This is a genomic window from Synergistaceae bacterium (genome assembly GCA_012728235.1).
GTDB lineage: Bacteria > Synergistota > Synergistia > Synergistales > Synergistaceae > JAAYFL01.
This window is the reverse complement of record JAAYFL010000028.1, coordinates 57,672-115,342: the sequence shown is the minus strand read 5'-3', so window position 1 is coordinate 115,342 and position 57,671 is coordinate 57,672. Positions and strand designations below refer to the sequence as shown.

55 protein-coding genes, 2 tRNA genes and 1 pseudogene (1 of these 58 only partly in view) are annotated in these 57,671 nt (G+C 34.7%); 54 read left to right on the top strand and 4 right to left on the bottom strand.

Annotated elements, in window-relative coordinates:
* The 41 genes and pseudogenes from GXZ13_02400 to glpX form a co-directional block, all read left to right on the top strand.
* Positions 1 to 949: the 3' portion of a pilus assembly protein PilM gene (locus GXZ13_02400; GenBank protein NLX74689.1), read on the top strand. It extends 41 nt beyond the left edge of the window; the window shows 949 of its 990 coding nt (coding positions 42-990); its start codon lies off the left edge, out of view; the stop codon is at positions 947 to 949.
* 4 nt (positions 950 to 953) lie between these two features.
* Positions 954 to 1,559 carry a PilN domain-containing protein gene (locus tag GXZ13_02395; GenBank protein NLX74688.1) on the top strand — a complete coding sequence of 202 codons (606 nt, stop codon included), beginning with the start codon at positions 954 to 956 and terminating at the stop codon, positions 1,557 to 1,559.
* Positions 1,560 to 1,582: 23 nt separating this feature from the next.
* On the top strand, positions 1,583 to 2,089 hold the full coding sequence (locus tag GXZ13_02390) for a hypothetical protein (protein ID NLX74687.1): 507 nt from the start codon (positions 1,583 to 1,585) through the stop codon (positions 2,087 to 2,089).
* Positions 2,090 to 2,665, top strand: coding sequence for a hypothetical protein (locus GXZ13_02385; protein NLX74686.1), 576 nt, complete (start codon positions 2,090 to 2,092; stop codon positions 2,663 to 2,665).
* Positions 2,632 to 4,491 carry a hypothetical protein gene (locus tag GXZ13_02380; GenBank protein ID NLX74685.1) on the top strand — a complete coding sequence of 620 codons (1,860 nt, stop codon included), beginning with the start codon at positions 2,632 to 2,634 and terminating at the stop codon, positions 4,489 to 4,491. The genes GXZ13_02385 and GXZ13_02380 overlap by 34 nt, the downstream gene beginning before the upstream one ends.
* 26 nt (positions 4,492 to 4,517) lie before the next feature.
* On the top strand, positions 4,518 to 6,236 hold the full coding sequence (locus GXZ13_02375) for a type II/IV secretion system protein (GenBank protein ID NLX74684.1): 1,719 nt from the start codon (positions 4,518 to 4,520) through the stop codon (positions 6,234 to 6,236).
* A 10-nt stretch (positions 6,237 to 6,246) separates the two neighbouring features.
* A pseudogene (locus GXZ13_02370) lies at positions 6,247 to 7,322 on the top strand (PilT/PilU family type 4a pilus ATPase).
* Positions 7,323 to 7,326: 4 nt separating this feature from the next.
* The gene (locus tag GXZ13_02365) at positions 7,327 to 7,653 is read left to right on the top strand and encodes a hypothetical protein (GenBank protein NLX74683.1); all 327 of its coding nucleotides are present in this window, start codon (positions 7,327 to 7,329) and stop codon (positions 7,651 to 7,653) included.
* Complete coding sequence (locus GXZ13_02360; protein NLX74682.1) at positions 7,610 to 8,578, top strand: hypothetical protein; 969 nt, start codon at positions 7,610 to 7,612, stop codon at positions 8,576 to 8,578. Before GXZ13_02365 ends, GXZ13_02360 begins: the two co-directional genes overlap by 44 nt.
* Positions 8,542 to 9,156 carry a hypothetical protein gene (locus GXZ13_02355; protein ID NLX74681.1) on the top strand — a complete coding sequence of 205 codons (615 nt, stop codon included), beginning with the start codon at positions 8,542 to 8,544 and terminating at the stop codon, positions 9,154 to 9,156. Before GXZ13_02360 ends, GXZ13_02355 begins: the two co-directional genes overlap by 37 nt.
* A gap of 85 nt (positions 9,157 to 9,241) precedes the next feature.
* Positions 9,242 to 9,814, top strand: a complete 573-nt coding sequence (gene efp / locus GXZ13_02350) for an elongation factor P (GenBank protein NLX74680.1) — start codon at positions 9,242 to 9,244, stop codon at positions 9,812 to 9,814.
* A gap of 42 nt (positions 9,815 to 9,856) precedes the next feature.
* Positions 9,857 to 10,273: a hypothetical protein gene (locus GXZ13_02345; GenBank protein NLX74679.1), complete on the top strand. Its 417-nt coding sequence runs from the start codon at positions 9,857 to 9,859 to the stop codon at positions 10,271 to 10,273.
* Between the two features lie 41 nt (positions 10,274 to 10,314).
* Positions 10,315 to 10,803: an Asp23/Gls24 family envelope stress response protein gene (locus GXZ13_02340; GenBank protein NLX74678.1), complete on the top strand. Its 489-nt coding sequence runs from the start codon at positions 10,315 to 10,317 to the stop codon at positions 10,801 to 10,803.
* 68 nt (positions 10,804 to 10,871) lie between these two features.
* A complete protein-coding gene (locus GXZ13_02335) occupies positions 10,872 to 11,345 on the top strand; it encodes a hypothetical protein (protein ID NLX74677.1) in 474 nt (157 codons plus the stop codon).
* On the top strand, positions 11,299 to 11,868 hold the full coding sequence (gene nusB, locus GXZ13_02330) for a transcription antitermination factor NusB (protein ID NLX74676.1): 570 nt from the start codon (positions 11,299 to 11,301) through the stop codon (positions 11,866 to 11,868). Before GXZ13_02335 ends, nusB begins: the two co-directional genes overlap by 47 nt.
* 7 nt (positions 11,869 to 11,875) lie before the next feature.
* On the top strand, positions 11,876 to 13,114 hold the full coding sequence (gene xseA, locus GXZ13_02325) for an exodeoxyribonuclease VII large subunit (protein ID NLX74675.1): 1,239 nt from the start codon (positions 11,876 to 11,878) through the stop codon (positions 13,112 to 13,114).
* A 6-nt stretch (positions 13,115 to 13,120) separates the two neighbouring features.
* On the top strand, positions 13,121 to 14,134 hold the full coding sequence (gene mtnA / locus GXZ13_02320; protein ID NLX74674.1) for an S-methyl-5-thioribose-1-phosphate isomerase: 1,014 nt from the start codon (positions 13,121 to 13,123) through the stop codon (positions 14,132 to 14,134).
* A 17-nt stretch (positions 14,135 to 14,151) separates the two neighbouring features.
* On the top strand, positions 14,152 to 15,399 hold the full coding sequence (locus GXZ13_02315; protein ID NLX74673.1) for an adenosylhomocysteinase: 1,248 nt from the start codon (positions 14,152 to 14,154) through the stop codon (positions 15,397 to 15,399).
* 2 nt (positions 15,400 to 15,401) lie between these two features.
* Positions 15,402 to 16,682 carry an amidohydrolase gene (locus GXZ13_02310; protein NLX74672.1) on the top strand — a complete coding sequence of 427 codons (1,281 nt, stop codon included), beginning with the start codon at positions 15,402 to 15,404 and terminating at the stop codon, positions 16,680 to 16,682.
* Positions 16,683 to 16,705: 23 nt separating this feature from the next.
* A complete protein-coding gene (alaS, locus tag GXZ13_02305; GenBank protein NLX74671.1) occupies positions 16,706 to 19,357 on the top strand; it encodes an alanine--tRNA ligase in 2,652 nt (883 codons plus the stop codon).
* Between the two features lie 3 nt (positions 19,358 to 19,360).
* Positions 19,361 to 19,771, top strand: a complete 411-nt coding sequence (gene ruvX, locus GXZ13_02300; protein ID NLX74670.1) for a Holliday junction resolvase RuvX — start codon at positions 19,361 to 19,363, stop codon at positions 19,769 to 19,771.
* A 6-nt stretch (positions 19,772 to 19,777) separates the two neighbouring features.
* Entirely contained in the window at positions 19,778 to 22,357 is a 2,580-nt protein-coding gene (mutS, locus tag GXZ13_02295; protein ID NLX74669.1) for a DNA mismatch repair protein MutS, read from the top strand.
* On the top strand, positions 22,347 to 24,080 hold the full coding sequence (locus GXZ13_02290; GenBank protein NLX74668.1) for a hypothetical protein: 1,734 nt from the start codon (positions 22,347 to 22,349) through the stop codon (positions 24,078 to 24,080). The genes mutS and GXZ13_02290 overlap by 11 nt, the downstream gene beginning before the upstream one ends.
* The gene (gene miaA, locus GXZ13_02285) at positions 24,077 to 25,018 is read left to right on the top strand and encodes a tRNA (adenosine(37)-N6)-dimethylallyltransferase MiaA (GenBank protein NLX74667.1); all 942 of its coding nucleotides are present in this window, start codon (positions 24,077 to 24,079) and stop codon (positions 25,016 to 25,018) included. The genes GXZ13_02290 and miaA overlap by 4 nt, the downstream gene beginning before the upstream one ends.
* Positions 25,019 to 25,031: 13 nt before the next feature.
* A complete protein-coding gene (gene ispH / locus GXZ13_02280; GenBank protein ID NLX74666.1) occupies positions 25,032 to 25,865 on the top strand; it encodes a 4-hydroxy-3-methylbut-2-enyl diphosphate reductase in 834 nt (277 codons plus the stop codon).
* Between the two features lie 17 nt (positions 25,866 to 25,882).
* Positions 25,883 to 27,412 carry a S1 RNA-binding domain-containing protein gene (locus tag GXZ13_02275; GenBank protein ID NLX74665.1) on the top strand — a complete coding sequence of 510 codons (1,530 nt, stop codon included), beginning with the start codon at positions 25,883 to 25,885 and terminating at the stop codon, positions 27,410 to 27,412.
* Between the two features lie 122 nt (positions 27,413 to 27,534).
* A complete protein-coding gene (def, locus tag GXZ13_02270) occupies positions 27,535 to 28,029 on the top strand; it encodes a peptide deformylase (protein NLX74664.1) in 495 nt (164 codons plus the stop codon).
* Positions 28,030 to 28,031: 2 nt separating this feature from the next.
* Positions 28,032 to 28,955, top strand: coding sequence for a methionyl-tRNA formyltransferase (gene fmt, locus GXZ13_02265; GenBank protein NLX74663.1), 924 nt, complete (start codon positions 28,032 to 28,034; stop codon positions 28,953 to 28,955).
* Positions 28,956 to 28,975: 20 nt separating this feature from the next.
* Entirely contained in the window at positions 28,976 to 29,521 is a 546-nt protein-coding gene (locus GXZ13_02260) for an NUDIX hydrolase (protein ID NLX74662.1), read from the top strand.
* Position 29,522: 1 nt separating this feature from the next.
* Positions 29,523 to 30,431: a tyrosine-type recombinase/integrase gene (locus tag GXZ13_02255; GenBank protein ID NLX74661.1), complete on the top strand. Its 909-nt coding sequence runs from the start codon at positions 29,523 to 29,525 to the stop codon at positions 30,429 to 30,431.
* A gap of 49 nt (positions 30,432 to 30,480) precedes the next feature.
* Positions 30,481 to 31,305, top strand: coding sequence for a purine-nucleoside phosphorylase (locus GXZ13_02250; GenBank protein ID NLX74660.1), 825 nt, complete (start codon positions 30,481 to 30,483; stop codon positions 31,303 to 31,305).
* A 2-nt stretch (positions 31,306 to 31,307) separates the two neighbouring features.
* A complete protein-coding gene (locus tag GXZ13_02245; protein ID NLX74659.1) occupies positions 31,308 to 32,612 on the top strand; it encodes a thymidine phosphorylase in 1,305 nt (434 codons plus the stop codon).
* Between the two features lie 70 nt (positions 32,613 to 32,682).
* Positions 32,683 to 32,779 (top strand) — tRNA-Sec (locus GXZ13_02240).
* 172 nt (positions 32,780 to 32,951) lie between these two features.
* A complete protein-coding gene (gene tmk / locus GXZ13_02235) occupies positions 32,952 to 33,572 on the top strand; it encodes a dTMP kinase (GenBank protein NLX74658.1) in 621 nt (206 codons plus the stop codon).
* On the top strand, positions 33,565 to 34,314 hold the full coding sequence (locus GXZ13_02230; GenBank protein NLX74657.1) for a hypothetical protein: 750 nt from the start codon (positions 33,565 to 33,567) through the stop codon (positions 34,312 to 34,314). The genes tmk and GXZ13_02230 overlap by 8 nt, the downstream gene beginning before the upstream one ends.
* A complete protein-coding gene (locus tag GXZ13_02225; protein ID NLX74656.1) occupies positions 34,253 to 34,756 on the top strand; it encodes a hypothetical protein in 504 nt (167 codons plus the stop codon). Before GXZ13_02230 ends, GXZ13_02225 begins: the two co-directional genes overlap by 62 nt.
* A gap of 114 nt (positions 34,757 to 34,870) precedes the next feature.
* A complete protein-coding gene (locus GXZ13_02220) occupies positions 34,871 to 35,509 on the top strand; it encodes a hypothetical protein (protein ID NLX74655.1) in 639 nt (212 codons plus the stop codon).
* Positions 35,506 to 36,432 (top strand): signal recognition particle-docking protein FtsY, encoded by a 927-nt coding sequence (ftsY, locus tag GXZ13_02215; GenBank protein ID NLX74654.1) that lies wholly within the window; start codon positions 35,506 to 35,508, stop codon positions 36,430 to 36,432. The genes GXZ13_02220 and ftsY overlap by 4 nt, the downstream gene beginning before the upstream one ends.
* 4 nt (positions 36,433 to 36,436) lie before the next feature.
* A complete protein-coding gene (locus GXZ13_02210) occupies positions 36,437 to 36,988 on the top strand; it encodes a DUF4416 family protein (GenBank protein NLX74653.1) in 552 nt (183 codons plus the stop codon).
* Between the two features lie 30 nt (positions 36,989 to 37,018).
* A complete protein-coding gene (locus GXZ13_02205) occupies positions 37,019 to 38,335 on the top strand; it encodes an adenylosuccinate lyase (protein ID NLX74652.1) in 1,317 nt (438 codons plus the stop codon).
* Positions 38,336 to 38,354: 19 nt separating this feature from the next.
* Positions 38,355 to 39,317: a class II fructose-bisphosphatase gene (gene glpX, locus GXZ13_02200; GenBank protein NLX74651.1), complete on the top strand. Its 963-nt coding sequence runs from the start codon at positions 38,355 to 38,357 to the stop codon at positions 39,315 to 39,317.
* 95 nt (positions 39,318 to 39,412) lie between these two features.
* On the opposite strand, the gene GXZ13_02195 is transcribed toward glpX, so the two are convergent.
* Positions 39,413 to 40,816 carry a cysteine--tRNA ligase gene (locus GXZ13_02195; protein ID NLX74650.1) on the bottom strand — a complete coding sequence of 468 codons (1,404 nt, stop codon included), beginning with the start codon at positions 40,814 to 40,816 and terminating at the stop codon, positions 39,413 to 39,415.
* A 95-nt stretch (positions 40,817 to 40,911) separates the two neighbouring features.
* On the opposite strand from GXZ13_02195, the gene GXZ13_02190 reads away from it, so the two are divergent.
* From GXZ13_02190 to GXZ13_02130, 13 genes are all read left to right on the top strand, one after another.
* Positions 40,912 to 42,390 (top strand): excinuclease ABC subunit UvrC, encoded by a 1,479-nt coding sequence (locus GXZ13_02190; protein ID NLX74649.1) that lies wholly within the window; start codon positions 40,912 to 40,914, stop codon positions 42,388 to 42,390.
* A complete protein-coding gene (gene ribD / locus GXZ13_02185; GenBank protein NLX74648.1) occupies positions 42,377 to 43,483 on the top strand; it encodes a bifunctional diaminohydroxyphosphoribosylaminopyrimidine deaminase/5-amino-6-(5-phosphoribosylamino)uracil reductase RibD in 1,107 nt (368 codons plus the stop codon). The genes GXZ13_02190 and ribD overlap by 14 nt, the downstream gene beginning before the upstream one ends.
* Positions 43,465 to 44,130: a riboflavin synthase gene (locus GXZ13_02180; protein NLX74647.1), complete on the top strand. Its 666-nt coding sequence runs from the start codon at positions 43,465 to 43,467 to the stop codon at positions 44,128 to 44,130. Before ribD ends, GXZ13_02180 begins: the two co-directional genes overlap by 19 nt.
* Before the next feature lie 14 nt (positions 44,131 to 44,144).
* Positions 44,145 to 45,380: a bifunctional 3,4-dihydroxy-2-butanone-4-phosphate synthase/GTP cyclohydrolase II gene (locus GXZ13_02175; protein NLX74646.1), complete on the top strand. Its 1,236-nt coding sequence runs from the start codon at positions 44,145 to 44,147 to the stop codon at positions 45,378 to 45,380.
* A 45-nt stretch (positions 45,381 to 45,425) separates the two neighbouring features.
* Positions 45,426 to 45,914 carry a 6,7-dimethyl-8-ribityllumazine synthase gene (locus GXZ13_02170; GenBank protein ID NLX74645.1) on the top strand — a complete coding sequence of 163 codons (489 nt, stop codon included), beginning with the start codon at positions 45,426 to 45,428 and terminating at the stop codon, positions 45,912 to 45,914.
* Positions 45,914 to 47,188, top strand: a complete 1,275-nt coding sequence (gene serS, locus GXZ13_02165; GenBank protein NLX74644.1) for a serine--tRNA ligase — start codon at positions 45,914 to 45,916, stop codon at positions 47,186 to 47,188. Before GXZ13_02170 ends, serS begins: the two co-directional genes overlap by 1 nt.
* A gap of 65 nt (positions 47,189 to 47,253) precedes the next feature.
* A complete protein-coding gene (locus GXZ13_02160; protein ID NLX74643.1) occupies positions 47,254 to 48,987 on the top strand; it encodes a WecB/TagA/CpsF family glycosyltransferase in 1,734 nt (577 codons plus the stop codon).
* A gap of 63 nt (positions 48,988 to 49,050) precedes the next feature.
* Positions 49,051 to 49,362, top strand: coding sequence for a YbaB/EbfC family nucleoid-associated protein (locus tag GXZ13_02155; protein NLX74642.1), 312 nt, complete (start codon positions 49,051 to 49,053; stop codon positions 49,360 to 49,362).
* A gap of 10 nt (positions 49,363 to 49,372) precedes the next feature.
* Positions 49,373 to 49,972, top strand: coding sequence for a recombination protein RecR (gene recR / locus GXZ13_02150; GenBank protein NLX74641.1), 600 nt, complete (start codon positions 49,373 to 49,375; stop codon positions 49,970 to 49,972).
* Between the two features lie 175 nt (positions 49,973 to 50,147).
* Complete coding sequence (locus GXZ13_02145; GenBank protein NLX74640.1) at positions 50,148 to 50,960, top strand: TRAM domain-containing protein; 813 nt, start codon at positions 50,148 to 50,150, stop codon at positions 50,958 to 50,960.
* A gap of 2 nt (positions 50,961 to 50,962) precedes the next feature.
* Positions 50,963 to 52,123, top strand: coding sequence for a 2-C-methyl-D-erythritol 2,4-cyclodiphosphate synthase (gene ispF, locus GXZ13_02140; GenBank protein ID NLX74639.1), 1,161 nt, complete (start codon positions 50,963 to 50,965; stop codon positions 52,121 to 52,123).
* A gap of 63 nt (positions 52,124 to 52,186) precedes the next feature.
* Positions 52,187 to 53,680, top strand: a complete 1,494-nt coding sequence (guaB, locus tag GXZ13_02135) for an IMP dehydrogenase (GenBank protein NLX74638.1) — start codon at positions 52,187 to 52,189, stop codon at positions 53,678 to 53,680.
* 60 nt (positions 53,681 to 53,740) lie between these two features.
* Positions 53,741 to 53,815: transfer RNA gene (locus GXZ13_02130), tRNA-Val, on the top strand.
* A 111-nt stretch (positions 53,816 to 53,926) separates the two neighbouring features.
* Here the strand turns inward: GXZ13_02130 and GXZ13_02125 are convergent.
* From GXZ13_02125 to GXZ13_02115, 3 genes are read right to left on the bottom strand one after another with little or no spacing between them, the layout of a single operon-like run.
* Complete coding sequence (locus GXZ13_02125) at positions 53,927 to 54,583, bottom strand: histidine phosphatase family protein (protein ID NLX74637.1); 657 nt, start codon at positions 54,581 to 54,583, stop codon at positions 53,927 to 53,929.
* Positions 54,580 to 56,226, bottom strand: a complete 1,647-nt coding sequence (locus tag GXZ13_02120; protein NLX74636.1) for a phosphoglycerate dehydrogenase — start codon at positions 56,224 to 56,226, stop codon at positions 54,580 to 54,582. The genes GXZ13_02125 and GXZ13_02120 overlap by 4 nt, the downstream gene beginning before the upstream one ends.
* 7 nt (positions 56,227 to 56,233) lie before the next feature.
* Entirely contained in the window at positions 56,234 to 57,379 is a 1,146-nt protein-coding gene (locus GXZ13_02115; GenBank protein NLX74635.1) for an alanine--glyoxylate aminotransferase family protein, read from the bottom strand.
* Positions 57,380 to 57,671: the final 292 nt, after the last annotated feature.

Genomic DNA, 57,671 nt, shown 5'->3' with positions numbered 1-57,671 from the left:
CAGTTTATTTCTTGATGGAAATAAATTTCAATATCTTTCTCTTAGTGGTGGGTTTGGCAACTATACTATAGCAGATATGATATCGGAACAAATATCGCTTAAACACAATAATGAAAATAGCCCTCAATTAAACACAAAAGAGGGTTTAAATGAGTGTTTTTCTATTTTATCTTCTAGAGTAGCTGAAAAAGAAACACCCCTTTTTATCTCTCTGCCAATCTCAGACTCTTTGTTAAGAATAGTTGATTTGCCAGGAATAACAATTGAAGAAGCGAAACTTGCCTTTCGTTATGAATTTGAAAACTATTTCCCATTTCCTTTAGACGAAGGGATTTTTGATATAGCAATGATTGATTATCCACTTATAGATCAAGCCTCTGAAAAAAGATTTATGGTGGTTGCTACGCGATTATCATTAATAGATAATATTATGACAGCAGCTGCTAACAATGGTTTTATAGTATCAGGAATTATTCCATCTCAAATATCTATAGAAAAAGCGATGGACTCGATCCCTAACTTAAATGAAATGGCCGTTTATATTTATGCAGGGAGACTAAGATCTGTCATGATTTTATCCTGGAAGGGAAATGGTGTGTTTTATAGAAGTATTTCCATGGGATTTGATCAAGCACTTGAACATTTTGAAACTGCGAAAGATACAGAAGAAAAACATGATTTTATAGATGATAATTCCCAAACAATTGATTTTGTAAAGGAGATTCGCTTTTCTATGCAGTTTGCACTTTCACAAATAAGAGGTTTTAATCCTCAAGCTGTTTATCTTTCTGGCCCCGGTGCCAACTTATCAATGTTGACTTTGCTAACGGAAACTTTGGCAATAGAAGACATATCTATAATAGATCTTTTTAATATACATACGATAAGCGTAAACAATAGGGATATAACAGAAAATTGGGATATTCCTCTAGGTTCGGTCTTAAGGTGAGATTATGGTCGCTAAATTAGATTTGCGCATACCAGGAAAGGAGCTTAGAAGCAAAAGAGATTCCTCTTTCGTAGAACTTTTTCTTTTCTCCTTAACAATGTTGTATATTGTAACTTCTTTGCTAATAATATTTATAAGTTTATGGAGAATAACATCTCATGGTTTTAGACTTACAGAATTACAGGATGAATCTCGTGTCTTAAACAATAAAATTTTATTAATGGACAAGGAACTGTCCAGGCTAACTACAGCAAGCAGAGAAACGGAGATGAAATTAGACTATTTATTGGATGATACACCTATATTAGAGTTGATGTTTTACCTTCTTACATCACTCCCTGAAGGTATGTCTGTTGGAAGTGTGACTCTTACAAACAGAGATTTAAATATAATAGGGAAATCTTATAAAGAAGAAGCTGTCTTTGCACTTATTAATAGTCTCCCATCTTCAGGTATGATTGAAAAGATTGATTTGCCGCAGATTTCGCTTGCTTCTGATTCTATTTATACATATAAATTAAACTGTAAGATAAAACCTATATTAATGTTTAGGTCATCTAGTAGTTTAATAAATGATCAAATTCACCATGAGAAGGAACTAGAACAGTGATTTATTTTGGGTTAAGAAAAAATATGCGTAATAAAGTGATAATTGTTGGAGTGCTGTTTTTTGTGCTTTTGTTTGTTCAATTTATTTCTATAAAGTATTTAAAATCTAATTTGATTGAAGCACAATCTTTAGAGCAACAAAATAGGCTGTTAGCAAGCACACTCAATAGTAAGGCAGACTATGTTGCTTATTACAAGTCGGCTATAAAAACAAACGAAATAGAACTGCCCAGGCCTATTGATTCGCCTACTGCTTGTTATGAAATAATAGTAAAATTGTTGGGCACTCACGCGGTCGCGGGATCAGAAATAAAAAAAGATAGTGAAGATGGTGACAGCATATCTTTTAAAGTTGCAGGTACAACTGATTATTTAAATCTGATGCAATTATTCTTGTCTTTTAGGAAAAGTCCTTATATGTTTATATTAACAAACGTAAGCATATTACATGCAGGAAGTAATGATATTAATTTTACATTTACAATCCAAGCAAAAAAGAGAATTCTGACAACAATCCAGGAGAGATCTTAAATGAGTTTTTTAAAAAACGTTCTTGATAAAACAATTATTAAGTCCTTTAAGCTCCCTGATACGTTAGAAGAACGTAAAAAACTTTATATTTTTTTACTTACCTCAATCATCCTATTTATACTAGTTGTTCTGAGTATTATAAACTTTATTTGGCTAAATAAATCTGTAATAATTGACATCTCAAAAGAATTTACACAACAAGAGAACCTTAAAACACAAAATCAATCGGAGTCAATAAATGTTAAGATTGATGCATATAAGGAATACTTATCTGGAGGAACACGCTTGTTAGTGCTGTCTGAAACAATAGCGCGCTCTCCTTTATCAGATTTAGGTGATAGAGGATTATTGGGAAAAACATTATTAGTACCAGAATATCCCCCGAATATAAATATAAGAGCATTAGTCATAATGGATACTGGTGCTATTGTTGTACTAGACATAGAAGGAGAAGTCCCTGGAAAAATTTGTAAAATTGGAACAACATTTGGAGAGAATAAAGGAAAAATCACGGATATAGATAATAAAGGGGTGACTTGGACATGGCTAAAAACAAAACATCGTACAAATTTATAAAAGATCCTATTACATTATTCTTTTCCATTATAGTTGTTTTATTTTTATTAAATGCTACCGCATCTTTTGCAGTTACTACAGATGCCAAGCAAGGTGAGATAAAATCCTTAATTGAAGGTATAAGGGTTCGTCAATTTGGTGGCAACGAAGTTTTACTGGAAGTAAGAGGTAGTAAAATGTCCTTGCCCAAAGTTGCACCAAATACTTCACATGCAATTACATTAGAATGGTCTAACATAAAATTCCCTAATAGTACAGATCAAAAAGATTGGTGGAACGATTATGGTTGGGACATCATAAGAATCACGCCTGAAAAAACTAATAATTGGTGGCAAAGCTATGATTACCCTCTAATTCAGAGAATTCAAATTGAACCTAAAGACGATGTAGACTTGACATTGAATATTACAGGAGAAAAACCATTAAAAATAAAAAGCATAAGCGGTATGGCCGGTTCAGATCAAATTACAATAAGGCTTACTGTAGTTGAAGAAGTAAAAAGTGATTCAGCGTCATATAACCCTATTTTACAAAAAACAACAAAAGGTGTAATGGATCCCTTAGGGATGGATACTAAGGTGTCCTTAGAACTAAGAGATGTTTCTGCCCGAGAGGTTTTTAGAATGTTAGCAAAATTGCGCAACCTTAACCTCGTTCTAGACACGACGGTCCCAGATACTCCTATGACAATTTCTTTTAATCAGGCTAAATTTAGTGAAGTTTTTGCATATATGTTGCGAATGAACGATTTAACTTATTCAATAATGGGAGATACGTTAATTGTAGGTACAGTAGAAAGCATAGGGAAAACAATGGGGAAAAATAAAACTAAAGGATACAAGGTGGCTTTTGCTGACCTATCAAAATTACCACCCATCATTGTTGGACTGGTTCCTCTTTCTAAACCTCCGGTTGTTGATGAAAGGACTAGAACTCTTTATGTTACAGCGACCCCAGAGCAACATTCTGAAATAGAAGCGATTATGAACAAAGTAGATCATCCCGGCAAACAAGTAATGTTGCAGGCAAGATTGATAGAAGTTAATGACAATGCAGTACAAGACGTACAGGCATTTTTGTCCGGAGTTTATAAGGGTTGGCTTTTCTCATATGGGGGAAGTGGACTCGGATTGGATTATTTAAGCTCAAATTTAGAGAAAAAAAACATATTAACCTCTACAACATCCACGACAGCAAACAAAATCCCGTTTCCAGGAGAAACCGATCGTACCATCCCAGTAAATGCAGTAGATCGTGCTATGAACGCACTTGATGTTGGTTTGGCTGCAATGGAATCAGATAATAAGGGAAAGGTTTTGGCTAACCCTTCTGTAGTTGCACTTGATGGACGTAAGGCTTTAATAAAACTAACTCATAACTATCTTTATCAATCAGGCGTTGATGATGCTCGTAATCCTAAGTTTACAAAAGAGGAAACTGGTCCTACGCTTGAAATAACACCGACAGTCGGACGAGATGGATTTATTACATTAGACTTAAATATAGCTACAGGTGAAATCGTAGGTTTTAGAAAAACGGGCAACTCAGAAACCCCGGAAACAACAAAGCGTGAGGTAAATACTCAGATAAGAGTAAGAAACGGAGAATTATTTGTCATAGGTGGGCTTTTTCAAGAAACAAAGACTAAGGGAATTACAAGAGTTCCTGTGCTAAGCTCAATTCCTCTTTTAGGTGAATTATTTAAGGGAAGAAACGACAAGCATGTAAAAACGGAGATGGCTTTTATTGTTGTTCCTTACATATTAGATGTTCCAACAGGAGCTGCAGAAGTATATGATATGCCCTCAATGAGTCTAAGCCAGTAGATAGAAGATAGGAGAACAAACTTAAAATGAAGGACAGTTCAATGAAGGTAACACGCCTTGGCGAGCTTCTTATAAAAGATGAGTCTATCTCTCTAGATGAACTTCAGGAAGCCTTAAAAGAACAAGAAACATCACCTAAAAGGCTAGGAGAGATTCTTATAAAAAAAGGATATATCTCTGAACTGCGTCTAGCTGAGGCTTTATCTAATCAGCTAAATATACCATTAGTTTCTTTAGTAAGATTGTGTCCCACGCAGGATTTACTTTCATTGGTTCCTGAAAACGTGGCAAGACGCTTAAACGTAATACCAATTCAAAAGCCTGATTCAAAACATATTGTAATAGCGATGTCAGATCCAATGGATACACTTGCCATAGATGAAATACGTATGCTGACACAACTTGAAGTCATAGTACAAGTTGCTACGATTTCAGATATTCAAAAAGGATTGACTTCGTTTTATAAAATGCAAATGTGTGTGGAAGAAGCTTTAATTGATATACAGCGTCAAGATGATACGAGCGAGAAAATAGATGAACTAGGAAGTGTTTTAACAGAAGTAACACAGGAAACACCTTCTTTTTTTAGTACTGATGCACCAGTTGTAAAGCTTGTAAGTAGTATTCTTGAACAAGCAGTTAAGGAAAAAGCTTCGGATATTCATATAGAACCATCAGAGCGAAACACGCTAGTTCGTTTTAGAATAGACGGAACTATGTTTTCAAGTTTCGAGATACCTAAAAATTTACACCCACCCCTTGTCTCTCGCATAAAAATACTTTCGAATATGGATATATCAGAGAAAAGACGTCCACAGGATGGTAGGATATTAATAAAAGAAGGGGAGAAAAGGATAGATTTAAGAGTTTCCACTGTGCCTTCAATATTTGGAGAGAAAATAGTATTACGAATACTTGATCAAAGTAATGAAAATATAGGTATGGAGAAACTGGGATTTGAACCGGACTTAATAGAAAGGCTTAATAAAGTCATAACATCACCACATGGGATTTTTTTAATAACTGGACCAACTGGGAGTGGAAAATCTACAACATTATATTCGATACTGGAAATCATCAGCACACCATCAGTTAATGTTATTACTCTTGAAGACCCAGTTGAGTATACAATTCCAGGAATAACACAAATACAAGTTAACGAGAAAATAGATGTAACTTTTAGTAACACTTTAAGGTCTATACTTAGACAAGACCCAGATAAGCTTATGATAGGTGAGATTCGTGATACAGAAACTGCCCAACTGGCGGTAAGGGTTGCTTTAACAGGGCATTTTATTTTAAGTACCTTGCACACCAATGATGCACCTTCAGCAATTGACAGGCTTTTAGACATGGATATTCCAGCTTATCTTTTATCCTCTTCATTGCGTGGCGTTTTGGCTCAAAGATTGGTTAGAAAGCTATGTCCAAACTGTAAAGAAAAAGATGTTGTACCTCCAAAACTTGCAGAAGAGCTTGGAATTCCCAAAGACACAAAAATATATAACCCCGTTGGTTGTCCAGCTTGTCGATATACCGCTTACAGTGGAAGAACCGTTGTTTCTGAACTTATGATTGTAGATACAACATTGCGTGAAATGATAAATAATAATGAGTCAGTAGATAAAATAAGAGAATATGCTTGTAAAAAAGGAATGAAATTGTTGAAAGAATCTGCTTTAGAAAAAGTTTTAGACGGTGAAACTAGTATTGAAGAAATGTTAAGTATTACTATTGCAGATTAGGAGAATGTTTATGAATAGTGTTTTTTTAAGAAATCTTTTAATTGAAGGTGTAAAGAAGTCTGCTAGTGATATTCATTTAGGTGTGGGAACAAGACCAGCAATAAGAATTGATGGAGAACTCACTTGGTGCTTAAATTTTGATTTTCTTACTAACAAAGATATGGAATCTACTATAAAATCACTATTAGACGAAAAACAATTAAAAACATTCTATAAAGATAAAGAATTGGACTTTAGTTTCGCATTAGAATTAATAGAAAACAAGTATCAGAGGTTTAGGGGAAACTTTTTTTTGAAAAAGGGAATCCTGCCCTAGTTTTACGTATAATTCATAACGAAATTAAATCAATAGAAGACCTCCTTTTGCCTAAAGCAATATATGAAATTACGGAGAAAAACAGAGGTCTATTCTTAGTAACAGGTCCTACGGGATCAGGTAAATCTACAACACTTGCCGCAATGGTACAAAAATTAAATAAAACACGTTCTTTGCATATAATAACGATTGAAGATCCTATTGAGTTTTTATACACTTCTGAAAAATCCTTTGTTAGGCAGAGAGAAGTTGGTAGAGATACCAATAGTTTTGCTGAAGCAGTAGTAAGAGCTATGAGAGAAGATCCTGATGTCATTTTAATTGGAGAGTTAAGGGATTTTAAAACTATTTCTGCTGCTATAACCGCTGCAGAAACAGGACATCTTGTTTTGACAACACTACATACTCAAGATGCATCACAAAGCATCGACAGAATAATAGATGTGTTTCCTCCTTACCAACATCAACAAATAAGAGTCCAGCTTTCGTCAACTTTATTAGGAATATTGTCCCAACAACTTGTTCCTTTAGCTGCAGGTAAAGGCAGAATAGCAGCTACAGAGATGTTATTAACTAATAGTGCAATACGTAATCATATAAGAGAAACAAAAACTTCTCAGATAAAAAATACATTACAAACTGGACTTTCTCTTGGTATGCATACAATGGATCAAGACCTAGCGAGGATGGTTAATGAGAGGATTATCACTGAAGATGACGCAATAAAGCGTTGTTTTGATATTCAAGAGCTAAAAAGAAATATTTACTAAGAAGATGCACAAACATAAAGGGTATACTCTTATAGAATTTATTATATTATCTCCGATATTTTTGTTATATACAGCCTTAATTGCCTCTTCTTTTTCTCTAACAGCTAAACTTCAAGATCATATAGAGAATAAACTTGCTATTGAATTATTAAAACAGGAATGTTTAACAAGACTTTTATCTGGAACAAAACCAGAAAAGCTATCGAGTATAAATAAAAAGCATGTTATCAAAATTATAGGACTGGATGAAGGCGATTATAATATTGAATTCCATTTTGAAACTTATTTTGGCGAAGAAAAAGACAGTATTATTTGGGCAACGAAAGAGTAGGAATTTTGCTTTTACATTGGTAGATATATTAATTTCTATTTTTTTCTTCTTATTCTTGATACCTTTTTTCTTAACCCTTTTACAACAAACTGGAAATTACTTAATCAAACTTATAGATTATAGAGCAGCTTATAATAGGGCTTTTTCTGTTGTATCACTTTTACGTTATCCTATTTTTTACTGTGGGTTAGGAGTGCCGACAGATGTGGATGGGTATAAACAATCTTTTGGGAATAGTCGGTTTCAGCCCTTTAACTGGACAGGTCCCGTTAGTGTTGTGAAAAACCCTTTGGGGTTAGAAAATGCAGAATTACGAATTGTATTTGCTAAATGTGATTATAAAAAATTAAAATCAAACTTCAAATATAAGGAGCAAGGAAAGGTAATATCATTTACAAAAAAAATAGATAAAAATACTATTGTTGCATCAAATAGCGGTGCTCCAAACAACATAAAAAACTGTATAGTATTTAGAAGTTCTTTCCCTAATGCTAATCCTTTGGTCGTTCGATGGGTTAGTAGTGATAGGTATTTTCTTGAAGTAGAGAGTTATTTAAATGATGAATATTTCCAGCTTTATAAAAATGATAAAATGTACCTTTTATCGGCTTTAAAAGTTTTTTGTAAGAATGCCATTTTATATACAAATGATTATAAGATATCTGGTGATCAACCAAGAGTTGACGGGATACAGGACATAAGGTTTTATTTAGATAATAATAAAAATTTTATCACAATCTACATACTTTCGAGAGGGAAATTTCAATATAATGACTACAAAAAAATTATAGGAATTGAAAGGTGTTTTCCTGAATTAGAAAGTGAATGGAGTGTTATTAAATCAACTTATCAGCTTTATGTATATAAAACAGTTTGGAGGTTGCCCAATTGTCTTTCAGAAAATCTTTTGTTTGCAAAAGATTAGAAGGAATGATTTTAGTAACATCGATAATACTCTTATCGGTTGCTTTGGGAACAATGATACTGGCATTAACAGTAGTTAATAAGACGTTTGAAGGTCATTCGATTGTAATAAATTCTTTAACTAGAGAAAATATTGCAAAACAATCATTTGCAATTACTGAAAAATGGTTTTCGGATTCTATAAAAAACGGAGAAATACCCTTGTCTGGAAACGTAAATTGTGACAATGTGCCAAATATACATTCCGTTTTTCATACTCCATCTCATCTGTTAGAGCCTCTTTTTAAGGGAAACGATGTGAATGAGATAAAAGCATATGTGGTAGATGCTAATTACGCTACACAAACACCCGAAATCATTTTATCTGAAACAATTTTTATTGAGCCGCATACATTAGAATTGAATAATAAAAAATATGATGTTCGCCATTATTTTCTAAACGTTTTTGTCAAGCTGAATCAAGATGATAAAGTACAATTACAATTAAATAAAGAAGTTCTAGTTTTAACTAATGAGCTTAACCAAAATACTTTTATAAATTCTGCAAGTGAGAGACAATTAATAAAAACAAATAGCTAAAAAATTATTATTTTTATAAGGCTTCTAATGGAGATGTGCTACAACAAATATATTGTTGTATTTTGAAGATATAGGAGGGAATATGATGGCACAAGAAGTAGATACAAGTGATTTTCGCCCAGGATTAAAAATAAAATGGGATAATGGTATGTGGTTGATTGTAGAGTGTTCTCATCATAAAATGGGACGAGGTGGTGCTATTGTTAGAGGAAAGTTTCGTAACCTAGAGACAGGTTCCATTATAGAACAATCGTTTAAATCCGGGGAACGATTTGAGCGCATTATATTTGATGAAACGCCAGCTCAATATCAATACAAAGATGGAGATGACTATATATTTATGGATTTGCAATCATACGATCATGTTTCTCTATCGCCCGAGACTTTAGGAGATGCTATAAAATATCTTATAGATGATTTGGAAGTAAGCTTTGATTTATATGAAGGAAAAATTCTTGGAATTGAGCTTCCAACATCTGTAACTTTAAAAATTCAAGACACTCCACCTCCATTTAAGGGTGATACAGCTTCCGGAGGTGGTAAACCGGCCACTACGGAAACAGGACTCGTCGTAACAGTTCCTTTTTTTATTGAGACAGGGGAGTATATATTAGTTGATACAAGGACAGGCGAATATTTGGAAAGAGCAAAAAAATAACCTATTACTTCAATTATAGGTAATATGACAGGAGGGTTTAACATGTGTGCACGTGAAAAAATATCTTATTTAAAGGGTCTTATCGATGGACAAAATTTGGCAGATACTCCTGAAAGTCAGAAGTTTTATAAGGCTTTAGTCGATTCACTAGACTCGTTAGCAGAAGCTATTGAAGATCATGAAAACTTGCATCAAGACTTGAATGATTATTTAGAGCAGTTAGATGAAGATGTTTCGGAAATTGAAGATGAACTTGATCTCCTTTTAGAAGATGAGGATGATTACGATGAAGACGACGACGAATATGATTATGAAGAGTTTGATGAAGAGGAATATGCTTCTGTGAAATGTCCTTACTGTGAAGAAGGATTTTATTTCGAGCCAGCATTATATGAAGAAGATGAAGATTTAGTGTGCCCTCATTGCGGAAAGGGATTTAAGGTCCCCGAACCTAATTAATATATTATATATGTGTGTTTAAAAGTATTGGGGGTTCTCAAATGACTATGGCATCTAATAAGGATGAAATATTAAAAGATAATGAGCAACTTTTATTGGAAAGAAAAGAAGACGCTATTAGTCAACCGAATTATGAAGGGAACGTACGCGTTTCTGAAGATGTAATCGCTCATCTCGCTATGAACGCATTAAATACTGTAGAAGGTGTTTTCCCTTCTAATCCAGGGCTAATGGCGAACCTTCGACTAGGACGAAAGACCACAAATGGAATAAGGGTTACAATTTCAGAAGCTGATGTACCTGAAATTGTAATTGATGCGTATGTCTTAGTAAAATATGGATTACGCATACCCGATATATGTTGGGATCTTCAAGAGTCAATTAAAAGACAGGTTGAACAAACAACCGGTTATCAATTAAAAAGTGTAAATATATATGTACAGGGAATATCTTTTATAAATAAAAAAACTATCGAATCTGGGCTCTCGGATAAAGATTTTACACCTGTGCCCCTAAACGGAGAACTTTAACTTATAATCACTATTTGAGGTCGCTTCCAGTTTTGGGAATCGACCTCAAATATTAAGGAGTGTTACCTGTGTTTTTTTTCTGGCGTACAACAAAAAACGGAAAAATTTGGCTTGATAGTGATGGAATCAAGCAATTAATTAATAAAGAGTTGCCTAAGGATTCTTCTCTCCAAGAAATTTCATTTCTTGGAGAGAAGAATCTACTTAGTATTCATATCTCAAAGCCTGCCTCAGATTTAATAGATTTGCGGTCAAATTTTGAAAAAAAAATATCAGATATCTTTATCTCTTCTGGAATTGATGTTCAGATAAATTGGTTGGATATTTCTCCTCAAGATAACCCACATCTTACCCCGATTTGGGAACTTCCAATATTTTGGGGTGCTCTCTTAGCTGCTCTTACAGCTTTAGTAAATTTGGGAATTAAGGGGATTATAATGTCTTTTATTGCTCTTATAATAGGATACGCCACATCATGGCTATTACTAACCTCTGATGGACAAAAGTATCTTAGTAAAATTAAACAACGTATTTGGGGATGACGGATTGGAAAATAAAAACATATCAAAATTGCGTAGAAAATCTCGAGAAATAGCCTTACAATTGCTATATCAGCTTGATATTAGAAGCGAATTGGATGTCGAAATGGCAATTTCTCTTTATGAATCAACAGAATATTGGTTAGAAGATGAAGAAAATGTTTTTTTAAATGATAAAAATAGCAATAATGATATATCAGGGAAGTTATTCTCTACAGAGAGCGAAGAAGCAGAAGAGGTCTTTGCCTATGCTTTTAGTCTCGTTCGTGGCATATATAACAACATAGATGAAGTGTTCTCATTATTAAGAAATAATATCATAGGTTGGCGCCTAGAGCGTATGGTTACCGTAGACAAGGTCGCAATAATATTAGCTCTTTATGAGGGGCTTATTTCTAAAAGTGTTCCAATTGCCGTTGCGATTTCCGAAGCTGTTGAACTGTCAAAAATTTATGGAACATCAAATTCTGGACGATTCGTGAATGGCGTGTTGGGTCGTATCGTAAGGAAAGAAAAGACGGAGTAATTTATCAGTGAGTTCTTCTGTTAACAGCAAAGTCATTACAGTAGATGAAATGACAGGGATACTAAGGGATACAATATCCTCTGTAAGTGCCCTGCAAGATGTGAACGTTAGAGGAGAAATTCTTGGTTTTAAGCGCCATACGAGTGGACATACCTACTTTTCACTTCTCGGAAGTGAAACTCGGGTGTCTTGTGTTTTATTCCGCTCTAATGCTTCTTCCGTAATAACATGGCCCAAAGATGGAGATGAAGTACTTGTTAAAGGAAGAATTGACATATATGGAGCAAGGGGTTCCTACCAGATTTATGCCAATGTTGTTTTTCCCATTGGGGCAGGTGCAAAAGCTAGAGCAAAAGAGATGTTAAGAGTAAGGCTCGAGGAAGAAGGCATTTTTGATCCTCAAAAGAAATTGCTTATTCCTAAATATCCCGAAAAGCTAGCCATAATAACCTCTCTTTCCGGAGCTGCTCTACAAGATTTTTTAAAAATATCATCGATACGCTATCCAAATTCAGATCTTGTTATTATTCCAAGTCTTATGCAGGGAATTGATGCACAAGGTGAAATATTATCTGCTTTGAATAAGTGCCGTTTTATCCCAAATTTATCGTTAATCGTTCTTATTAGAGGTGGTGGAAGTAGGGACGACCTAGATGTTTTTGATAATGAAGATGTTGTTCGTGCAATATTTTATTCTCCAATTCCAGTAGTGACGGGTCTTGGACATCAGATAGACAACACCCTTTCTGACTTAGCTGCGGATTTATGTTCTCCAACACCTTCTAGTGTCGCTGAGCATATTTTCCCTGATACGAAGGAAATTCAGAAGTATTTACAAAACTATAAAGAAAGAATCTTTGTTTCAACGCAACAAAGAGTGAAACGCTTAGTAGATATTTTAATTTTTAGGGAAGAAAGTCTGATTATTAATTTGCAAAAAGGATATCTTGAGCCCGCTTTTGATAATTTAAAAAACAAATACATAAATTTTAAAGATCTAATTGTCTTTAAAATTCATAATTTTGAAACAAAATTAAAATCAATTGAAACTTTAATTAATTCATCTTCTCCTAGGAATATATTAAATAGAGGATATTCAATCTCCAAAGATAGTTTAGGAAATGTAATAAAAGATCCAAGTTTATTAAAAGTAGGAGACATTATATATATAGAATCACAAAACACCTTATTGGAAGCAACAATAAAAAAGATTATTTTAAAGACTAATAAACATAAAGGGGATTAAAATCCTATGATTCCAAGAGCTATTGAATGGATATCTAATAAACGAGTTTTACGTTTATTGGATCAAAGATGCCTACCATATGAAATAAAGTACATTGATTGTAATAAATATAGTGACGTCGTAACAGCAATAGAGAATATGACGGTAAGGGGAGCTCCTGCTATTGGCATAGCTGCGGCATATGGAGTACTTCTTTCCTCTTATACTAACAATAAGTCTTATATAGAAAATGCAATCTATAGCCTCTCGAAAACACGTCCAACCGCAGTTAACCTTCATTGGTCATTGGATCGAATGTCAAAAATATTCTATGAGAATCAAAATAACAAAAAAATTTATGAAATTTTTGAAAAAGAAGCGGATAAAATTTATAAAGAAGATATCGAAATTAATAAAACATTATCAAACTATGGTCAAGAACTTTTACCTCCTTGTGCTACGGTTATAACGCACTGTAATGCTGGTTCTTACGCTACAGCTGGATATGGGACTGCATTGGGAGTTATAAGAGCAGCAAAAGAAAATAACAAAACAATCTCCGTTTTTATAAGCGAGACTAGACCTAGGTTACAAGGAGGCCTTATTACCTCATTTGAATTATATGAAGAAGGATTTGATATTACTGTTATTTGTGACTCTATGGCGGCCTTTTTAATGTCTACTCAAAGAATTGATGCAGTCATTGTTGGTGCAGATAGAGTAGCATCTAATGGAGATGTGGCCAATAAAATTGGTACATACTCACTTGCAATAGTTGCCAAAGAACATAAAGTTCCATTTTATGTAGCTGCGCCTACAAGTACTTTTGATTTAAACTGCCCTGAAGGCAAATGTATCTCAATAGAATTACGTTCATCAGATGAGGTAAGAAAAATGAACAACAAAACAGTAATACCAGAAAGAATTCCAGTTTGGAACCCGTCTTTCGACATAACTCCAGCACATCTAATTACTAGCATTATAACGGAGAGAGGAGTTATATCTTCGCCATTTGAAGATAAAATTTATAACAACAAATAAAAACGGAGGTTACTGTAATGAAAAATGAATTTAATATAGCAGATATAACACTAGCAAAAGAAGGGCATATCAAGATAGATTGGGCTTGGGAGCATATGCCGGTACTCAAGTTATTAGCTGAAAAAAAACAGGAAGAAAAACCTCTTGCAGGAATTACAATTGGAGCTTGTCTTCATCTTGAAGCCAAAACGGCTTGTTTACTTAAAGTGCTTAATGAATTAGGTGCAACTGTTGTGGCAGCTGGTAGCAATCCTTTATCTACACAAGACCCTGTATGTGCAGCTCTAGTTGAATATGGCATTCACGTTTTTAGTAAACATAACATGACAACAGATGAGTACAATGAAAATTTACGAAATGTGTTGCTTTGGCATCCTAATATAATTATTGATGATGGGGCAGATGTCATTTCAATGATTATAAGAGAACATAAAGAGCTTATTCCTGAAATATTAGGAGGGTGTGAAGAAACTACAACAGGAATTAAGCGACTTAAAGCAATGGCAAGTGAAGGAGTATTGCCCTTTCCTATGTTGGCAGTAAATGACGCACGAAGTAAGCATTTATTTGATAATCGCTATGGCACAGGTCAATCTGTTTGGGATGCTATACTTCGAACTACAAATCTTATAGTTGCAGGTAAAATAGTAGTTGTTGTTGGTTATGGTTGGTGCGGGAAGGGTGTTTCACGTAGAGCATCAGGTTTAGGGGCACGTGTTGTTGTCGTTGAAATTGATCCACATAAAGCTTTAGAGGCTTTAATGGATGGATATGAGACAATGAACATGAATGACGCGTCACGACTTGGAGATATATTTATTACTGTTACCGGTAATATTAAAGTAATAAGAAAAGAACATTTTTTAAACATGAAGGATGGTGCTTTGCTCACAAATGCAGGACATTTTGATGTTGAAGTATGTATCCCAGACCTAAAAAAAATAGCAGCAAAAGTAAGAAAAACAAGAGATAATATAGAAACATATATTCTTGCGGATGGGAAGAATTTACATGTCTTGGGAGAGGGGCGTCTTGTAAATTTAGCTGCAGCTGACGGTCATCCTGTAGAAATTATGGACCTTAGCTTTGCAATGCAACTTTTGTCTGTTCTTTATATGTCTCAAAATAGATTATCTCCAGGATTACACCCTGTCCCTGAAGAACTAGACAAGGAAATAGCTTCTTTAAAACTTGAAACATTAGGAGTGGAAATTGAAAGAATGACACCAGAACAAGAAGAATATATAGCTAGTTGGAGAGAGTAATTATGTATAAAACCTATAAAAATATTATTGCATGGGATTCCTCTATGTCTAAAGCTTTGCCTTGTGATATTGTTACTGAAGGGAAAGTTATTAAAAACATTCTTCCTCCTAATACTGCAAATAGGAATGTAGTCTTTAACGGGAAGGGAACAACAGCAGTTATTCCAGGCTTTTCTAACGCTCATGGACATGCTGCAATGACACTCTTGAGAGGCGTCGCTGAAGAGCTGCCATTAATGGAATGGCTTGAAAAGAAAATATGGCCTCTTGAAAACAAATTGACCCCTGAACTTGTCAGAGCTGGAGCAGACCTTGCAATAATGGAGATGTTGGCAACAGGAACAACTAGTTTCGCAGATATGTATTTTTTTATGGACCAAGTTGCCGAAGCCGCTCTTGACGCGCAAATAAGATGCTGTCTTTCTCGTGGGATTGTAAATGACAATGATGGCAGTAAGTTAAAAGAGAATCTTAAGCTGGCAAGCGATTTTCATGGTAGAAATGAACTTTTAACAGTATGTTTGGGGCCACATGCACCATATACCGTCTCTATTCAATCTATGAAGAACATTGCTCGTGTTGCTAAAGAAACAAACTTAGGTGTGCAGTTACATTGGTTAGAAACTTCTACAGAATGGGATTTATCTGGCCTGAGAAATAAAACTACACCTGAAGATTATTTGATTGAAACGGGAATGATAGAGGTGCCGTCTCTTCTATTGTCACATGGAGTTTGGATTAAAGATACAGAAACTTCTTTTTACAATAAAGATAATATAACTATTGTACACAACCCGAAGAGCAACATGAAACTTGGTTCGGGTTTTGCTCCTCTTACAGAATTATTAGCAAATAAAGTGTCAGTAGCGCTTGGCACCGACGGTGCTGCAAGCAATAATAAATTAGATATATGGGAAGAAATAAGGTTTGCCGCTCTTATCCACAAAGGCAATAAACAAGATTCTACAACAGTAACTGCATCTGAGGTTCTGAAGATGGCAACAATTAATGGAGCTAAGGCTATGGGATTTAAAAACACTGGTTTGATCAAAGAAGGATACAATGCCGATATGATACTTATTGATCTTGATCAAGCACATTATGTTGGCTGGGATTTGGTAAATTTGCCTAACTTTATTGTATACGCAGGATCTTCAAAAGATATAAAGAAAACAATAGTTGCAGGCAATATACTTTATGATAAGGGAGTTTTTAAAACAATAGATAGGAATAAAACTTTAAAAAGAGCGATAAAGGCAAGAGAAAGCTTAATAAATAAATAATTTTATTGCGGGAGGCATATTATATGCAATATAGAAGTGGTAAGGAATTAAGAGAATTATTCCTTAGTTTTTTTGAAGAAAAGGGATGTACTCGTTTTAAAAGTTTTTCGTTAATACCTGAGGATCCAACTCTGTTATTTACTATAGCTGGTATGGTTCCCTTTAAACCTTATTTTTTAGGAATAAAAACACCGGAAGTAACAAGAGCTACTACATCTCAAAAATGTATTAGAACAAATGATATAGAAAATGTGGGACGCACTGCTCGACATCATACTTTTTTTGAAATGCTTGGAAATTTTAGTTTTGGCGATTATTTCAAGAAAGAGATTATCCCGTGGTCATGGGAATTTCTTACTGAAAGAATAGGTCTTGATCCGGATAAACTTTATGTAACTATTTATTTAGATGATGATGAGGCTTATGAAATTTGGAGCAAAGATGTAGGGATAGCGAATGACCGAATCGTACGTCTAGGTGATGATGATAATTTTTGGGCTGCTGGCCCAACAGGCCCCTGTGGACCATGCTCTGAAATAATGTACGACCAGGGTCCTGAATTTTCTTGTGGAAAACCGAATTGTTTCGTAGGCTGTGACTGTGACAGGTATCTTGAAGTTTGGAATTTGGTTTTTATGCAATATAATCGTGATGAAAATGGTAAGTTATCTTTATTACCTAAGAAAAACATAGATACAGGAATGGGGCTTGAAAGACTTGCCTCGATAGTACAAAAAACACGCAGTGACTTTGAAACTGATTTGTTTATAAATATTATTAATAAAACATGCGAATTAGCTAAGGTTAAATATGGTACAGATGCTAAAAAAGATTTATCTGTAAGAATAATATCGGATCATATACGAGCATCAGCTTTTATGATAGCTGATGGTGTGCTGCCAACTAATGATGGTCCGGGATATGTTCTAAGGAGATTGATAAGAAGAAGTGCAAGATATGGAAAGTTGCTTGGAATTCAAAGTCCTTTTTTATCAAAGTTACTACCCGCTGTAAGGGAGTCTGTGGGTAATGAATACGATGAACTCAATGAAAGATCTTCTGCCATAGAACAGATATTAACAGTTGAAGAAGAACGGTTTTCAAAAACACTTATACAAGGCAATGAACATCTTTATGACGAAATTAAAAAAATTGAGAATGAAGGCGGAAAAGTACTATCTGGAAAAGTGGCATTTACATTGTACGATACTTTTGGTTTCCCAATAGAATTAACGGCAGAAATATGTGATGAACACTTAATTATTGTTGATAAAAAAGAGTTTGATTGGGAAATGCAAAAACAACGCGATAGGGCGAGGGCTTCTAGCAAACAAGGCACTAACACAATCAACAAAACAATATATACAGAGTTAGAAAACAAACTAGGTGGTACAGATTTTGTTGGATATACAGAAACAAGCATAGAGAGCACAGTACTTGCAATTATAAGCGAAGGGGAGCTAAGAGAAACCATATCAACTGGGGAACCTGCCGAGCTTATACTATCAAAAACACCATTTTACGCAGAGGGTGGGGGGCAAATTGGTGATGCTGGCCTTATAGAAACAGCTTCCTTTACATTCGAAGTGTATGATACATACTATCCAGCACAAGATATGATCGTTCACAAAGGCTCGGTAAAAAGGGGTTTTATCAAGCCTAATATGAAGATTATGGCATCCGTAGATCTAGAAAGAAGAAATAGTATAAAGAGACATCACACTACAACACATCTTCTAAACGAGGCTCTTTGTAGAGTACTAGGAGAGCATGTCCGTCAAGCAGGTTCACTTGTAACTTCAACATTTTTACGATTTGATTTTAATCATTTTACTCCCATGTCAATAGAAGAAATAGACGAAGTAGAAAAAATTGTAAATAAACAGATTTTAAATAATTTACCTGTAAAAACCTCTCTTATGAGTTTTGAAGATGCAAAGAAAACAGGAGCCAAGGCACTATTCGATGAAAAATATGAAGAAGAGGTGCGAGTCCTTGAAATAGAGGGTTTCTCTCTAGAATTTTGTGGAGGAACACATGTAGGCAATACTGGTGAAATTGGCTTTTTTAAAATAATAAAAGAAGAAAGTATTGCTTCTGGCATTAGAAGGATTACAGCTGTTACAGGGCTATCTGCTTTAGAGTATATACAAAAAAGTCAATACACTCTTACTTCAATGCTAAGTATTCTAAACGAAGAGCCTGATACGGTAGTTAAGAGGTTAAAAATAATCCTTGATGAAAAAAAAGAGCTCGAAAAAAGAAATAAAGATTTGATGGTTAAAATTCTTACCATAGATATTGAAAATAAGGTAAAACCAATAACAACAGAAAAAGAAGTTGATTTAATAATAGAAAGGTATACAAATCTAACTCCAGATTTACTCCGTCAAATAGGAGATTCCATCAGGAGAAAATTTCAAACAGCCATGATTGTCCTTTTTGCTACAGGAGATGGTGGAGAAGTCTTTATGATATCAATGGCAACAGAAAATGCCGTAAAAAAGGGTGCACACGCAGGAACTTTCTTAAAAAAAATAGCTCAGAACATGGGAGGAAAAGGAGGAGGCAACCCTGCACTTGCACAAGGTGGAACAAAGAATGTTCAAAGCTTAGATAAATTTTTATCAGAAATTCCTTCTATTTTTAAAGATCAAATGACAGGTGAGGCATAGCTATTGAAACGGGTTGTTGCACTTGATGTTGGAAGCGTAAGAATAGGCGTTGCAGTAAGTGACCCTTTGGGGATTTTTGCACAAGGGATAGCCGTCTTATCTGCCCAGGGAAACTGGTTAAGTGAATTAAAAAAAATAATAGATAAATATAATAACCCAAAGCTTGTAATTGGTTTGCCTAAAAGAACGGATGGGAAAGAAGGACCGGAAGCTAAAAAAATGAGAGAGTGGGCCAGTCAGATAAAAGAAGAATTTCCCGATATTGAAATTGAATTTATTGATGAACGTTACACTACATCCATTGCACAGAGAACGCTTTTAGAAGCAAATGTTTCTAGATATTCTAGAAAACAAAAAATAGATAAAATCGCAGCAACATTAATATTACAAAGCTATTTAGACAGAATGAGGTAGTATTTATTGAGTTTATCTGAAGACATAAAAATAACTCCGATGTTAAAGCAGTATATATATTGGAAAAAAAAATACCCTGATTGCCTTCTTTTTTTCCGCGTAGGAGATTTTTATGAACTATTTTTTGATGACGCACGTACTGCATCTGCTGAATTAGATATAGTATTAACTACTCGATCAAAAGACCAAAAAAATGCTATTCCAATGGCAGGCGTTCCGTATCACGCTGTAGATTCTTATTTAAGCAAGCTTGTATCCGCTGGTTACAGAGTAGCTATTTGCGAGCAAATGACCGAGCCAGATGGAAAAACGATTGTTAAAAGAAGTGTTACTAGAGTTGTGACTCCTGGCACTTGGATTCCTGAGAATGCAGACAATGATGCAAGAATAATTGCATGTTATTTTTTAGAAAGTAAAATATTAATGGCATTTTTGGAATCAGGAAGTGGTGTGCTTAAAGCCGGAACATTTCAAGAAGATCAAGCTTTCTCTCTTTTATCTTCCTTTGCTCCTAATGAAATTGTTATATCTAAAAGCCAAAAAGAACGCTCATCTATATTCTTAAAGGATTATGAAAAAATTAGTGTTGTTGAACGTGACAAATCGGAATTTACAGAAAGAAATTCTGCCTCATGGTTATGTCGCAAATTGAATATTACAACAGTAAATTCAATGGGATTTGATGATTTTGACCCTGTTATTGGTGTAGTTTATGCTGCTATTCGCTATCTTGAAGAAACGCAATTTGCACAAGCTAATCATATTTCTGCGATTATTCCTATCCACCCAAATGAAAATTTAATTTTGGACAGGGCAACTCAAATCAATCTCGAGCTTATTGATAGTAATAATATATCTTTATATTCAACACTCAATAAGTGTAAAACGCCTATGGGTAATAGGAAACTAAAAGAATGGATTTTAGCACCACTTCAAGATATAGAACTAATTAAATTTAGGCAAGATTCTATTGATAGTTTAATAAATAACCATGATTTAAGAGAAAAAATTAAAAACATTCTTCCTAAATGTAGGGATATGGCCAAATCCCTAGGTAGATTAACCTTAAACCTTGGTTCTCCATCTGATTTACTCGCTATTAAACAAACTCTTCAAGCTGTTCCAATAATAAAAAATTTAATCAATTCATCTGATGTGTTATCTAAGTGGGGCCCCTTCTCGGATTTATCAAATATATCCCAATTATTAAATGAAGCATTATCTGATAGTGTCCCACGTTTTGTCCGTGATGGCGGAACAATAAGAACTGGATATAACAAAGAACTTGATAAATGGAGAGAGCGTATGAATGACTCGAGTTCTTGGCTTGCTAAATTTGAAGAAGAAGAAAGGGAAAAAACTGGTATTAAAACACTAAAAACAGGTGTAAATAGAATTTTTGGTTATTTTATAGAAATACCTAAAGGCAGCGTCGAGAAAGCACCCTTGCGTTACATAAGAAAACAGACTCTTGTCTCTGCTGAACGTTACATTACAGAAGAACTTAAGATATTTGAAAAAGAAGTTTTTATGGCAGAAGAAGAAATGATTCTGATTGAAGAAAAAGTCTACATTGATTTAATAGATAAAGTTATGGAAAATACTAAAGCAATACAAGAAATTTCAGATTTTATAGCGACTATAGATGTGCTTATCTCTTTAGCAGATATAGCTTTTGAAAGAGGATATACTTGCCCAGTAATCGATTTAAGTAGAGATTTTTTAATAAAAGACGCGAGACATCCTGTAATAGAAGTTGCTCTCGGTTCTGAGCCTTTTACACCAAACGATTATAATTTTAGTCCTGATTCAGATCAAAGAATCGCAATTATTACTGGCCCTAACATGGCTGGTAAATCTACGTATTTGAGAACAGCAGCCCTAATCGCTATAATGGCACATATGGGATCTTTTATTCCTGCAGAATCCGCAAAAATAGGCTTAATAGATCGCGTATTTACCCGCATAGGAGCCAAGGATGAGCTGTCTAGAGGACAGAGCACGTTTATGGTCGAAATGGTGGAAACAGCTAATATTATAAGGTTTGCGTCTGAAAGAAGTTTAGTTATTTTAGATGAAGTTGGTAGGGGAACGTCAACTTATGACGGATTAAGTATAGCGTGGTCAATAATTGAGTATTTACACAGCCAAGAAAGTCGTCAAGCACGAGTGTTGTTTGCCACACACTATCACGAGCTAACCCAATTGCCAAAAATCTTGCCAGGAACAGTAAATCTTAGCATGGCAGTAGAGGAGACTTGTGGCGGCATTACTTTTTTGTATAAAGTTATTTCTTCTCCATCAGATAAATCTTATGGCATTGAGGTTGCGAAGCTAGCAGGAATACCATTAACAGTTTTAAGACGTTCAGAAGAGTTATTAAAACAGTTTGAAACAAAAAAAATAGAAAAGGAATATGATGTCCCAAACAAAAAAAATCAGATGACACTTTTTGACATAAAAAAAGACATAATTCTTGAAGAAATATGTGCAATTAATCCGGATTCAATAACTCCATTGGAAGCCCTTGATTTTTTGTATAAACTTAAAGAAAAAACTAAGGATGCGTTAACTGATGACAATTAAAAAACTTGATTTAGAAATTTCAACGAAAATTGCTGCTGGAGAAGTTATAGAACGTCCTTCTTCAGTAGCAAAGGAATTGATAGAAAATTCTATAGATGCTTCTGCAACAGAAATTATAATACGACTTGAGCAAGGTGGAAAAAACTCTTTTGTAATAGAGGACGACGGAGTAGGAATACTTTTTGAAGAGCTACCGCTTGCATTGGAACGTTATGCAACAAGCAAAATTGAGAAATTGGATGATCTAGAAAACATATCGACATTGGGCTACAGAGGTGAAGCTTTAGCAAGCATTGCAAGTGTAAGTCGCATGGAAATAAGATCTAGAAAGGCGAATATAGATGAGGGAGGAGTAATAAGAACTGAAGCTGGAAAAGTTATACTTCACTCTTTAATTCCTTGTAAGCCTGGCACACGAATACAAGTGGATGATCTTTTTTTTAACCTTCCTGTACGACGAAAATTTTTAAAATCAGCATCAGCTGAATTACGTAGGGTTATCCAAACAGTAAATGACTATGCGCTAATACATCCCGAAAAAACTTTTAGAATATATTCAGATAATAAAATTATATTAGAACACATACCAGTTAAAGACACTCTTCTTGCCTTAAGAAAAAGATGGGGGGATGACACTCAAATATATAGCTCTAAAGCCCAACTTAATATGGTAGAAGTTAAAGCCTGGTGGAATCCAATACCTGATAGCAGAAGAGTGATAATTTCTCTTTTTGTAAATAAACGCAAGGTACAAGATGTGACCGTCAGAGCTGCTATTTGTTCGGGAGACTCAGTGGCTTATGGAGAGTGGTTAGTTTTAATTGATATCCCACCTACAGAGATAGATGTTAATGTGCATCCAACAAAAGAAGAAGTACGCTTTCGCAATACACAGGAGATTTTTAAAGCTGTTCACTCTTGTACAAAAAATATATTTCTAGATCGATATTCTATGGATAAGGACATTAAGTTAATAAAACCAATAAGCATTGAAGGGCTGTCAACTAATTACGATAGATTTGCATCAAACTTCAACACAAATACCTCTTTTTTTACATCTGATATTAACAGCGAAATTCAACCAAGCAGCGTATACACGCAAAAATCATATTCATCACAGATACAATTAAACAAATCAAATGACACCTCTTCCTATTGGTCTTTTACAGCAGACAAAAACTATATAGGGCAGACAGCAAGAGGTTTTCTTCTTTTTGATTTTCCTGGAGCACTCGCTATTATAGATCCACATGCAGCTCATGAAAAAATATTGTACGAAGAAATTGTAAGTAATTTTAATGAGACCATTGAGATACAAAAACTAACTATACCTCAAGATATTCCCGAAGCATTACTGCCCGAAATTACATCAAGAACAAACGAATTGTTATTATATGGTTTTGAAATAAGTAAGAATAAATTAGTAGGGGTACCTTTGATACGTGGCAAAGGACATATCGCACCTATTGAAATGTTGCGTTCTGTGCTAAAGGGGATTGATCTTGAATGTGCACCGGAGAAAAGAGACATGGAAGTTTGGTGGAGAATGGCACGCTTAGCATGTAGGGATGCGGTCAAGTTAGGACAAGTATTTACTAGAGAAGAAGCCTTATCTCTTTTAGAACAACTTGGAAGTATTAAAGATCCTTTTTCTTGTCCTCATGGAAGGCCTTCAATAATAATTTTTGAAAATAAAAAGATAGAAGGCTGGTTTAATAGATGAAAAACAAGAAAAAACTTATTGCGATTATAGGACCTACAGCTGTTGGTAAAACACAAATTAGCTTAGAGCTTGCCAAGCGAATAAATGCTGAAGTTATTTCTGTTGATTCAAGGCAAGTTTACCGCTATTTGAACATTGGTACAGATAAAGTAGATCAAGGCATTAGAAGAGAAATACCTCATCATCTGATAGATATAGTTGATCCAGATCAAGTATATTCAGCTGCAGACTTTTCTAGAGATGCAACTGACGCAATAAAAAGAATAAGCAAAAGAAAAAAAACTCCATTACTTGTAGGCGGAACACCCTTTTACTACAAAGCTCTCACAGGTGCCTTATCAAAAGATTTGCCAAAGGATTTAACAGTAAGAAAAGAGCTTGAAGAGGAAATAGACTCTAAGGGTTTGTTTTCTTTATATACAGAATTAAAAAAAATTGACACTGCATTGGCGGCTAGGATTCATCCAAACGACACGACGAGAATAATGAGAGGTCTCGAAATTTATAGAATAACTAATAAAAGTGCTTCTTGGTGGTATAAAAATCAAAAAAAAACAGATTCTCTTTATGATATTTTATATATAGGTTTAATTCGTTCTAGAAAAATTTTATACAAAAATATTGAACAGCGAGTAAAAATACAGTTTGCAAGCGGATATCCAGAAGAAGTTAAATGGTTATTAAATAATGGATATTCACCTAAATTATCAGCATTACAAGGTTTTGGGTATAGAGAGTTAATAAATTTTTTTAATAGTCATTGTTCTTTTTCAGAAGCAATTTATGACGATATAAAACATACAAAAACTTTCTCCCGCAAGCAAATGACATGGTTTAAACATTTTGAACCCATACATTGGTTCGATTTAGATACTAGCACAACTACTAAAACGCTTGATGATATTTTAAATAAAACGAAAGAACATATAGGTCAATGAGGATTATTAAATTATGAAAATTTATATTGCAAATCCCACTGGGCTTTGCTTTGGAGTTAAAAGAGCGATTTCAACACTAGAAGATGAACTCAATAAAACAGATAGAGTATATTCTTTAGGTAGTCCTATTCATAATGAACAGGAAATTAAACGCTTAAATAAACTTGGATTAATAGTTGTGAACGATCCTAAAGACATACCATATGGTGCTGTTGCCTTTATTCGTGCTCATGGTGTGACACCTGAAATTTATAACACAATTAAACAACGTAGTTCATTTTTAGTAGATGGAACATGCCCGTTTGTAAAAACTGCTCAAGAAAGAGCAAGAACTCTTTCCAAGGAAGGATATATAGTGGTAATATTAGGTGATGCTGATCACCCAGAAGTTAAAGCAATAGTTGGCTATGTAGAAGGTAAAGCTATTGTAATTTCTGATTCTGATAAGATACCCAAGTATTTAACTGGGAAAAAATGTGGAATATTGAGTCAAACTACTCAAAGAGTATCCTCTTTTGTTTCTCTGGTTGCATCCTTTATTTCTATATCTCCTGAAATAAAGGTATATAATACAATTTGTAAAGCAACGCTAGAACGTCAAGAATCAGTTTCCCGTTTAGCTTCAAAAGTAGACGGAATGCTCGTTCTTGGTGGCCGTGACAGTGCTAACACCCGTAAACTTGTGGAAATTACAGATGATGCGGGAGTACCAACAAAATGGATAGAACATGCGGGTGAGCTTGATAAGGAGTGGTTGCTAAAAAAGGAAAGCATTGGCATTGCAGCCGGCGGCAGTACGCCTGATTGGCTGATAAAAGAATTGATACAAAAATTAAACAAGATGTAAGCAGGAGGATGTTGGGTATGGTTGACGAGCTTCTTAACAGAGAAGGTGCAGAAACACCGGTAAAAGAAGAAACGATGGAAGAAATAATGCAGCAGTACGACGTTATGGGAGATTTTCACCGTGGAAAAGTTGTAGATGGTACTATAGTTGACACACGTGAAGATGGCTGGTTGGTAGATGTAGGTTATAAATGCGAGGGGCTTCTTGCACGTAAAGAATGGACACATAGAGTTCTTGTTGAAGACATTCAAGAGCCACAGAACGGAACGAAGGTAAGAGTTCAGATAACGAATATCTCGCAGGGTGAAGAGGCTCAACTAACTCTTAGCAGGTGGCGTTCTGAATTTGATGTACGCTGGGATAAACTTGAATTAGAAGCTACTCAAAATGATTTACTGAAAGTCACCGGGTTACGAAAAGTAAAGGGTGGACTAATTGTAAATAGTTATGGTATTGAAGGATTTATTCCCATTTCTCACCTAGCAGAAGAAGGTCGCGGAGTAAATCCGGGTAAACTAATTGGACAGGAGTTTTCTGCAAAACTTATTGAAAAAGACCGCCGTAAACGTCGTCTTGTATTTTCCCGTCGTACGATTGTTGAAGAAGAAATGGCAGAAATACGCAACTCATTTTATGAGCAGGTAGCTGTCGGTGATGTTTTAGAAGGAGATGTAAGCAGCATTACTTCATTCGGTGTTTTTGTAAACCTTGGTGCAATGGAAGGGCTTGTCCATTTAAGTGAATTGTCTTGGCAACGCAATATAAAACCAAAAGAAATCGTGTCTAAAGGAGAAAATGTTAAAGTTAAAGTAATAGGAATTGATAAAGAGAAAAATAGAATCTCTTTAAGCATAAAACAAACTACAACAGATCCATGGAGTACAGTTTCAGAGCGTTGGACAGAAGGTAAAACAGCCAAAGGGACAGTCACTAACCTAACAGATTTTGGTGCTTTTGTGGAAATTGAACCAGGCATAGAAGGTCTTATCCATATTGGAAACTTAAGCTGGACTAGAATCAAACACCCTAAAGAAATACTAAAAAAAGGACAAGAGATAGAAGTATGTATTTTAGAAACGGATACGGAACGTAACCGTATAAGCCTTGGATATAAACAGCTTAATGATCCATGGAAAAATATCGAAACTAAATATCAAAAAGGCAAAGATGTTTTAGTAAAAGTAGCTAGACTCGCCGATTTTGCTGCCTTTGTGGAATTAGAAGAGGGATTAGAAGGTTTAATACATATCTCTCAAATTTCCCAAGAAAAAATTAAGCATCCTCAAGATGTTCTCACCGAAGGACAAGAAATCTCTGCTAGAATAATAGATATTAATCCTTCGGAACGTCGTATTCGTCTTACTTTACTTCCTGTTTCTTTAAATGAAACCAAGAAAAGTTCTCAGGAGGTAGCTGCTAAAAAAACTCAGGTTAATACTACAAGAGGACGACGTTCTGTAACAAACAAAAATAAACTTACCAATAATAATCTCCCACAAGAAGAAGTCAATGTTACTATTGGTGAGTTATTAAAACAACCAGAATAAGAATACCAAAAATATGTAATAAACTTTACCCCCACATCCAGTATGGAGATGGGGGTTTTCTGTTACAATTATGTATATAGATAATATTTATTTTAACGTAAAATATTATGTGAGGTGAAAAAATGTCTATAAAAAAAATACTGACATATCCAAATAAGATATTAAGGGAAAAGAACGAAATTGTTGAGAAGTTTGATGAAGAATTAAAGTCAGATTTAGCTGATATGTGGGATACGATGTATGCTAATGAAGGTATAGGATTAGCAGGACCACAGATAGGTATTACTAAAATGATAGCTGTTATTGATTATGAAGGACAAAAATATACGCTTATAAATCCAATAATACTTGAGAAAAAAGGTATGTGTACTTACGAAGAGGGATGCCTTAGTTTCCCAGGTATATACACAGAGGTAAATTCTCCTGAAAAAATAAAAATACGCTATCAAGATGAAAATGCTTTTGTCCATACACAAGAGATTGAAGGTTTTTTAGCCTGTGTTTTCTCTCATGAACTTGACCACCTTTCTGGAAGGTTACTGATTGACAGAGTTTCTCCTCTTAAACGACAGTTTATAAAAAAAAGAATAGCAAAAAACATACAGAAAGAATTGTAGCAATGAAATTGGGATTTTGTGGGTCAGGTTTTTTCGCTGCTGAATGTCTAAAACACATAACACAATACATTAAACCGCAGTGGGTGATAACCAACACACCACAGAAAGCTGGGAGAAGTCTAAAACTTTGTGTTACTCCTGTACAAAAAACGGCAGAAAAACTTGATATACCATTTAAAACAACCAACGTAATATCAGAAGATAATAAACTCATTAACTGGATAGATGAGAATAGTCCTGATGTTATTTTAGTTATTGATTTTGGGCAAATGATAAAAGAACCCTTGCTATCATTACCAAAATTTGGTTGTTTAAATATACACCCATCAAAATTGCCCTCTTATAGAGGATCCTCTCCGCTTCAGCGTGCAATTGTAGATGGCCTAAAAACCACAGCTGTTACAGTATTTAAACTTGATGAAGGTATGGATACTGGGCCAATTCTAGTACAAAAAGAAATGGAAATATCCATAAAAGATGATTATTACTCATTATTAAAAAAGAGTTCATTATTAGGTTCTCATGCATTAATTGAACATATAATAAAAATAACACCTGAGCACTGGATTTTTACAGAGCAATCTGAAAATGATATATCTTTTGCACCAAAAATTAAAAAAAGTGAAGGAATACTATCTTGGGATGAAAAAGCATCTTTTTTATACAATAAAATTAGAGCATTTAAGCATTTTCCAGGAACATTTTGTTTTATAGATGGTAAAAGACTGGCTATTAAAGAAGCAGAAATTGTAAAAAAAAGTGGTCCTTCTTCTTCAATAATTGGTTTTGAAAGTGGTATGCCTATAGTGGCGTGTTTAGAAGATGCATTAAAATTAATTACGGTGCAACAGGAAGGTAAAAGAGAGCAAAAAGCAAGTGAATGGGTTAGAGGCAGTAGAATGCAAATAGGAGATAAATTTAATTAGCATTATTAGGAGCGAAGAAAATGCAGTATGATAATAAAAATATAGACTTAATTTCTTCAGACTATCTTTATAAAGGTAAAGTACTAAATTTACGTATCGATAAAATCCGAACAACACTTAAAAAAAATATTGTAAGAGAAATTGCAGAACATTCTCCTGCTGTGGCAGTTGTTGTTTTGAACCCAAAAAATCAAATCTGTCTCGTCTCCCAATATAGACATGCAATAAATGCAAAAACACTAGAAATTCCAGCCGGATTAGTAGATGAAGGGGAGTCTCCTTTAGAAGCTGCGAAGAGAGAGCTTTTTGAAGAAACTGGTATAAAAGCAATTAATATTGAAAAGGTTTTATCTTTTTATACGTCACCTGGGTTCTCTACAGAATTAATCCATTTATATTACGTTTCAGACTATAAGGCTACCATTTCACAAAATAAAGATGATGCAGAAAACATCTCTGTTTTTTGGTACTCAATTCATGATGTTTTAGAAAAAATCAAAATGGGAAGCATAAAAGACGCTAAAACAATATTGGCTTGTTATTGGTATGTTCAAAAAAGGAGATAACATGTCACGACCTCAAGAAAAAGATAAAAAATTTTTACTTATACTAAGTAGATTTGAAGATTATATGCTTTTGGAGAGAGCTTCTTCACAAAACACGTTAAAAGCGTATTCCTCGGACCTAAAAGCGTGGTATTGCTATTGTAAGAAAAATGAAATTCCTCCCCTTAATCTTACCGGAGACAGTATTTCTCGTTTTTTAACTGAACAATCTATAACTGGCAAAAGTAGAAACACCGTACAAAGGAATGCTGCCGTTTTAAGTTCTTTTAGTCGGTTTCTTGCATATGATGGATATTCAGAGATACAGCCACTTTTGGATCCTTTGCCAAAGAGAAGTGTTGCAATACCTCAAATTATGACTGAGGGTGAAATACAAAGAATAATAAACGTCTGTGAAGATGGAACTTTATTAGGAGCAAGAGATAGGGCCGTTATTGAATTGGCTTATGGAGTTGGTCTTAGAGCTTCAGAGTTATGCAATATAAAATTAAGAGATATAGATGACCACAATGGACTTATATATACCAGAGGTAAAGGAGATAAAGAGAGGGCCGTTCCATATGTTGGTGGGGTGAGAAAGGTTACTGAGAGATATATAAAAGAGGTACGACCTTCTTTGAACAAATTAGAATTAGAATGGCTGTTTCTTTCACGTACAGGAAAACAAATGCGCAGAGAATTTTTATGGCATATCCTCCAAAAAAGAGGCAAAGCAGCCAATATTTCTTCTTCTCGACTTTATCCTCACATTTTGAGACATACCTTTGCGACCCATTTGCTAAGAAATGGCATGAACCAAAGAACTTTGCAAGAAATATTAGGACATACATCAATATTAACCACGGAGAAATATACTCACTTAGATACTGAGATTCACGACTTCTATGATAAATATCACCCAAGATCGTAGTTTATAACTATCTATCTTATGGCTTATTTTCGAAAATGGAGGACAAATAATGCTTGTGTACGATAAAATATTTAAAACTTCTGAATATTTAAAAAATAAGATTGTAAAACCTCCCCAAATTTGTATAGTTTTGGGTTCTGGTCTTGGTGCTTTAGCTGATAATATAGAAAATAAACAAACCATGTCTTATTCTGATATCCCGAATTGGCCCCTTTCAACTGTTTCTGGACATAATGGGCGTCTCATTTTTGGAATGTTACAAGGACATAATGTTGTTGTAATGCAAGGTCGAGTACATTATTATGAGGGGTATAACATGGAAGAAGTTACCTTTCCTATTAGAGTTCTAGGGGTGCTTGGAATTAAGGTACTGGTCCTTACCAATGCTTCCGGTGGTATAAGTCCCGACTTGAAACCGGGCGATATTGTTGCTATTCAAGACCACATTAATTTTATGGGGACAAATCCTCTGATCGGGAAGAATCTTGATGAATTTGGCACACGCTTCCCAGATATGACTCATCCATATGATAAAAAATTATTAGAAATTTTAAAAAACATAGCTAAAAAGAAAAAAAATGAATTAAAAACAGGTACTTATATGGCATTCTCAGGGCCATCCTTTGAAACTCCTGCCGAAATAAATATGGCTCGTTTACTAGGAGCCGATATTGTTGGAATGTCTACTGTGCCAGAAGTGATTATTGCTAATCATATGGGAATACGCGTTTGTGGTTTATCATGTGTCTCCAATGCAGCAGCTGGAATAACAGGAGAAAAATTAACTCATCAAGAAGTAATGGATAATATGAAAGAAACTTCATATTCTTTAAATACTATCATATCTGCATTACTCAAAGAACTTGTTTTATGATGATTATTAATCCTATTAAAATTATAGAAAAAAAACGTGATGGAGGAACTCATACAAGAGCAGAGATAGAGTATCTCGTAAAATCAATCATGAGTGCCGAGTTTGCTGATTATCAACTTTCGGCATGGTTAATGGCAGTATATTTAAATGGTTTAACGGAAGATGAAACAATTTTTTTAACAGAAGCACTTGCTTTTTCTGGCGAAGTATTTAAATACTCAGATGATATTAAAATAGTCGATAAACACAGTACCGGTGGTGTTGGAGATAAAACTTCCCTTATTTTAGTACCACTTGTAGCCTCTTGTGGGGGAAAGGTTTCTAAATTAAGTGGCTCTGGTCTTGGTTATACTGGCGGGACTGTTGATAAATTGGAATCTATTACCAATATGAAACTGAACCTTTCTCAGAAAGACTTTAAACGTCAAGTCGAAGAACTTGGTTGTGCTATATCAGGACACTCAACGACATTAGCTCCGGCTGAAGGGATACTCTATAAATTACGAGATGTCACTGGAACGGTACCATCTATACCTCTAATAACTAGTAGTATAATTAGTAAAAAAATAGCGGGAGGTGCCATGGGGTTTGTCTTTGATGTAAAATTTGGATCTGGAGCTTTTATGCAAAACAAAAAAGATGCACAAAAACTAGCCAAAAACTTAGTAGCTACATCTCAAAAAATGGGGAAAAAATGTACCGCACTAATTACCAATATGAATCAACCTTTAGGTGAGTTTGTTGGTAATTCTGCCGAAATCTATGAGGCAATTAAAGTCCTTAGTGGAGAAGGACCAAAAGATACGAAAGAAATATGCCTTGCTCTTGGAGCGAATATGCTTAAAATAGCAGATGTATGTGAAACCGTTACTGAAGGCTATAGTTTATGTGAAGAAGCATTAAATAATGGAAAAGCTTTACTAAAGTTTAGAGATCTTATCAAGGCTCAGGGAGGTGATGCAAGTATAGTCACCAATCCGAATTCAATTTTTCCGCTAACCAAATATAAACATGAAATTAAGTCCAATAGAGATGGGTTTATTTCAAAACTAGATGCTCAACTCATAGGCGAAGCACTTAGATCTCTTGGTGGAGGACGCATGAAGAAAGAAGATTCTATAGATTCATCAGTAGCTATTAGGCTCATGCGTAAAATTGGCTGCCCAATTTTCAAAAACGATACGGTTCTTGAAGTGTATTACAATAATGAAAAACAAATAAAAAGTGTTATGCCTTATTTGCCCTCATGCTTCGAAATATCCCCAAAAACATCAGATTTTATCTTAATAGCAGATTGTATCTCATAGACTGTTGTTTTTCTTTCTTTAATCTGTTATCCTTCTATCCAGATTGATAAAAATCGTAGAATCAATTTATGGAGGCGAGTTTCAGCTGGTGCTGGACACGGACTTCAAATCCGATGGGGGTTGGTAATTCCAGTCTCGGTGTGTTCGATTCGCACACGCCTCCGCCATAAAAATTAAAAACTCAAGAGTTTTTAATTATATGTAATTCGGCCACAATTGTTGTGTTATGACAGAAAGTCATAACACTTTTTTTATGATATATCACATTACAATTAGATTTACACTAATATTTAAAAACCTAAAATGTGTTATTATTGTAGCCTGTAAGGAAGTGATATTTTGTTTATAACACTTGAAGGTATTGATGGCTCAGGCAAAACAACTCAAGCTAAGCTCCTTTCGGATTGGCTTAAAGAAAAATACTCAAATAAAGAGATCTTATTAACTTATGAACCCGGAGGATGGGATAATGGTAGCATTCTTCGAGAAATGGTTATTTGTGGCGCTTTACAACATCCTTGGAGCGAGGCTTATCTTTTTATGTTAGATAGATGTGAACATATAGCAAAAATAATTCAGCCCGCTCTCGATAAAAATACGATAGTTATTTGTGAACGATACCATGATTCAACTTTAGCTTATCAAGTTTGGGGAAGAGGACTTCCGCTAAAAGTATTGAATTCATTGGCCGTTGAATCGGGTTTCCCAGTTCCTGATATAACCCTATTTCTCGATCTTAATCCAGATATAAGTGAACAGAGAGTCTCAAACAGAGGACAGCTCGACGCTTTTGAGTCTGAGGGAGAAGAGTTCATGAAGAGGGTAAGAGAAGGATACGTCTCTTTGGCAAAAAGTGATTTTTCTAGATGGATAACGATAGACGCGTCTTTGGGCAATAGTGATGCTATATTTAAAAAAGTAATATATTCGTTAAATCAAAGAGGGTATTTTATTGATTAATGATTTTGAATTCGCTTTAGAAAAGTCTGCAGGGTGGCGAATGGTTGCAGATTCTATAAACAATGATAGGTGTCCTCAAACATTGGCTGTTATTGTTCCATCATCAATGCAGGTATTGTTTGTTCGTAAATTTGCAGGACTTCTTTTAACAAATGACAAAAGCTTAAATGATATTGAACATCCAGATTTAATAAATGCAGGAACAACTTTTTCTCCTCCTTCAATTGAGGAGTGTAGAACGTTAAGGTCCGAATTAGCATTGTTCCCTATAGAGGCTAAATACAGACTAGCCGTAATATGGGAAGCAAATAAATTGTCAAAAGAGGCCTCTAATAGTCTTTTAAAATTAACGGAAGAACCGCCCAAACATGGATATATATTGTTAGTATCAGAAGAGGACAATTTTATTCCAACAATAAAAAGCAGAGTTACACTGATACATATTGACTTCCCAAGTGATATAGTTTTAACAAGTCGACTTCCTGGCACAACTGAAGATTTTATTCATTGGATTAAGTTATCCAAGAAAAAAAACAATGAGGAATTGTATTTGGAAATTGAAGGCTGGATAAATGATTTATTAAATAAGAAACTTTTTTTTGAAGCAGAAAAACTTGAATCAATATTAAAAATAATAAGGCATAAACGGCTGTCAGTATCTATGACACAAGATATAATATATGGCAGCCTCAAGGAGGGAGTTTCAACTGAACAAGCATTTAGCAGTTTATGGGAAACCTAGATACCTGGGTTTTATAGAGTATGAAAAAGAAATAGAAAAGGGCACATCCGTTGTAACCGAATCATATAGAGGTGAAGAAATTGCCCTAATAGTTGGTTCTATAACAAACCAACAAGAAGCAAAATACAGGCTTTTAAGAAATGCTTCAGAGCATGGAGATTCATCGAATAAAACAACTGAACCTGTCGTAACAGACTTAAAGTTCCTAAGAAATGCTACAGACGAAGAAATTGAAACAGCAAAGTCATATAGAAAAGATGAAAAAGAAATTCTTAAAAAAGCAATAGATATCGCTCTTCCACACAATCTTGACATGAAACTTATTGATGTTGAGTTTTTATTAAATAAACGTAAATTATTTTTCTATTTTTCATCTGAACAGAGAATTGATTTTAGAGCTTATGTTCGTGATTTAGCAAGAGAATTTAAAACGCGAATTTAGTTTCGACAGATTGGAGTAAGGGATGAAGCTAAAGTTATAGGAGGAATAGGGCCATGTGGTCAATCTTGCTGCTGTAGTTATTGGCTAAATCAGTTTGCACCAATTTGCATAAAAATGGTGAAAGAACAAAACTTGGCTTTAAATCCGGCTAAAATATCTGGTATCTGTGGGCGACTGATGTGTTGCATGAGTTTTGAACATGATGTTTATCACGAAATATGGAAAAAATTACCAAACCCTGGCAGTAAAATTAAAACGCCAACTGGTAATGTTGTAATAACCGGGATTGAATTACATAAAGAAAATGTTCGTTCTTTTGTGCCTGGAAAAGGGGAAATTAAAGTTCCCATTAGTAAGTTTGAAGAATTTAAATCTACCCTATTATCTGGAGAAGAGTGGATTGTTGACGAGTATTCAGAAAATTTAACAAATCTTTCTGAGAAACCAGTTGTCGATTTTAATTTGCTTATTGGAGAAAATTCAGACAACAACAGTAATAAGCCTTTAAATTTTAAAGAAAGAGCTGCTTCCAGTGCAAATAAAAGAAAAAAACATCGCTTAAAAAATATTATAAAACCTGTTGCGAATAAAATAAGTGATAATGTTTCCCCAAATAGCACAAGCGATGAAACAGCAACAGAAGCACCAACAAAAATGAATCCCAAATATACGAAATTTAAAAAAAATAGAAGTAAGAGAAAAATTAATAAAAAAAATAGAAAAAACATAAATAAACAGGAAAATAAAATATGAAACTTTTTTCAGATCTATCAAAAAAGCTTTTAAAAACTAGAAATAAGTGGTCATTAAGCATTGCAAACTTATTTTCTGAGGACCCAGTAACAGATGAATTTTGGCTAGAGCTTGAAGAAGAAATGATAATTGGTGACGTAGGAATAGATTTAACTGAATCCTTAATAAACAAACTTAAGTATATTGTAATTGAACGTAAGATTTCCAAAACATCTGAACTAAAGAAACATTTTAAAGAGCTACTTATTAATTTACTTGATGCAATACCAAGGATGGGAGAACCTCTAATACTTAATTCACACCCTGCCTTTGTAATTTTTATTGGAGTAAATGGTAGCGGTAAAACAACGACTATAGGGAAATTAGCTGCTCAATTAAAAAATGAAGGACACAAGGTGATGTTGGTAGCAGCAGACACCTTTAGAGCTGCTGCCATCGACCAATTAAAAGCATGGGCCTCTAAAGTATCTATCAGGCTGGTTGCTCAAAAACAAGATAGTGACCCAGCTGCTGTTGTATACGATGCTGTTATGTCTTCAAAGGCGTCTAAAGACGACATAGTTCTTGTTGACACGGCAGGGAGGTTACACACCAAATTAAATTTAATGGAAGAACTAGCTAAGATTTATCGTGTAATACAGAGAGAAGCTCCCGGAGAACCATCTGAAGTTTTCCTTGTACTTGATGCTGTAACAGGACAAAATGGTTTTTTGCAAGCTGAAACCTTCAACAAGGTTATACCAATTACAGGTGTTGTGCTTACAAAATATGATAATTCTTCAAAAGGTGGGGTTGTCCTTTCAATAGCTGACAAATTAAAGTTGCCAATCAGATACGTAGGATTAGGAGAGAACATTGAAGATTTACAACTTTTTAATTCCAGAGTTTTTGTTGAAACTCTCTTAGATGCGAATAATACATAGTGTTATGATATATGATACTGAAAAAAGACACCCCAGAGATCCTTTGGTAAAAAAAATTATAGCTATTCTAATCCCTAGAGGCAATCAGAATAATTATAATAAGGTTTATAACATTCTAGAATACGTGTGGGGGGCTCCAGAAAGAATTAGCCCCAAATTTCCTTTTGATTGGACAAATTACTATAGCGAAATATCTCCAAATTTAGATAGAATCTTTTTTTCATATGCGGGGCTATACCCAATGTCTAAATTAGTAGAGTGGAAGTTAAAAGCCCGTGAGATAGAAAATATGACTGGAACTTCTAGAACAGTAAATATTGATCCTGGAACATTGGATGGTGCAAGGTTGATTCTCGCGTCAACAAAAGGACAGGCACATAGAATTTATTTAAACAATGGTATTTTTGCAGAAGTAACTCTTTGTAAAAGAAAGGGAAAGTGGACAAGCTTCTTTTATACATTCCCTGATTTTAAAAGTGGAGCCTATGATAACTGGTTGGATACTGTTAGGTCCGATTGGAAAAAGGAGCATTATTTAATTCAAAATAAAAAATAATATTTATAAATTAGTTTTTGGAGGATTGAAATGATACCACGTTATGAAAGCAAAAAAATAAAAGAAATATGGTCTGATAAAAATAGATTTCAGAGATGGTTAGATGTTGAACTAGCAACCTGTAAAGCATGGAATGAAGTAGGGGTAATACCAGATGAAGACATGAATAATATCTCTAAAAAAGCCACTTTTGATATAGATAAAATTAACGAGATAGAAACTATAACACAACATGACATGATAGCCTTTAATTCTAATGTTGCAGATTCAATTGGCCCGTCGGGACGTTACATTCATCTAGGACTAACAAGCAGTGACGTAATTGACACTGCTGCCTCTCTTTTACTTTCTGAAAGCTTGAATGTTATTATTGAGGAATTAAATATATTAAAGAAAACTATAGGTAAAAAAGCGTCAAAATATGCATATACACCATGTGCCGGAAGAACTCATGGGATCCATGCCGAACCCACTACATTTGGACTAAAACTATTAAATCATTATGCTGAAATCGAACGAGATATAGAAAGGCTTAATCAAGCAAAAAATAGTATTTCTTTTGGCAAGCTTTCTGGTGCAGTAGGAACGTATGCAAACTGCCCACCTTATATAGAAACTAGGGTTTGTGAGCTCTTGGGACTTAAGGCTGATCCTGTCGCAACACAGGTTATACAAAGAGATAGACATGCTAGAATAGTATCAGATATTGCAATTTGTGGAGCATCAATAGAAAGGCTTGCCCTTGAAATTAGGCATCTACAGCGCACCGAAGTTTTAGAGGCTCTAGAACCATTTAAAAAAGGACAAAAAGGTTCCTCAGCAATGCCACATAAAAAGAATCCGATTCTTTGTGAGCGTTTATGTGGAATGTCTAGACTTTTACGCAGTTATACGGGGCCTGCAATAGAAAATATATCTCTTTGGCACGATAGAGATATAAGTCATTCATCTGTAGAACGCGTAATATGGCCAGATATGTTTCATCTAATCTATTATATGATTTCTACTATTACCAATATCATAAGTGGTCTTCAAATAAATGAAGGTAAAATGGAAGAAAATATAAATTTAACAAATGGACTTTTATTTTCCGGCCGCGTTTTGCTGGCTTTAGTTGAAAAAGAGGGTTTAAGTAGAGAAGATGCTTATGCAATTGTTCAAAGTAATGCTATGACATCGTGGAATAATAATACTTCATTCTTGGATCTTCTTAAATCAGATAAAAGGATAAAAAAATTAAACAAAGATGAACTAGAATCATTATTTGAATTAAATTACTATTTTAAACATATAGAAGAAATATTTTCTCGTTTTCCTGAATTAGATAAATTGGAACAAATAAATTAGAAGTCATGGAGGGATTTATATGTCTACACCTGACAAAAACATTATTCTTGAAATTGTAAGAGCAACAGAAGCTGCAGCAATAGCTGCGGGATTGTGGATTGGTAGGGGGGATAAAAATAAAGCGGACGAAGCTGCGGTGAATGCGATGCGCAGAGTCCTAGGTGAAGTAAAGATGGCTGGACGCGTAGTCATAGGCGAGGGAGAGAAAGATGAAGCTCCAATGCTATTTAACGGAGAAAAGCTTGGGAATAGCGACTCTCCTAAGGTTGATATTGCTGTAGACCCTATCGATGGAACAAGACTTACAGCTATGGGATTGGCAAATGCAGTAAGTGTTATTGCGTTTTCTGAGCACAACACTATGTATAATCCACAACATATCTTTTATATGAACAAGATAGCAACCGGACCGCTTTCAGCTAATGCTATAGACATAGAAGCCTCGCCTTCATATAACGTTAAAGCCGTCGCAAAATCGCTTAAAAAATCTCCAGAAGACATAACAGTAATGGTATTAGATAGGCCAAGACATGAAGAACTAATTAAAGAGATCCGCTCTCTTAATGCTAGAGTACGTCTTATACCTGATGGGGATGTTGCAGGTGCACTTGCAACGTGTATCCCTAATTCAGGAGTAGACTTGCTTATGGGGATTGGCGGATCTCCCGAAGCAGTTATTACAGCTTGTGCAATAAAATGCGTAGGAGGAAACATGCAATGTAAATTATGGCCTAGAGATGATAAAGAGCGAGAATTATGCGAAGAAAAAGATATGGATGTAACAAAAGTTTTAAATCTAGACGACCTTGTTGCATGTGACAATGTCTTTTTCGCAGCAACAGGCGTTACTGACGGAGATTGGTTAAAAGGTGTTAAGTACTCAGAAAGTTCTATAAATACCTCATCTTTGGTAATGCATTCTAAGAGTGGTACTATTCGCTATATTAACTCAATTCATAGCACAAACGAATTAAAAAAATAAAAATGGGTTTAAGATTTATTGAATATTAGCAAAACAATCTAAACGACTGAGTGCTATAAAATAATGAAAAACTCAGTCGTTTTATCTTTTTTATTTTAATCTAGTTTTTTCCACCTTGTCCCTTGTGGAGTGTCCTCAATGCTTATCCCCTTAGATAATAAAATTTCTCTTATTTCGTCCGATTTAATAAAGTCTTTTGATTTTCTTGCCAAATTTCTTTCCTCAATAAGAGTAGAAATCTCGCTTTCTAAGCTATCAGAATTTTCCTCATTAAACAGACCCAATACATCATTAGCCATATCGAAAAAGTCTTTGGCTTTATTGAGAGCAATTAAATCAAAGGTTGAGCTTCTGGAAAGATGTGTGTTTACAGCTCTTACAGCTTCAAATACACTCCCTAATGCTCCTGCTGTATTAAAGTCGTCATTCATTGATTCAATAAAACCTATATTGGCAGATTCAATTTCATCTATAAGAGTTTTATTGTTTATACTATTTTTTGTGCTATCAATTGCAAAAAGAATGTCTTTATAACAACCAACTATTCTATTAAGGGCTTTCTGTGCTTGTTTTAATCCCTCAGAAGAAAAATTAATTGGGGAGCGATAATGTGCACTTAACAGAAAAAAGCGTATATTTAATGGGTTCGTTTTTTCTCTTATGTCGCGTATAGTTTTAAAATTACCGAGTGATTTTGACATTTTTTCGCTATCTATCATTATATATGCGTTGTGAATCCAATACCTTACAAACTGTTTCCCAGAAAAACACTCTGACTGAGCGATCTCATTTTCATGATGTGGGAAAATTAAGTCACTTCCACCGCCATGTATATCTATAGTTTCACCTAAATATTTTGTAGACATAGCACTACATTCAATATGCCAACCTGGTCGCCCCTTTCCCCATGGGCTATCCCAATTAGGTTCACCTTCTTTGCTCGCTTTCCACAGTGCAAAATCAAGTGGTGCTTTCTTTTTCTCATCTAAATCTATTCTTACTCCGGTCTGCAATTCATCCAAACTTTGTCTGGAAAGCATGCCATATTGATCAAAACTTGAAACATCGAAATAAACATTCCCATTGATTTCGTATGCATGACCCTTTTGTATCAGTTTACTTGTAATTTCTATAATTTCATTTATTTCGTGTGTTGCTCTGGGATATATTGAAGCTCTTTTTATTCCAAGAGCATCAGCATCCTTGTAATATTCCTCGATAAAACGTTCAGCTAATTCTGAGACTGTAATTCCCATATCATTGGCTCTTTTTATCATTTTATCGTCTATATCAGTGAAATTTTGAACATATGTAACATTATAACCAGACTTTTCAAGATATCGTCTAAATACATCAAATAATACAAAAGGTCTAGCATTGCCTATATGAAAATAGTCATAAACAGTCGGACCACAAACATAGAATTTAACTTCTCCTTGCTTAATCGGAACAAATTGCTCTTTTTTTCTAGTTAAATCGTTATATAATACAAGAGTCATTGTGAGACCTCCAAAATTTTAATTTATCTTATTCTACACTATGGCGACGTAATATAAAATAAAATTGTCTATAAGAATAAAGAAGGAGAATTTTGTTGAAAAAAAAAGAGCTATTAACACTGGTTGGAAATTTTCCTGATAAACCCGGGGTCTATTTAATGTCTGATGATAAAAATAACGTCATATATATAGGAAAAGCTAAATCTCTAAAAAAGCGAGTCTCTTCTTACTTCAGACAAGGCAGTTTTTCATCGCCTAGACTAAAAAAACTTGTTGATAGTATTAACGATATATCTATTATAAGAACAGAAAGCGAAATTGAAGCACTAATACTTGAAAACAGGCTGATTAAGCAATATCAACCTTTTTTTAATGTTGACTTAAAAATGAATGAAAGATATGCATATATAAAATTAACGTCAGAGAAATTTCCACGGCTACAAATAACAAGAGTAAGACAAAAAGATAATGCTGTGTATATTGGGCCATTCGTTAGAGTTGCAGAAGTTCGGGAACTTCTGAGATTAGTAGAACGATATTTGCCTTTACGAACATGTAATTTTGACATAATAAAACAAAATAGAGAGAGACCTTGTATTAGATATTCTCTTGGACGCTGCTTAGCCCCTTGTTGCTCGTACTGTACGGAATCCGAATATAGGGATAGGGTCGCAAATGTTTTGTTACTTGTACAAGGACAAGCAATGGAATTAGTAGAAAAATTTCGTAAAGAAATGGATAAGTCCGCAAAAAAAATGGACTTCGAAAACGCTGCTCGTTTGCGAGATACAATAAGAGCAATTTGGCGAGTTACGAGACAGCGAAACAGTATACCAGAAATATCAAATGGTATGGAAAATAATTTTAAGACTCTAAGCGCATTACAAAAAATATTAAATTTGCCTACTATTCCATGGCGAATAGATGGTTTTGATGTTTCTCATACAGGTGGGGATTATCCAGTTGGGGTAGTTGTAGTTTTTGAACAAGGATATCCCAATATATCTCTATATCGAAAGTTTAATATTAAAAACGTTGAACAAATTGACGATTTTCGCTCTATTAGTGAAACCCTTACAAGGCGTTATAAAAGATGCATTGAGGGAGAAGAACCACTGCCTCAGCTCATTATAATTGATGGTGGAGCAATACAACTTAAATTTGCTACAGAAACTCTAAAAAACCTTAAATTGACTACAGTACCAGTAATATCAATCGCAGAAAAAAACGAAGAAGTTTACTTATCTTACAAAAAGGCACCTATGATTCTTCAGCGTTCTGACCCTGTCTTAAGGTTACTTCAATATGTCAGAGATGAAGCTCATAGGTTTGCATTATCATCTCATAAAAAAAGACGCAATAAAACGTATAGAAGAAGTATACTTGAAGATATTCCCGGTATTGGCAGAGCAAAGGCTGCACGATTAATTACACAATTTGGTAGCACAAAAGCTCTAATAAACATTTCCGAAAATAAACTTGCCAACACCCCAGGCATAGGATTAACTCTTGCAAAACGTATCAAAAACACTATAAAAGCAGAAATGCAAGGAGAACAGGATGGCGTCGTTTAAACAAAAAGAAATAGATGAATTTTATATGAAGATTGCTATTGATTTAGCAAATATAGGAACAAGCACAACCAGTCCTAATCCTAAAGTTGGCTGTGTCATAGTACGCGATGGAAAAATAATAGGACAAGGGTCACATCTTATTTTTGGTGAAGCACATGCAGAAGTAAATGCATTAATAAACGCAAAAAACGATATAAAAAATTCTACAGTATATATAACCTTAGAACCCTGTTCACACCAGGGCAAAACACCTGCATGTGCTAAAATGCTTATAGAGAAAAATGTATCTAGGGTTGTTGTTGGCATGATAGACCCTAACCCTATGGTTAATACACAAGGATTAAAAATGTTACAAAAAAAGGGCATTGATGTTACAACTGGTATTTTAGAAAAAGAGTGTCGTTGGCTGAACAGAGGCTTCCTTCGTTCAATTAAACTTAAAAGACCTTGGGTAACAATTAAAGTTGCGATGTCGATTGACGGGAAAATAGCACTTTCAGACGGCTCAAGTAAATGGATAACTACAGCTACATCAAGACAAAAAGTGCACATCCTAAGATCTGAAAACGATGCCATCCTAACAGGCGTTGGTACAATTTTAGCCGATAATCCTGAATTAACTGTTCGCTTGGTACAAGGGAACAGCCCGATAAAAGTAATAATTGATAGGGAGTTAAAAACACCCTTAGAAGCTAACATTTTTAAAGAAGGAAAAATTTTGATTTTCACATCTAAAAAAGCACCTATAAAAAAAATTAAACAATTCAAATCTCGTGGCGTTTGTATAGAAATAATTGATTCAAGTCCCGAAAATCAAATAAAATTAATTTTAAATAAATTATGTGAATATGGTATAAACTATTTGTTAGTTGAGGCTGGAGCTAAGATAACTAGTGCTTTTTTATCTGCAAAATTAGTAGATGAAGTTTCATTGTTTATATCTCCTAAATTTATGGGTAAAGGTTTAAGTTTTACGGAACACCTTTTAATTTCAGATATGTCGCAATCCATAAGGCTAAAAGAGGTAGAATATCACAATATAGGCGAAGATATTTTACTAGAAGGAGTGCTTGAATGTTCACCGGAATTATAGAAACTGTTGGTATTGTTAATTTGACTCAACAGAAAAATGACGTTTTATTATTAGGAATAAGTGCACCCAAAATATCGAACGAACTCAAAAGAGGCGACTCTGTATCTATAGATGGGGCTTGTAGTACTGTTGTAAACAAAGATATTACGTCTTTTTATGTCGAGATAATGAAAGAGACTCTTATTCGTACTAATTTTGGTGAACTAACGCATGGTTCGCGTGTAAATCTTGAACGAGCTATGCGCTTAAATATGCGCTTAGATGGGCATTTTGTATCAGGGCATGTGGATGGAACCGCAAAGGTTTCAAAAATTGAATCTTATGGAAAGACAAAGAAATACACCTTTACGGTATCTGAAAAAAAAATGCTGGAAGAAATTATACCTAAGGGTTCTATTGCAATTAATGGAATAAGTCTAACAGTAATAGAAATAGAAAATAATAATTTTACAGTTGGACTCATACCAACGACACTAACTGACACAACTTTTTTGTCTTTGAAGAATGGAGATACAGTAAATATTGAAACTGATATGTTAGGTAAGTATGTGCTAAGATATTTAAAAATGAAAAAATCAGATAAAAACGAGATGTCAGAAAACGATTCTCTTACATGGGATGAACTTGAAAATTATGGTTGGATATAGGAGGACCATCTGAAATGTTTAATACGATAGAAGAAGCTATAAGTGATATAAAAAATGGAAAAATGATTATTATCGTTGATGATGAGAACAGGGAAAACGAAGGAGACCTTGTTATGGCTGCTGAATGCTGCCAGGCTGCAGACATTAACTTTATGGTTAAGTTTGCCAGGGGACTGGTCTGTGTTCCGATTGCTGCTAAACATGCAGAAAGATTAGATTTAAGTTCTATGGTGAAAAATAACACAGACAAATATGGCACCGATTTTACAATATCAGTAGATGACAAAAATAGCAAAACAGGCATATCAGCTTTTGAAAGAGCTTCAACTGCAAGAATACTAGCTAATCCTAACTCAAAACCCAGTGATTTTCGAAGGCCTGGACATATTTTTCCACTTATAGCAAATAGAGGCGGGGTTTTAAAAAGAGCAGGTCATACAGAAGCTTCCACTGATTTGGTCAGAATGGCGGGACTGTTTGAAGCTGCTGTAATATGTGAAATTATGAATGACGACGGAACTATGGCTCGACTACCGCAGCTGGAAAAGTTTGCAGAAGAAAATGATTTAAAAATAATCTCTATAGAAAATCTCATAAAATATAGAATAACAAAAGAAAAATTTGTAAAAAAAGAGGTTTCAATAAAACTTCCTACAATATGGGGAAATTTTGTCTGTCACGCCTATACAAACCCATACGGAAACAATACAGAAGCCATACACCTAGCTCTTGTAAAGGGTGATATAAAAAATAATAAAAACGCAGTATTAGTACGAGTACATTCTGAGTGTCTTACCGGAGATTTACTAGGATCTCTTCGATGTGATTGTGGACCTCAGTTACATACTGCTATGAAAATGATAGAAGAAGTTGGATGTGGCGTACTTTTATATATGAGACAAGAAGGGCGTGGAATAGGGTTACTTCCAAAATTAAAAGCTTATGAATTACAAGAACAAGGGTTAGATACAGTTGAAGCAAATGAAGCACTAGGATTCCCTCCTGATCTCAGAGATTATGGTGTAGGAGCCCAAATACTTGTTGATTTGGGGTTAAGTAAAATTAAATTACTTACAAATAATCCCGTAAAAATAAAAGGCCTTGCTGGTTATGGACTTGAGATAACAGAACGAGTTCCTATTGAGATTCCAGCTAATCAGTATAATGAAAAATATATAAATACAAAGATTTGTAAAATGGGACACTTTTATAAAACTGCCCCAATTAACAATGATAACAAAAATATTTAATAGAACTTACAATAACACAATAAGAAGTTTAAAGGAGATGTAATTATGAGAGTTATAGAAGGCAAAATGATAGGAACAGGCCTAAGGTTTGCAATAATAGCTTCGCGTTTCAATGAACTTATTACTAGCAAACTAATTGAAGGTGCTAAAGATGCTCTTGTACGTCACGACGTTAAACACCAAGACATTGATCTTTTCTGGACACCCGGAGCATGGGAACAACCCTTAATAGCAAAAGAAATAGCATTAACTGGCAAATATGACGCCATTATTGCATTAGGGGCTGTCATAAAAGGAGATACGTCACACAACGAATATATTGCAAATGAAACGGCTAAGGGACTAGCGCTGATAGCTTTAGAGCAAAAAATACCAGTTACATTTGGGGTCATAACTTGTGATACCCTTGAACAGGCTCTAATGAGGTCGGGGAGTAAAGCGGGAAATAAAGGTGCGGAGAGTGCGCTCGCTGCACTAGAAGCTGCAAATGTTTTAAAGGAAACCCGATCTTTAATTGAAGGATGTAATAAGTAATGCTCGATCAGAAGTGGATACGGGAACATACTGACGATGTTGCAACCTTATTACAAAACCGAAATGATTACAATTTCCCTCTGGCCAAGTATATAGAGTTAGACTCACAACGAAAAAAGATTCTATCTGAAGTAGAAGTTTTAAAAGAGAAACGTAATATAGGGGCTAAAAAAATAGCTAATCTTAAAAAAGAAGGCGAGCATCCGCAGCCCCTTATAGATGAAATGAGGGAACTAGGGGAAGAAGTAAAAGGTCTTGATGAGAGGGCCTCTGATGTACAACGAGCACTCGATGATTTAGCTTTAAGAATTCCTAATAAAATACACGATTCAGTGCCAATAGGTAAAGATGAAACTTTTAACTTAGAGATTAGAAAATTTGGCACTCCTAAGCAATTTAATTTTCAACCTAAGCCGCATTGGGAAATATGTGAACCTCTAGGGTTAATGGATTTCGAAAGAGGTGTAAAAATAGCTGAAAGCCGGTTTACTGTCATGTTTGCAGAAGGTGCAAGGCTTGTAAGAGGCTTAATAAATTTTATGCTTGACCTACATACAAAAAAACACGCATTTACAGAAGTAATGCCACCTATATTGGTAAATACTAAAACTATGACTGGTACGGGGCAATTACCTAAGTTTTCAGAAGATTTATATCGGTGTGTAAATGACGATTTATGGTTGATTCCAACAGCAGAAGTCCCGCTAACTAACCTTTATGCAAACGAAATACTAAATGAAGCAGATTTGCCAAGGTACTTATGTGCATATACACCATGCTTTCGCAGAGAAGCAGGTAGTTATGGGCGCGATATGAGAGGAATGATACGTCAACATCAATTTGATAAGGTTGAATTAGTAAAATTAACATCTCCAGAAACAAGCTATCAAGAACTTGAACATCTCACAAAATGTGCAGAAGAAGTTTTGAAACTTCTTGACATACCATATAGAGTGGTATGTCTCAGCTCAGGAGACATTGGTTTTGGTGCATCGAAAACTTACGATATTGAAGTTTGGCTGCCAAGTCAAAATAATTATAGAGAAATAAGTTCTTGCAGTAATTGTGAAGATTTCCAAGCACGTAGGATGAACATAAAGTATAGACCTATAAAAGGGACTAAAACCCGTTTTGTTCACACGCTAAATGGCTCAGGTGTTGCAATAGGAAGATGTTTGATTGCCATAGTGGAGAATTATCAAAATGAAGATGGAAGCATAACTGTTCCAAAAGCACTTCGTTCATATGTTGATGGACTAGAAAAAATAGGCTAATTTCTAATAACTATAGAATTATTATCAATAATAACTAACAAAAAAGCATATCGAGGTCAAGACACATGTATAACGACTTATATTTAACGAATATAGGTATGGTTTTATTTGTCGCTGTTCTTTGTATTTTTATACAAAAGTTTTTTAAAAAATATCTCGAAAGCGACCAGTACTATTATTTAAAAGATATAACGTTAATTGCAGCTTGGGCACTTTGTGGGATTTGGGCTCCAGATGGCCCTCTACGAGTTACCATAGCTGCAGGTGTTGTTGCTGCATGTGTTGGTTTTTGTCAAAAAGTATCAAGAGGCAAAAACTTACGTTTTCTTTACTTTTTTGTCGGATTAGGTTTTTCTCTTTTGGGACCACGTATAGCTTTTGTTGAATTTTCTCAAGGGGAGTATTACTACCTATCTTATTTTCTATCTATTTTAATTAGCACATTATGGCTCGGTATTTTCCCAGTTTTTTTTCAAGAATTAGATGAAAACCCAGGTATGGCGGGGGTACTTCTTACTGTTAGCTGGACCCTTATTTCAGCAGTAATATTATTTTCTTCAAACAACTTGCTGGATGTTTCGCAGATATGCATTACAGGTCTTATTTTTTTAATCGTTTTTTGGAATAGACATATACATCCTTATAGAAGGTTAACAGAGCCATTAACCGCTCTTTGGGGCACTCTTTTCGCAGGCATATCAATATTCGGAGTAAGTAAAGGCATTACATTTTATAACCTTGCATTTATTCCACTAGGATTCTTTGCTCTTCCCATACTAGAAACATTGTTAAGTGTTATTAGTGCTTCCTTTTCTGCTAATCCTACCGGAAATTTTATTTTTTATAGGAAACTAATTAAGTCTAATAAAGATCATGTAACAAGTATATCTATTGTTTCTAGAATTTGTTGTTTTACAGCCATAATTGTGGCTTTAATTCAATCAAATATGTATATATTATTTTTGCTTTTTGTTTCTAGTGTCTTTATTTTAACTGTAATCAACGTTTATTTTAATTTAGAATATAGAGTCAATTTAAAGGAATATAATAGACGACCTCAAATATGGGGGATAACTATAGACAATATATCTCTCAATTATGCCATAACACAAGTTCAACATTGGATTACATCGAAATGTGCTCCAAAGATGATAGTCACTCCTGACGCTCTTGCAGCACTTCGCAGCAGGAAAGACAAAAAGTACCGAAATATTATAAAAGAAGCTGAATTAGTCTTACCTGATGGATTTGGCTTAATAACAGCGTTAAGAATATTAGGCAATAGAATTCAAGAAAGAATTCCAGGTTGCGAATTTACGGAACATTTATGCCAACGTGCAGCTTTTGAAGGATGGGGCATTTGGTTGCTCGGTGGCAAACCAGGCGTTGCTCAGAAAGCAGCTGAATCACTGACACAAAAATTTCCTGGAATTATTATTTCAGGATTACAGGACGGATTCTTTAAAGATGAAGAATCTGAGAAAATTTGTAACGAAATTGCTAATAGCAACGCAAAAATACTTCTTGTCGGATTAGGAGTACCTAAACAAGAGTATTGGCTTAATGATTGGCTTTATAAAACAAATGCAGCACTTGGAATAGGTGTTGGCGGAACTCTAGATATTTTAGCTGGAAATTTAAAAAGAGCCCCAAAAATTTGGCAAAAATTAGGGTTAGAATGGTTGTATAGACTAAAACAGGAACCATGGCGCTGGAAACGAGTTATAAAGCTCCCTTTATTTCTTTTTTTCGTGCTTTTAACTGCTCTACATATTGATATATATAAAGACGAAAATTAGTGTTAGTATCAGACAATTAATGCTTTCTGAAAAAATATGAATAAAAAATAAGGAGACCTAAATATGAAAATGGATAAACTTTTAAAACAAGCAAAAATTTTACAAGAACAAATGGATAAAATGCAAAAAGAGCTTTCGCAAAAAATTATAATAGGGGAAGCTGGGGGTGGCATGGTAAAAATAGAAATGAATGGCAACGGAGAAGCCTTATCTGTCTCCATATCCCCCGAAGTAGTAAATTCAGATGATATAGAAATGTTAGAAGATTTAGTTCTTGCTGCTTTAAAAGATGCAATCTTAAAAAAAGAAGATATTTCTAATAAAAACATTAATTCAATCTCCCAAAATTTTGGAGATTTACCTAACTGGATATAAGAGGCTTATTTTGTCATTACCTAGTTCTGTGCAAAAATTAATAAAACTTTGGAGCAAGCTGCCTGGAATAGGTGAGAAGTCAGCAAGACGTATGGTTTTTTACGTTTTAAGACACGATACTAATTGGATTGAAGATTTTGCTAGTAGCTTAATTAATCTTGCTAAAGAAGTTTCTCACTGTTCTGAATGTGGAAATATAACTGATATTAACCCTTGTTCTATATGTAGAGATGAAACAAGAAATAGAAGCTGTATCTGTGTTGTAGAAACAGATGAAGACTGCGTTGCTATTGAACAAGCAGGCATTTTTACTGGGCTCTATCATGTTTTAGGAGGACAGAGCTCTCCTTTAGAAGATAAAGAAATACCAATTGAAAGTTTACAAAAACTTCGAAGAAGAATAAATGAACTTAAAATTCAAGAATTAATTTTAGCTACATCTCCAAGAGTCGAGGGCGATTTAACTGCATTTGCGGTACAAGACGCACTGAAAGATTTGCCCATTAAAATATCTAGACTTTCTTATGGCCTTCCCGTTGGCGGTAGCATTGGTTTTGCTGACAGAGTAACGTTACATATGGCATTAGAATCTAGAAAAGAAATGTTATAGACATTATAAGACGCTTTTTGTTTAGGAGATATTTTTTATAAAAGGAGGGGAATATGTGGTTAACTATAAAGTTATTAATATTTACAAAAAAATTGCTAAAATTATTGTTATATTTATATTTGCTATTATCGGTTACAAAATTTCTGAAAGTAATAACATTAAAGATTTATTTTTAATGTTCGATTCATTTCACCACACATTACTTACAGCTTTTATATTAATCTTATTTATAACCTTGGGTATACTTCTTACACCTCTCTTATTTAGGCTTAGTAGTTTTTTTTTAAATAAGCTTGAAGTAAAAAATAGCCTGTTACATAGCGACCATAATGATTTGAAACGGATTGATTTTTCAAATCATTGTGTTACAACTTTTAAAAAAGATCATTCACCATCCAAAATTCTTGATACAAGTGCAATAATAGACGGAAGAATTCTTGATGTAGCACTAACCGGCTTTTTAGAAGGCAGCATTGTTCTTCCAAGATTTATCTTGACTGAACTACAAAGGATAGCTGATTCTACAGATCCATTAAGACGAACTAAGGGTAGGCGAGGCATGACCGTCGTTACTGAATTACAAAAATTAAAAACAATAAAAATAGAGATATCAGAAACAAAGCTACAAGACTTAGAAAGAGAAAACGTTGACGATGCTTTAGTTGCTCTTGCAAAAAAAATAAAGGCTAAAATTATCACTACTGACTATAACCTTAGCCAAATAGCCCAAATTGAGGGAGTCTCAGTTCTCAACGTAAATGATCTTACAAATTCATTAAAACCTATTTTATTGCCCGGAGAAAATGTAGAAGTAGAAATTTTAAGAGCTGGTAAAGAAAATCAACAGGGCATAGGATACCTTAATGATGGGACGATGCTTGTGGTTGAGGACGGCTATAAACATATAGGTGAACGTGTAAAAATCACAGTAACTTCAATCCTACAAACCTCTGCCGGAAGAATGGTTTTTGGACGAATAGAAATATAAAAATGGTAAATAAAAACAAATGGTCATTTATAATAGTTGCAGCTGGTACCGGTAGTCGTTTAGGTGGAGAGTTAAAACAATTTCGATTACTTGGAGGAAAACCTCTTTGGAGGTGGTCTTTTGATATTGCGCTACAACTTATTCCGAAAAATAACGAACTTGATATAATTCTAGTTGTACCTTCAAATTATTTAGATGAATTCCAAACGAACATACTAACTGATAATTTACCTATAAGAGTAGTATCGGGGGGAAGTACTCGTGCATCCTCTGTGCGTAATGCACTTAATGCAGCATATGGTTCACATGTATTAATTCACGATGCAGCACGGCCCTTTTTAACAAAAGAAATGTGTTTAAGCTTAATGGAAGAGTGCATATTGAACGATGCAGCAATCCCTCTATTAGAACTGACAGATTCACTAAAAACAATCGTAAACGATAATATTAGTACCATTGATAGAAACATAGTTTATATAACACAAACACCACAAGCGTTTAAAAAAGAAAGATTAGCTTATATTCTTAAAAAATCAACTTTTCAGGATACTGATGAAGCCAGTACATGGATAAACGAAGGATTAAAGATTTCAACTATTAAAGGCGAAGAAAATAATTTTAAAATAACAACAGAAAATGACTGGAAAAGGGCTGTTTTAATGACTAAGCAAAAAGGAATTGTACGTGTAGGACACGGATATGATGTTCATAAACTTGTCCCTAATCGTAAATTAATTCTAGCGGGAGTACAAATTGAAGATTCGCCATTAGGATTGATGGCACATTCGGACGGAGACGTAGTATTTCATGCTGTTATGGATTCTTTACTGGGCGCAGCGGGAGAGCCAGACATTGGTACCTTATTTCCGGCAATTGATTCAAAGTGGAAAAATGCAAATAGCGGAGTAATGCTCAAAAAAGTTATTGATAGATTGCATTTAAATCATTGGAGAATCAATTGGGTAGATGTTACTCTCATTGCACAAACCCCAAGGCTCGCAAATAAACTTAATGAATTTAAGGCTTCTTTATTTTTTTATTTGAAAGAATTAGAATCAGACATGAATGTAAATATGAAGTTAAAGTCACCAGAGGAATGTGGCAGTGTGGGTAGATCTGAATGTATTATATGTCACGCAATAGCAACTATATCTAAAATATGAGATTATAAAAAATCGAAAATAAAGTATAATACTATAATAATTTTGATGGAGGGCTTACAAATGATGGATAAAAAAGAAAGAGAAATATATAACAGCAAATTTGTGGACTATAAAGGCTTTACATTTGATGATGTCTTATTAGTACCAGGATATAGTGAGGTTATGCCAGATAAAGTTAATTTAAAGACCAAGTTTGCCTCACAAATAAATTTAAATATCCCAATTTGTAGCGCAGCTATGGATACAGTGACAGACGCACGTCTTGCAATAGCAATTGCCCGTGAGGGTGGTATGGGAATAATACACAGAAACCTCACATACGAACAGCAAGCAATTGAAGTAGATAGGGTTAAAAGATCTGAATCCGGTGTTATAGTAGACCCGTTTTTTCGCCATCCCGAAGATAGTGTAAGAGATGCTGTTGCTCTTATGGAACATTACCATATATCAGGAGTTCCTGTTGTAGATGAAGGGAAACGCTTAGTAGGAATAATAACAAATCGTGACCTTCGTTTTGTAACAAACCTTGACCAACCGATTTCTAATGTTATGACTAAAGACAACTTAATAACAGCAACTATTGGTACAACTATGGAAGATGCAAAAAAAATATTGATGGGCACAAAGGTAGAAAAACTTCCAATAATCGATAAAAACGGAATATTAAAAGGCTTAATAACTATAAAAGATATTTTAAAAGCAAGAGAATTTCCAACTTCTAGCAAGGATAGCCATGGACGTCTTTGCGTGGGTGCAGCCATTGGCGTTGGTTCAGACTCTCTATATAGGGCAGCTGCCCTTGTTGAAGCTGGAGTTGATACAATTGTAGTAGATACAGCACATGGTCACTCTACTATGGTCATCGACATGGTTGCGAAACTACGTAAGCTTTATCCAGATCTTCCTCTAATAGGAGGTAACATTGCCACGAAAGAAGCGGCTGAAGCATTAATAGAGGTTGGCGCTGATGGAGTAAAAGTAGGGATTGGGCCTGGCTCAATTTGTACTACAAGAATAGTAGCAGGTATAGGTGTTCCTCAAGTTGCAGCCATAATGAATATTGCTGAGATGGCACATGCACGTGGCAAAACAGTCATTGCAGACGGAGGAATTAGGTATTCGGGAGATATTGTCAAAGCACTTGCTGCAGGAGCGGATGTAGTAATGATTGGCTCTCTTTTTGCCGGTACAGAAGAAAGCCCTGGAGAAGCTGTTATATATAAAGGCAGATCATTTAAAAGTTATAGAGGCATGGGTTCTCTAGGAGCCATGAAGGGAGGATGCAGCAAAGATCGTTATTTCCAAGAAGGCACAAGAGAAGACAAACTTATACCGGAAGGGATAGAAGGCATGGTACCACATAAGGGGCCTCTATCTGCCGTTATTTATCAACTAGCTGGTGGTATAAGAGTCGGGATGGGCTATGTAGGAGCAGCCAACTTGGATGAAATGCATAAAAACTCTAAATTCGTACAAGTTACTGCAGCATCTATGAAAGAAAGTCATCCTCACGATGTAATTATAACAAAAGAAGCACCAAACTATGGCGTAGAATAAAAAACAGAGTAGAAAGTTTTATTGACTTATCTTATAAAAACTGTATAATATCTTCTCGTTGGGCGGTTAGTTCAGGGGTAGAACGCTACCTTGACATGGTAGAAGTCAGAGGTTCAAATCCTCTACCGCCCACCATACATAAATTAAAAAAGCTCTCTATACATATGTATAGAGAGCTTTTTATTTAAATTTATAAGTATTGGAGATTGACAAATTTAATTATTTAGTTGAAATAATTAAAATATATTAAAGCCCCTTTTGTTCTTGCAATTGAGAAAAAGAATTGCCTAAGTGAGAAACATCTCCCATTAGAAGTAGACGTGGAGGGAAGAGAGAATCCGATTGTGGCATCTCAATAATTGAAATGCTACAGTTAGGTATTTGAAATCTCCAAAAACTTGAAACGGGAGAATTTGTCCAATAACAGAACAAAACTTTAATTACGGCATCGTGAGAAACAAGCAGAACATCACCATTGTACATATCAGCTATCTGATTAATTACACTTACAGATCTTTTTGTTATATCACACAGAGATTCACCACCAGCGCCTGGCATTGTTACAAGTTCTGGTGTTTTGTGCCATTTTTTTAATAAATGTCCCCATTGAGCTTCTATTTGATCTGCGTGACACCCTTCCCAATCTCCATGATTAATTTCTATAAGATCATTTTCTATAACAATGTCTTTGTGATTAGTAGTAGAAGCTATTTCACGGGCAGTATGAAGAGCTCTTTTTAAAGGACTCGATACTATTGCATCAAACTTTTTCCCAGAAAGCCTCTGCGCCACTAATTTAGCCTGACTAAGACCTTTTTCATTAAGTTCTGTGTCTATTTGTCCCTGAAAACGTCCCTCTGTATTCCATGCGGTTTCTCCGTGGCGAACAATGAAAAATCTCATTTAATATCTCCTGAAAAATCAACTGTTGTTTCCCATAGTAAATCACCGCTTTTTATTAATTTGTTCATTAATTTATCATCTACTTCACCGTCTATCTCTAGTACGCCTAAAGCATGTCCGCTTTCATTTTTTCGTCCAAGAGCAAAGTTAGCAATATTTACACCGGCTTCGCCCAAAAGCGTACCTATTTTTCCAATTACTCCTGGCATATCATAGTTTTGGAACATCAATATTTTCCCATTCGGCACAAAATCAATCCAATAGTCATTAACTCTTACAATGCGCTGTCTTCCTTCTTCTGTAATTGTTCCTATCAATAGAATGCTTTCTTTTTCTGTTTCTAGCTCGATTTCAATCGTATTTTTATAGGTTTGAGCTTCGCCAGTACTTTCAACTACATTAATATTTCTATCTTTTGCAAGTATTGGTGCTAACATAAAGGTTACCTCTTCGCCTAAACTAACTTCTAGTAGACCTTTCAAAGCAGAAATTGTGTAGGGCATTAGCTGTTCGGTATAACCTTCTTCTTTATCAAAAATATTACCCCTCATTTTAAAATGCACACACTTAACTGCATTGCCTTTTACCTCAGCAACTTTCGCCGCTAAGACTCCTATCTTTCTGGCTAGATTTAGATATACTTTTTGTTCCAATGTGAGAGCTTGTTCAATAAAAGGAAGATTTACCGCGTGAACATATGGCTCTCCACGTAATACAGAAAGCATGTTTTCTACAGCAATCCTTGATACTTCGGATTGTGCCTCATAAGTATTCGCTCCAATATGCGGAGTAAGAAGCACTCTGTCTGCGATTTCCTCATTCAAGAAAGGATGATTACTATCAAGAGGTTCTATAGAGAAAACATCTGTGCCAAAGCCATTTAAGTTTTTGTTTCTTACGGCATCCGCCACAGCTTTTTCATCTACGATGCCGCCCCTTGCACAGTTTATAAGATATGCTCCAGGTTTAAATAATTTTAATGTCTCTTTGTTTATCATGTTTTTTGTTTCTTTTGTAAGAGGTGTATGAATAGTTACTATATCTGCTATTTTTATTGCATCTTCAAGATTGGACATCAGGTTAGCTCTTAAGGAATCAGCTCTTTTTTGAGTTATATAAGGATCATAAGCTATTATATCCATTCCAAATGCGCGACACCTTGTTGCCACATTTCCGCCAATTCTCCCTAAGCCAATTATTAAAAGTTTTTTACCGTTTAGTTGACAGCCCGTGAACTTGCTTCTTGTCCATTCACCTCTACGAACAGATGCATTTGCTTGAGATATTTTACGAACTACTGATAACATGGTACCAATAGTCAATTCTACCGCTGCCAATGTGTTTCCACTCGGTGCGTTTATAACTATGACTCCCTTGCGACTGGCCGCTGGAATATCGATGTTGTCTACACCTACACCTGCTCGCCCTATTACTTTAAGGTTTGTAGTGGCGTTTATGATTTCTGCATCCATTGTTGTTCCACTTCTAGTAAGGATGCCGTCTATATCACTAACAGCAAGCTTTAGTTCTTCCTTTGACATTGATTTTTTTTGAATTAATTCAATATCAGGAGCCTCTTTTAATATATTTATACCTAGTTCTCCTATAGTTTCAGTTACTAGAATTTTCCATTTTTTGTTCATGATATTGTTATTTCTCCTTATTCCATTCATTTAACGCTTTAGTTATAAAATCTGAATTTGGTTTTTCTCCAAGAGCAACTAATGCTGCATACAATGATCCTAGAATCATAGAAAGCTCTGGCCAATTACAATCATTATAATGAGCCACTCGTATAAGATTTCCCTTTAGAGAACCCAATCCTCCAGCAGTTTCTATCCCAATTTCCTTGAGGTATTTCCGTATTTTTTCTGAATCCAAAGTTTTTGAAGAAAATGCTGTAAGTCCAGGTGAACGATAGTTAGAGTTAGGGACTAAAAGCTCTAATCCTAACGCTTCAATTCCCGCTGCAAATGCTCTAGCATATTGTATACGTGACTTAAACCATTTTTCCTTATCATTATTTAAAATAAAATCTAGGGCTTCATCAAGAGCATAAAATAAAGATACTGGGGGAGTGTAGGGATTATCAGGGATATCTGAAATCAATCTTTTTTTGTGTAACTTTAAATCAAAATAATGACTGATACATTTTCTTTTTTCTATAAAGTCCCATGCTTTTTTTGATAGCCATACAAGACCTAGCCCAGGTGGAGTAAGCAGTCCTTTTTGAGAAGCAGTAGCAAGCCCATCTACACCCCATTCTTCTGGGTAACACTCCATTGCTCCTACGGAACTGACTCCATCAACAAGTATGATGGGCCGGTTCTCTTTCGGCAGTGCATAAATTATTTCTTTAATAGGCACAAGGACCCCTGTCGAAGTTTCATTTTGAGTTAGAAGTAAAACCTTACATTCAGGATTTTGTTTTACAAAATCCACTACAACGTCTGGGTCAGGAGAAGATCCTAAGGATATATCCAGACAAACAGCTTCAGCACCTACTTGTTCTCCAATTTTACGAAATCTGCTACCAAAATTACCGCAAGAAACAGAAAGGAATTTATCTCCTTTATCTAAAAAATTAAAAATTAAGCACTCAAGAGCCCCAGTTCCGGAAGAAGGAAGAATTACAACTGGTCCTTCCGATTTTAGTAACTTTGCTAATTTAACCTCTAAATTTTTTAATAAATCAGAAAATTCAGCTGTTCTATGTCCTATTAGCTGTTTTGCCCCGGCTAAAATTACATCATGTGATAATTCTACTGGTCCGGGTGTTAACAAATGCCTTCTCATAAATAAAACCCTCCTTATTATAAATATGAGAATCTAGATATATATATCTTTTCCCTTTATATACGTCATAATATTTTAGGTGAATATTAATGCCGCACCAACTAAAACATATTCTACACCTGTGACATATATAATAAAGGGTCAAAAATATAAATTAAATAAAATAACTCTCAAAAAGCTATGCTTTAAACATAATTTTGTTGGTTCTTTCTGCTACAAGTAGTTAAAGACTAAATCAAAGCTTATACTATTTACATGTTTTTATGTCAAATATCTCGCCATAAAGATATGG

Coding starts and splice junctions, on each gene's coding strand:
- GXZ13_02395 (NLX74688.1), top strand. CDS start 954: ATGGTCGCTAAATTAGATTTGCGCATACCAGGAAAGGAGCTTAGAAGC.
- GXZ13_02390 (NLX74687.1), top strand. CDS start 1,583: ATGCGTAATAAAGTGATAATTGTTGGAGTGCTGTTTTTTGTGCTTTTG.
- GXZ13_02385 (NLX74686.1), top strand. CDS start 2,090: ATGAGTTTTTTAAAAAACGTTCTTGATAAAACAATTATTAAGTCCTTT.
- GXZ13_02380 (NLX74685.1), top strand. CDS start 2,632: ATGGCTAAAAACAAAACATCGTACAAATTTATAAAAGATCCTATTACA.
- GXZ13_02375 (NLX74684.1), top strand. CDS start 4,518: ATGAAGGACAGTTCAATGAAGGTAACACGCCTTGGCGAGCTTCTTATA.
- GXZ13_02365 (NLX74683.1), top strand. CDS start 7,327: ATGCACAAACATAAAGGGTATACTCTTATAGAATTTATTATATTATCT.
- efp (NLX74680.1), top strand. CDS start 9,242: ATGGCACAAGAAGTAGATACAAGTGATTTTCGCCCAGGATTAAAAATA.
- GXZ13_02345 (NLX74679.1), top strand. CDS start 9,857: ATGTGTGCACGTGAAAAAATATCTTATTTAAAGGGTCTTATCGATGGA.
- GXZ13_02340 (NLX74678.1), top strand. CDS start 10,315: ATGACTATGGCATCTAATAAGGATGAAATATTAAAAGATAATGAGCAA.
- nusB (NLX74676.1), top strand. CDS start 11,299: ATGGACAAAAGTATCTTAGTAAAATTAAACAACGTATTTGGGGATGAC.
- mtnA (NLX74674.1), top strand. CDS start 13,121: ATGATTCCAAGAGCTATTGAATGGATATCTAATAAACGAGTTTTACGT.
- GXZ13_02315 (NLX74673.1), top strand. CDS start 14,152: ATGAAAAATGAATTTAATATAGCAGATATAACACTAGCAAAAGAAGGG.
- GXZ13_02310 (NLX74672.1), top strand. CDS start 15,402: ATGTATAAAACCTATAAAAATATTATTGCATGGGATTCCTCTATGTCT.
- alaS (NLX74671.1), top strand. CDS start 16,706: ATGCAATATAGAAGTGGTAAGGAATTAAGAGAATTATTCCTTAGTTTT.
- GXZ13_02290 (NLX74668.1), top strand. CDS start 22,347: ATGACAATTAAAAAACTTGATTTAGAAATTTCAACGAAAATTGCTGCT.
- miaA (NLX74667.1), top strand. CDS start 24,077: ATGAAAAACAAGAAAAAACTTATTGCGATTATAGGACCTACAGCTGTT.
- ispH (NLX74666.1), top strand. CDS start 25,032: ATGAAAATTTATATTGCAAATCCCACTGGGCTTTGCTTTGGAGTTAAA.
- GXZ13_02275 (NLX74665.1), top strand. CDS start 25,883: ATGGTTGACGAGCTTCTTAACAGAGAAGGTGCAGAAACACCGGTAAAA.
- def (NLX74664.1), top strand. CDS start 27,535: ATGTCTATAAAAAAAATACTGACATATCCAAATAAGATATTAAGGGAA.
- fmt (NLX74663.1), top strand. CDS start 28,032: ATGAAATTGGGATTTTGTGGGTCAGGTTTTTTCGCTGCTGAATGTCTA.
- GXZ13_02260 (NLX74662.1), top strand. CDS start 28,976: ATGCAGTATGATAATAAAAATATAGACTTAATTTCTTCAGACTATCTT.
- GXZ13_02255 (NLX74661.1), top strand. CDS start 29,523: ATGTCACGACCTCAAGAAAAAGATAAAAAATTTTTACTTATACTAAGT.
- GXZ13_02250 (NLX74660.1), top strand. CDS start 30,481: ATGCTTGTGTACGATAAAATATTTAAAACTTCTGAATATTTAAAAAAT.
- GXZ13_02225 (NLX74656.1), top strand. CDS start 34,253: ATGGCAGCCTCAAGGAGGGAGTTTCAACTGAACAAGCATTTAGCAGTT.
- GXZ13_02220 (NLX74655.1), top strand. CDS start 34,871: ATGGTGAAAGAACAAAACTTGGCTTTAAATCCGGCTAAAATATCTGGT.
- ftsY (NLX74654.1), top strand. CDS start 35,506: ATGAAACTTTTTTCAGATCTATCAAAAAAGCTTTTAAAAACTAGAAAT.
- GXZ13_02210 (NLX74653.1), top strand. CDS start 36,437: ATGATATATGATACTGAAAAAAGACACCCCAGAGATCCTTTGGTAAAA.
- GXZ13_02205 (NLX74652.1), top strand. CDS start 37,019: ATGATACCACGTTATGAAAGCAAAAAAATAAAAGAAATATGGTCTGAT.
- glpX (NLX74651.1), top strand. CDS start 38,355: ATGTCTACACCTGACAAAAACATTATTCTTGAAATTGTAAGAGCAACA.
- GXZ13_02195 (NLX74650.1), bottom strand. CDS start 40,816: ATGACTCTTGTATTATATAACGATTTAACTAGAAAAAAAGAGCAATTT.
- ribD (NLX74648.1), top strand. CDS start 42,377: ATGGCGTCGTTTAAACAAAAAGAAATAGATGAATTTTATATGAAGATT.
- GXZ13_02180 (NLX74647.1), top strand. CDS start 43,465: ATGTTCACCGGAATTATAGAAACTGTTGGTATTGTTAATTTGACTCAA.
- GXZ13_02175 (NLX74646.1), top strand. CDS start 44,145: ATGTTTAATACGATAGAAGAAGCTATAAGTGATATAAAAAATGGAAAA.
- GXZ13_02170 (NLX74645.1), top strand. CDS start 45,426: ATGAGAGTTATAGAAGGCAAAATGATAGGAACAGGCCTAAGGTTTGCA.
- serS (NLX74644.1), top strand. CDS start 45,914: ATGCTCGATCAGAAGTGGATACGGGAACATACTGACGATGTTGCAACC.
- GXZ13_02160 (NLX74643.1), top strand. CDS start 47,254: ATGTATAACGACTTATATTTAACGAATATAGGTATGGTTTTATTTGTC.
- GXZ13_02155 (NLX74642.1), top strand. CDS start 49,051: ATGAAAATGGATAAACTTTTAAAACAAGCAAAAATTTTACAAGAACAA.
- GXZ13_02145 (NLX74640.1), top strand. CDS start 50,148: ATGTTCGATTCATTTCACCACACATTACTTACAGCTTTTATATTAATC.
- ispF (NLX74639.1), top strand. CDS start 50,963: ATGGTAAATAAAAACAAATGGTCATTTATAATAGTTGCAGCTGGTACC.
- guaB (NLX74638.1), top strand. CDS start 52,187: ATGGATAAAAAAGAAAGAGAAATATATAACAGCAAATTTGTGGACTAT.
- GXZ13_02125 (NLX74637.1), bottom strand. CDS start 54,583: ATGAGATTTTTCATTGTTCGCCACGGAGAAACCGCATGGAATACAGAG.
- GXZ13_02120 (NLX74636.1), bottom strand. CDS start 56,226: ATGAACAAAAAATGGAAAATTCTAGTAACTGAAACTATAGGAGAACTA.
- GXZ13_02115 (NLX74635.1), bottom strand. CDS start 57,379: ATGAGAAGGCATTTGTTAACACCCGGACCAGTAGAATTATCACATGAT.